The sequence below is a fragment of the Streptomyces sp. NPDC015127 genome, assembly GCF_043080095.1.
Classification (GTDB): Bacteria; Actinomycetota; Actinomycetes; order Streptomycetales; family Streptomycetaceae; genus Streptomyces.
Window position 1 is genome coordinate 1 of record NZ_JBIBVE010000013.1, and the last position, 57,282, is coordinate 57,282.

54 protein-coding genes (1 of these 54 only partly in view) are annotated in these 57,282 nt (G+C 70.9%); 6 read left to right on the forward strand and 48 right to left on the reverse strand.

The genetic code is table 11. From position 1 onward, the window contains the following. The 13 genes from ACF08N_RS24965 to pyrR form a co-directional block, all read right to left on the reverse strand. The coding region (locus ACF08N_RS24965; RefSeq protein ID WP_392327156.1) for an S-adenosylmethionine synthetase N-terminal domain-containing protein at window positions 1-110 on the reverse strand (110 nt) is incomplete at its 3' end. Window positions 111-385: 275 nt separating this feature from the next. Then, window positions 386-1,597 carry a bifunctional phosphopantothenoylcysteine decarboxylase/phosphopantothenate--cysteine ligase CoaBC gene (gene coaBC / locus ACF08N_RS24970; protein WP_392326908.1) on the reverse strand — a complete coding sequence of 404 codons (1,212 nt, stop codon included), beginning with the start codon at window positions 1,595-1,597 and terminating at the stop codon, window positions 386-388. A gap of 93 nt (window positions 1,598-1,690) precedes the next feature. Continuing rightward, window positions 1,691-1,963 carry a DNA-directed RNA polymerase subunit omega gene (gene rpoZ / locus ACF08N_RS24975; RefSeq protein ID WP_003977348.1) on the reverse strand — a complete coding sequence of 91 codons (273 nt, stop codon included), beginning with the start codon at window positions 1,961-1,963 and terminating at the stop codon, window positions 1,691-1,693. 42 nt (window positions 1,964-2,005) lie between these two features. Continuing rightward, window positions 2,006-2,569, reverse strand: a complete 564-nt coding sequence (gene gmk, locus ACF08N_RS24980; RefSeq protein ID WP_392326909.1) for a guanylate kinase — start codon at window positions 2,567-2,569, stop codon at window positions 2,006-2,008. A gap of 38 nt (window positions 2,570-2,607) precedes the next feature. Beyond that, complete coding sequence (locus ACF08N_RS24985) at window positions 2,608-2,931, reverse strand: integration host factor (RefSeq protein ID WP_005319887.1); 324 nt, start codon at window positions 2,929-2,931, stop codon at window positions 2,608-2,610. 343 nt (window positions 2,932-3,274) lie between these two features. Further along, the gene (gene pyrF / locus ACF08N_RS24990) at window positions 3,275-4,132 is read right to left on the reverse strand and encodes an orotidine-5'-phosphate decarboxylase (protein WP_392326910.1); all 858 of its coding nucleotides are present in this window, start codon (window positions 4,130-4,132) and stop codon (window positions 3,275-3,277) included. Beyond that, window positions 4,129-5,238 (reverse strand): quinone-dependent dihydroorotate dehydrogenase, encoded by a 1,110-nt coding sequence (locus ACF08N_RS24995; protein ID WP_392326911.1) that lies wholly within the window; start codon window positions 5,236-5,238, stop codon window positions 4,129-4,131. The genes pyrF and ACF08N_RS24995 overlap by 4 nt, the downstream gene beginning before the upstream one ends. A gap of 57 nt (window positions 5,239-5,295) precedes the next feature. Then, window positions 5,296-8,613, reverse strand: coding sequence for a carbamoyl-phosphate synthase large subunit (carB, locus tag ACF08N_RS25000; RefSeq protein ID WP_392326912.1), 3,318 nt, complete (start codon window positions 8,611-8,613; stop codon window positions 5,296-5,298). After that, on the reverse strand, window positions 8,606-9,742 hold the full coding sequence (carA, locus tag ACF08N_RS25005; RefSeq protein ID WP_392326913.1) for a glutamine-hydrolyzing carbamoyl-phosphate synthase small subunit: 1,137 nt from the start codon (window positions 9,740-9,742) through the stop codon (window positions 8,606-8,608). The genes carB and carA overlap by 8 nt, the downstream gene beginning before the upstream one ends. After that, a complete protein-coding gene (locus ACF08N_RS25010) occupies window positions 9,739-10,314 on the reverse strand; it encodes a hypothetical protein (RefSeq protein ID WP_392326914.1) in 576 nt (191 codons plus the stop codon). Before ACF08N_RS25010 ends, carA begins: the two co-directional genes overlap by 4 nt. Next, a complete protein-coding gene (locus ACF08N_RS25015; RefSeq protein ID WP_392326915.1) occupies window positions 10,311-11,624 on the reverse strand; it encodes a dihydroorotase in 1,314 nt (437 codons plus the stop codon). Before ACF08N_RS25015 ends, ACF08N_RS25010 begins: the two co-directional genes overlap by 4 nt. 5 nt (window positions 11,625-11,629) lie before the next feature. Continuing rightward, a complete protein-coding gene (locus tag ACF08N_RS25020; RefSeq protein WP_392326916.1) occupies window positions 11,630-12,607 on the reverse strand; it encodes an aspartate carbamoyltransferase catalytic subunit in 978 nt (325 codons plus the stop codon). 90 nt (window positions 12,608-12,697) lie between these two features. After that, window positions 12,698-13,276, reverse strand: a complete 579-nt coding sequence (gene pyrR / locus ACF08N_RS25025) for a bifunctional pyr operon transcriptional regulator/uracil phosphoribosyltransferase PyrR (RefSeq protein WP_392326917.1) — start codon at window positions 13,274-13,276, stop codon at window positions 12,698-12,700. Window positions 13,277-13,506: 230 nt separating this feature from the next. On the opposite strand from pyrR, the gene bldD reads away from it, so the two are divergent. Then, window positions 13,507-14,007 (forward strand): transcriptional regulator BldD, encoded by a 501-nt coding sequence (gene bldD, locus ACF08N_RS25030; RefSeq protein ID WP_093608484.1) that lies wholly within the window; start codon window positions 13,507-13,509, stop codon window positions 14,005-14,007. A 612-nt stretch (window positions 14,008-14,619) separates the two neighbouring features. Here the strand turns inward: bldD and nusB are convergent. From nusB to ACF08N_RS25105, 15 genes are all read right to left on the reverse strand, one after another. Beyond that, a complete protein-coding gene (nusB, locus tag ACF08N_RS25035; protein WP_392326918.1) occupies window positions 14,620-15,048 on the reverse strand; it encodes a transcription antitermination factor NusB in 429 nt (142 codons plus the stop codon). Between the two features lie 2 nt (window positions 15,049-15,050). Then, window positions 15,051-15,617, reverse strand: a complete 567-nt coding sequence (gene efp / locus ACF08N_RS25040; protein ID WP_177153303.1) for an elongation factor P — start codon at window positions 15,615-15,617, stop codon at window positions 15,051-15,053. A 59-nt stretch (window positions 15,618-15,676) separates the two neighbouring features. Next, window positions 15,677-16,783 (reverse strand): aminopeptidase P family protein, encoded by a 1,107-nt coding sequence (locus tag ACF08N_RS25045; RefSeq protein WP_392326919.1) that lies wholly within the window; start codon window positions 16,781-16,783, stop codon window positions 15,677-15,679. 234 nt (window positions 16,784-17,017) lie between these two features. After that, window positions 17,018-17,899, reverse strand: a complete 882-nt coding sequence (locus tag ACF08N_RS25050) for a Pro-rich N-terminal domain-containing protein (protein WP_392326920.1) — start codon at window positions 17,897-17,899, stop codon at window positions 17,018-17,020. Between the two features lie 135 nt (window positions 17,900-18,034). Then, window positions 18,035-18,475 carry a type II 3-dehydroquinate dehydratase gene (gene aroQ, locus ACF08N_RS25055; protein ID WP_392326921.1) on the reverse strand — a complete coding sequence of 147 codons (441 nt, stop codon included), beginning with the start codon at window positions 18,473-18,475 and terminating at the stop codon, window positions 18,035-18,037. After that, entirely contained in the window at window positions 18,472-19,575 is a 1,104-nt protein-coding gene (gene aroB, locus ACF08N_RS25060; RefSeq protein ID WP_392326922.1) for a 3-dehydroquinate synthase, read from the reverse strand. Before aroB ends, aroQ begins: the two co-directional genes overlap by 4 nt. Beyond that, a complete protein-coding gene (locus tag ACF08N_RS25065; protein ID WP_392327157.1) occupies window positions 19,568-20,137 on the reverse strand; it encodes a shikimate kinase in 570 nt (189 codons plus the stop codon). The genes aroB and ACF08N_RS25065 overlap by 8 nt, the downstream gene beginning before the upstream one ends. A 29-nt stretch (window positions 20,138-20,166) precedes the next feature. After that, complete coding sequence (gene aroC / locus ACF08N_RS25070; protein ID WP_392326923.1) at window positions 20,167-21,351, reverse strand: chorismate synthase; 1,185 nt, start codon at window positions 21,349-21,351, stop codon at window positions 20,167-20,169. A gap of 175 nt (window positions 21,352-21,526) precedes the next feature. Beyond that, window positions 21,527-21,916 (reverse strand): hypothetical protein, encoded by a 390-nt coding sequence (locus ACF08N_RS25075; RefSeq protein WP_392326924.1) that lies wholly within the window; start codon window positions 21,914-21,916, stop codon window positions 21,527-21,529. Between the two features lie 52 nt (window positions 21,917-21,968). After that, entirely contained in the window at window positions 21,969-22,799 is an 831-nt protein-coding gene (locus ACF08N_RS25080) for a shikimate dehydrogenase (RefSeq protein WP_392326925.1), read from the reverse strand. After that, the gene (gene mltG, locus ACF08N_RS25085) at window positions 22,799-24,475 is read right to left on the reverse strand and encodes an endolytic transglycosylase MltG (protein WP_392326926.1); all 1,677 of its coding nucleotides are present in this window, start codon (window positions 24,473-24,475) and stop codon (window positions 22,799-22,801) included. Before mltG ends, ACF08N_RS25080 begins: the two co-directional genes overlap by 1 nt. A 102-nt stretch (window positions 24,476-24,577) precedes the next feature. After that, a complete protein-coding gene (gene ruvX / locus ACF08N_RS25090; RefSeq protein ID WP_392326927.1) occupies window positions 24,578-25,048 on the reverse strand; it encodes a Holliday junction resolvase RuvX in 471 nt (156 codons plus the stop codon). Next, on the reverse strand, window positions 25,048-27,717 hold the full coding sequence (alaS, locus tag ACF08N_RS25095; RefSeq protein WP_392326928.1) for an alanine--tRNA ligase: 2,670 nt from the start codon (window positions 27,715-27,717) through the stop codon (window positions 25,048-25,050). Before alaS ends, ruvX begins: the two co-directional genes overlap by 1 nt. Next, the gene (locus tag ACF08N_RS25100; protein WP_392326929.1) at window positions 27,717-28,112 is read right to left on the reverse strand and encodes a hypothetical protein; all 396 of its coding nucleotides are present in this window, start codon (window positions 28,110-28,112) and stop codon (window positions 27,717-27,719) included. The genes alaS and ACF08N_RS25100 overlap by 1 nt, the downstream gene beginning before the upstream one ends. 6 nt (window positions 28,113-28,118) lie before the next feature. After that, window positions 28,119-28,550, reverse strand: coding sequence for a DUF948 domain-containing protein (locus ACF08N_RS25105; protein ID WP_392326930.1), 432 nt, complete (start codon window positions 28,548-28,550; stop codon window positions 28,119-28,121). Between the two features lie 158 nt (window positions 28,551-28,708). Between ACF08N_RS25105 and ACF08N_RS25110 the strand changes: the two genes are divergently transcribed. Further along, window positions 28,709-30,898: an ATP-binding protein gene (locus ACF08N_RS25110; RefSeq protein ID WP_392326931.1), complete on the forward strand. Its 2,190-nt coding sequence runs from the start codon at window positions 28,709-28,711 to the stop codon at window positions 30,896-30,898. Between the two features lie 22 nt (window positions 30,899-30,920). On the opposite strand, the gene rpsD is transcribed toward ACF08N_RS25110, so the two are convergent. Further along, window positions 30,921-31,535, reverse strand: a complete 615-nt coding sequence (gene rpsD, locus ACF08N_RS25115) for a 30S ribosomal protein S4 (protein WP_215183106.1) — start codon at window positions 31,533-31,535, stop codon at window positions 30,921-30,923. 188 nt (window positions 31,536-31,723) lie between these two features. Here rpsD and ACF08N_RS25120 point away from each other — a divergent pair, with 188 nt between their 5' ends. After that, window positions 31,724-32,419: a DUF2470 domain-containing protein gene (locus ACF08N_RS25120; RefSeq protein ID WP_392326932.1), complete on the forward strand. Its 696-nt coding sequence runs from the start codon at window positions 31,724-31,726 to the stop codon at window positions 32,417-32,419. Between the two features lie 25 nt (window positions 32,420-32,444). Here the strand turns inward: ACF08N_RS25120 and ACF08N_RS25125 are convergent, their stop codons facing one another. The 4 genes from ACF08N_RS25125 to ACF08N_RS25140 all read right to left on the reverse strand — a co-directional run bounded on the left by ACF08N_RS25125 (window position 32,445) and on the right by ACF08N_RS25140 (window position 36,618). After that, window positions 32,445-33,800: a replication-associated recombination protein A gene (locus tag ACF08N_RS25125; protein WP_392326933.1), complete on the reverse strand. Its 1,356-nt coding sequence runs from the start codon at window positions 33,798-33,800 to the stop codon at window positions 32,445-32,447. Between the two features lie 44 nt (window positions 33,801-33,844). Then, window positions 33,845-34,462: a vitamin K epoxide reductase family protein gene (locus ACF08N_RS25130; RefSeq protein ID WP_392326934.1), complete on the reverse strand. Its 618-nt coding sequence runs from the start codon at window positions 34,460-34,462 to the stop codon at window positions 33,845-33,847. A 171-nt stretch (window positions 34,463-34,633) separates the two neighbouring features. Further along, a complete protein-coding gene (hisS, locus tag ACF08N_RS25135; RefSeq protein ID WP_392326935.1) occupies window positions 34,634-35,896 on the reverse strand; it encodes a histidine--tRNA ligase in 1,263 nt (420 codons plus the stop codon). Window positions 35,897-35,907: 11 nt separating this feature from the next. Continuing rightward, window positions 35,908-36,618, reverse strand: a complete 711-nt coding sequence (locus ACF08N_RS25140; RefSeq protein ID WP_392326936.1) for an MBL fold metallo-hydrolase — start codon at window positions 36,616-36,618, stop codon at window positions 35,908-35,910. 218 nt (window positions 36,619-36,836) lie between these two features. Between ACF08N_RS25140 and ACF08N_RS25145 the strand changes: the two genes are divergently transcribed. Next, complete coding sequence (locus tag ACF08N_RS25145) at window positions 36,837-37,625, forward strand: peptidylprolyl isomerase (protein WP_392326937.1); 789 nt, start codon at window positions 36,837-36,839, stop codon at window positions 37,623-37,625. 197 nt (window positions 37,626-37,822) lie between these two features. Beyond that, window positions 37,823-39,052: a DUF349 domain-containing protein gene (locus tag ACF08N_RS25150; RefSeq protein WP_392326938.1), complete on the forward strand. Its 1,230-nt coding sequence runs from the start codon at window positions 37,823-37,825 to the stop codon at window positions 39,050-39,052. Window positions 39,053-39,121: 69 nt separating this feature from the next. Here the strand turns inward: ACF08N_RS25150 and ACF08N_RS25155 are convergent, their stop codons facing one another. From ACF08N_RS25155 to pgsA, 15 genes are all read right to left on the reverse strand, one after another. Continuing rightward, entirely contained in the window at window positions 39,122-41,605 is a 2,484-nt protein-coding gene (locus ACF08N_RS25155) for a RelA/SpoT family protein (RefSeq protein WP_392326939.1), read from the reverse strand. A 188-nt stretch (window positions 41,606-41,793) separates the two neighbouring features. Beyond that, on the reverse strand, window positions 41,794-42,339 hold the full coding sequence (locus ACF08N_RS25160; protein WP_392326940.1) for an adenine phosphoribosyltransferase: 546 nt from the start codon (window positions 42,337-42,339) through the stop codon (window positions 41,794-41,796). Continuing rightward, complete coding sequence (gene secF / locus ACF08N_RS25165) at window positions 42,336-43,442, reverse strand: protein translocase subunit SecF (RefSeq protein WP_392326941.1); 1,107 nt, start codon at window positions 43,440-43,442, stop codon at window positions 42,336-42,338. Before secF ends, ACF08N_RS25160 begins: the two co-directional genes overlap by 4 nt. Before the next feature lies 1 nt (window position 43,443). Beyond that, window positions 43,444-45,228 carry a protein translocase subunit SecD gene (secD, locus tag ACF08N_RS25170; RefSeq protein ID WP_392326942.1) on the reverse strand — a complete coding sequence of 595 codons (1,785 nt, stop codon included), beginning with the start codon at window positions 45,226-45,228 and terminating at the stop codon, window positions 43,444-43,446. Window positions 45,229-45,375: 147 nt separating this feature from the next. Then, entirely contained in the window at window positions 45,376-45,858 is a 483-nt protein-coding gene (gene yajC / locus ACF08N_RS25175; RefSeq protein WP_392326943.1) for a preprotein translocase subunit YajC, read from the reverse strand. Between the two features lie 164 nt (window positions 45,859-46,022). Next, window positions 46,023-47,087 carry a Holliday junction branch migration DNA helicase RuvB gene (gene ruvB, locus ACF08N_RS25180; RefSeq protein ID WP_392326944.1) on the reverse strand — a complete coding sequence of 355 codons (1,065 nt, stop codon included), beginning with the start codon at window positions 47,085-47,087 and terminating at the stop codon, window positions 46,023-46,025. Between the two features lie 532 nt (window positions 47,088-47,619). After that, window positions 47,620-48,228, reverse strand: coding sequence for a Holliday junction branch migration protein RuvA (gene ruvA, locus ACF08N_RS25185; protein ID WP_392326945.1), 609 nt, complete (start codon window positions 48,226-48,228; stop codon window positions 47,620-47,622). Beyond that, the gene (ruvC, locus tag ACF08N_RS25190) at window positions 48,225-48,761 is read right to left on the reverse strand and encodes a crossover junction endodeoxyribonuclease RuvC (protein ID WP_392326946.1); all 537 of its coding nucleotides are present in this window, start codon (window positions 48,759-48,761) and stop codon (window positions 48,225-48,227) included. The genes ruvA and ruvC overlap by 4 nt, the downstream gene beginning before the upstream one ends. 148 nt (window positions 48,762-48,909) lie before the next feature. After that, a complete protein-coding gene (locus tag ACF08N_RS25195) occupies window positions 48,910-49,662 on the reverse strand; it encodes a YebC/PmpR family DNA-binding transcriptional regulator (protein ID WP_177153219.1) in 753 nt (250 codons plus the stop codon). A 62-nt stretch (window positions 49,663-49,724) separates the two neighbouring features. Then, a complete protein-coding gene (gene pdxT / locus ACF08N_RS25200; protein ID WP_392326947.1) occupies window positions 49,725-50,309 on the reverse strand; it encodes a pyridoxal 5'-phosphate synthase glutaminase subunit PdxT in 585 nt (194 codons plus the stop codon). Next, window positions 50,309-51,217, reverse strand: coding sequence for a pyridoxal 5'-phosphate synthase lyase subunit PdxS (pdxS, locus tag ACF08N_RS25205; protein WP_177153221.1), 909 nt, complete (start codon window positions 51,215-51,217; stop codon window positions 50,309-50,311). The genes pdxT and pdxS overlap by 1 nt, the downstream gene beginning before the upstream one ends. 114 nt (window positions 51,218-51,331) lie before the next feature. Further along, a complete protein-coding gene (locus ACF08N_RS25210) occupies window positions 51,332-51,826 on the reverse strand; it encodes a hypothetical protein (protein WP_392327158.1) in 495 nt (164 codons plus the stop codon). 263 nt (window positions 51,827-52,089) lie between these two features. Further along, window positions 52,090-53,253, reverse strand: a complete 1,164-nt coding sequence (locus tag ACF08N_RS25215; protein ID WP_392326948.1) for a glycosyltransferase family 4 protein — start codon at window positions 53,251-53,253, stop codon at window positions 52,090-52,092. Next, a complete protein-coding gene (locus ACF08N_RS25220) occupies window positions 53,250-54,152 on the reverse strand; it encodes a phosphatidylinositol mannoside acyltransferase (RefSeq protein ID WP_392326949.1) in 903 nt (300 codons plus the stop codon). The genes ACF08N_RS25215 and ACF08N_RS25220 overlap by 4 nt, the downstream gene beginning before the upstream one ends. Window positions 54,153-54,154: 2 nt before the next feature. Further along, window positions 54,155-54,832 carry a phosphatidylinositol phosphate synthase gene (gene pgsA / locus ACF08N_RS25225; protein ID WP_392326950.1) on the reverse strand — a complete coding sequence of 226 codons (678 nt, stop codon included), beginning with the start codon at window positions 54,830-54,832 and terminating at the stop codon, window positions 54,155-54,157. 264 nt (window positions 54,833-55,096) lie between these two features. Here pgsA and ACF08N_RS25230 point away from each other — a divergent pair, with 264 nt between their 5' ends. After that, window positions 55,097-57,282, forward strand: partial view of an elongation factor G-like protein EF-G2 gene (locus ACF08N_RS25230; protein WP_392326951.1) — the 5' portion only. 25 nt of this gene lie beyond the right edge of the window; only the first 2,186 of its 2,211 coding nucleotides appear in the window; its start codon is at window positions 55,097-55,099; its stop codon lies beyond the right edge, outside the window.

The following is a 57,282-nucleotide window of genomic DNA, read 5'->3' on the forward strand; positions in this document are numbered from 1 at the left end:
GTCGGGTCCTCCCGCAGAAGGGCGTCGAGAATCGTGTCGCTGATCTGGTCGGCGATCTTGTCGGGGTGGCCCTCGGTCACGGACTCCGAGGTGAAGAGACGGCGGGACACATCGCTCCCTGGGGTTGCAGCGGCTGCTGGCTGATCATTGACGGACCGGCAGGGGGCTGCGCCCCGCGACGTTCCGCGACCCAGTTTATCGGTCGCTTTCCCTCGCCGGACAACCGTCTCGCTGCTTGGGAGCCCCCTGACCTGTGGTCCATGGCCGAGACGCTATGACCATAGCGCCTGCGGACTGAGCGATTCGCCACATTTCGCAGGTTTTGCGAGGCTCAGCCGTCGCCGGGAATTCGCCCACTGTTCGCGGGACGGTCCGCCGGGCGCCCTCAGTCGAGCCGGGGGACCACGAGGTCCCAGACCGTGTCGGCGAGGGCTTCCTTGGGGCCGTACGGGACCGGGGTCTCGGCGCCGTCGGCGGCCAGGACGACCGCCTCGTTCTCCTCGGCTCCGAAGGTCCTGCGCTCCCCCACCTCGTTGACGACCAGCAGGTCGCAGCCCTTGCGGCGCAGCTTGTCGCGTCCGTTGGCCAGCACGTCGTCGGTCTCGGCGGCGAAGCCGACGATCACCTGTCCGGGGCGGGCGCGGTCCGCCGAGATCTCGGCGAGGATGTCGGGATTGCGCACCAGCGGGACGGTCGGCGCATCGACGCCGTCCTTCTTCTTGATCTTTCCGGTGGCGTACTCGGCGGGCCGGAAGTCGGCGACGGCCGCGGCCATGACCACCGCGTCGGCGTCGGCGGCGGCCTTGAGGACGGCCTCGCGCAGCTGCACCGCCGTGCCGACGTGGACGACGTCGACGCCCGCCGGGTCGGGGATGCCGGTGTTCGCCTCGACGAGCGTGACGCGGGCGCCCCGGGCGGCCGCCGTACGTGCCAGGGCGTAGCCCTGCTTGCCCGAGGAGCGGTTGCCGAGGTAGCGGACCGGGTCGAGGGGTTCGCGGGTGCCGCCGGCGCTGACGACGACGTGGCGGCCGGCGAGGTCGGGGGCGGTCACCCCGCGCGCGAGCACCCGGCGGCACACCTCGAAGATCTCGCCGGGCTCGGGCAGCCGACCCTTGCCGGTGTCGACGCCGGTGAGCCGGCCGACGGCGGGCTCGATGACGACGGCCCCGCGGCGGCGCAGCGTGGCGACGTTCTCCTGCGTTGCGGGGTGCTCCCACATCTCGGTGTGCATGGCCGGGGCGAAGACGACCGGGCAGCGGGCCGTGAGCAGGGTGTTGGTGAGCAGGTCGTCGGCGAGGCCGTGGGCGGCCTTGGCGAGCATGTCCGCGGTGGCGGGGGCGACGACGACGAGGTCGGCGTGCTGCCCGATGCGGACGTGCGGGACCTCGTGGACGTCGTTCCAGACCTCGGTGGAGACGGGGTGGCCGGACAGGGCCGACCAGGTCGCGGCGCCGACGAAGTTCAGGGCGGACGCGGTCGGCACGACCCGGACGTCGTGGCCGGACTCGGTGAGCCTGCGCAGCAGCTCGCACGCCTTGTACGCGGCGATGCCGCCGCTGACCCCCAGGACCACCCTCGGCCCGACCCTTGCGTCCACTGCGCGCCTCCCCGCACTCGGTTGGTTCCCATCAGACACCACAGGCCCGGCGGATGCTCCGCCGGGCCTGTGGTGAAGAACGATGCGTCGCGCCTACTGCGCCGGGCCCTCGATGGCCTCGGAGGTCAGCAGACCCGCGTTGATCTCCCGCAGGGCGATCGAGAGCGGCTTCTCGTGGACGTGGGTGTCCACCAGCGGACCGACGTACTCGAGCAGGCCCTCACCGAGCTGCGAGTAGTACGCGTTGATCTGGCGCGCACGCTTGGCCGCGTAGATCACGAGGCTGTACTTCGAGTCAGTCGCCTCGAGCAGCTCGTCGATCGGCGGGTTGATGATGCCCTCGGGCGCGGAGATGGAAGAGGACACGCTAAGCCTTCCGAAGAACGTGCAGAAAGATCGGACAAAAGATCAAACAACTGCCATCAAGGCTAGCAGCTCGCGCGCCACACCCTCGACGGAGGTGTTGACCAGGGTCGTATCGAACTCGGACTCGGCGGCGAGCTCGACCTTCGCGGCCGCCAGCCGGCGTTCGATGACCTCGGTGGACTCGGTACCCCGGCCGGTGAGCCGGCGGACCAGCTCGTCCCAGCTCGGCGGGGCCAGGAACACCAGCTGCGCCTGAGGCATGGACTCCTTGACCTGTCGCGCACCCTGGAGGTCGATCTCCAGCAGCACCGGCTCCCCGGCCTCCAGGCGGTCGAGGACCGCGCGGCGCGGCGTGCCGTAGCGGTTGCCCGCGAACTCGGCCCACTCCAGCAGCTCGTCGCCCGCGACCAGCTTGTCGAACTCCTCGTCCGTGACGAAGAAGTACTGGACGCCGTGCTTCTCGCCGGGCCGCGGCTTCCGGGTGGTCGCCGACACCGAGAGCCAGACTTCGGGGTGGACCTTGCGCATATGAGCGACGACCGTGCTCTTGCCGACCCCGGAGGGGCCGGAGAGCACGGTCAGCCGCGGACGAACCTCTGCTGCCATGCAGCGATTATCCAGGTTCCCGGGAGTGCCCGGGAACGTCAGGCGGCGCCGCCGCCGAACTCGCGCTCCAGGGAGGCGATCTGGTTGGAGCCGAGACCACGGACCCGGCGGCTCTCGGAGATGCCGAGCCGCTCCATGATCTGCTTGGCGCGGACCTTGCCCACGCCCGGCAGGGACTCCAGAAGGGCGGAGACCTTCATCTTGCCGATGACGTCGTTCTCCTGGCCCTGCTTGATGACCTCGTGGAGCGAGGCGCCGGAGTGCTTGAGTCGATTCTTGACCTCGGCCCGCTCCCGGCGAGCCGCGGCGGCCTTTTCGAGCGCGGCTGCGCGCTGTTCAGGGGTAAGGGGCGGAAGAGCCACGCCTACGTCACCTCGGATGTCGAACTGTCGGATACGGACCGGTGAGGAACCTAGTCGCCCCACACCAGGCGAGCAACGAGCAACGCAGGACGCCTTTGCGGGACGCTGCCTGCACGTTCGCTCTTCGACGGAGACTAGCGGCCATCACCGCTCCAGTCAGCGAGAACAGACGAAAAGTCCTGGTCAGCATCGACCGACCAGGACATTTCCGACATATTGACCGGCTTTTCGGCCGAGAAGTCCTGCACGAACCCCCGCCCGGAGGTTTTGGGCGGTCACGCAGAGCGCGCGACCGGTGCCCCAGAGCGCACGCGCGGCCCCGGGAACGTCCCGCACACCCCGGTCACACCCCGGCCGATGCCACCGCCTCGCGCACCTCGTCCGCGAACCGCTCGGCGGCCGACCGCAGCGAGGCCGCGTCCGGGCCGTGCTTCAGCACGCCACGGCTGACGCTCGGCACGACGTTGCCGACGGCCGCGCCGAAGACACCGGGGAGATCCGCCGGGGTCGCCCCCTGGGCTCCGATGCCGGGGGCCAGCAGCGGGCCGTTGATGTCGAGGTCCACGCCGGCGTCGCCGAGCGTCGCGCCGACGACCGCGCCGACGGAGCCGAGCGGCTCGGCGCCCTCGTTCTCGGCGGCCATGTGGTTCAGCATGACCTGCGCCAGGGACGCGCCGTTCGCCGCCGTGGAGCGCTGCACCTCGGCGCCCTCCGGGTTGGAGGTCAGAGCCAGGACGAAGACGCCGCAGCCGCTCAGCACGGCCTGGTCGAGCGCGGGCCGCAGCGAACCGAATCCGAGGTACGGGGAGACCGTGACGGCGTCGGAGAACAGCGGCGAGCCCTTGCGCAGGAAGGTCTCCGCGTACGCGCCCATGGTCGAGCCGATGTCGCCGCGCTTGGCGTCCATGAGCACCAGCGCGCCGGCGGCCCGTGCCTCCTCGACGGCCTTCTCCAGGACGGCGATGCCGCGCGAGCCGAAGCGCTCGAAGAACGCGGACTGCGGCTTGAGCACGGCGACCCGGTCGGCGAGCGCCTCGACCGTGGTGCGGGTGAACCGCTCCAGACCGGCGACGTCGTCGTTCAGACCCCACGCGGTCAGCAGCGAGGCGTGCGGGTCGATGCCGACGCACAGCGGGCCACGGGTGTCCATGGCGTGGCGCAGTCGGGTGCCGAAGGGCGCTGTCGTCTCGAGGGGGCTCATGCGCTGACCTTTCGCGTCTCGGCGCCGACGGCATCGGCGAGGGTGGCGTACGGGCTGGCCGCGAGGCGGGCGGCGAGGCCCTTGTGGATCGCACGGGCGTAGAACGGGCCCTCGTAGATGAAGGCGCTGTAGCCCTGGACGAGGGTCGCTCCGGCGAGGATGCGCTGCCAGGCGTCCTCGGCGTTCTCGATGCCGCCGACACCGACGAGGGTGATGCGGTCGCCGACGCGGGCGTACAGGCGGCGCAGGACCTCCAGGGAGCGCGCCTTGACCGGGGCGCCGGACAGGCCGCCGGTCTCCTCGACCAGCTCGGGCGACGACTTCAGCCCGAGGCCCTCGCGGGCGATCGTGGTGTTGGTGGCGATGATGCCGTCGAGGCCGAGTTCCACGGCGAGGTCCGCCACGGCGTCGACGTCCTCGTCCGCGAGATCCGGGGCGATCTTGACCAGGAGCGGGACACGGCGGTCGGTGACCGTGCGGTCGGCCGCCTCGCGCACGGCGGTGAGCAGCGGACGGAGCGACTCGGTGGCCTGGAGGTTGCGCAGGCCGGGCGTGTTGGGCGAGGAGACGTTGACGACGAGGTAGTCGGCGTGGGCGGCCAGGCGCTCGGTGGAGGTGACGTAGTCGGCGACGGCTTCCGCCTCCGGGACGACCTTCGTCTTGCCGATGTTGACGCCGACGGTCGTACGGAAGACAGCCCTGCGCGCGGCGAGGCGGGCGGCGACGGCGGCCGAGCCCTCGTTGTTGAAGCCCATGCGGTTGATCAGCGCGCGGTCCGGGACGAGCCGGAAGAGGCGCTTCTTGGGGTTGCCGGGCTGGGGCTGGGCGGTGACCGTGCCGATCTCGACATGGTCGAAGCCGAGCATCGACATGCCGTCGATGGCGACGGCGTTCTTGTCGAAGCCGGCCGCGAGCCCGAACGGGCCGTGCATGCGCAGACCGAGGGCCTCGGTGCGCAGCTCCTTGTGGCGGGGGGCGAGCACGGCGGCGACGAAGGTGCGCAGGACGGGGACGCGGGCGGCGAGCCGGATCCACCGGAAGGCCAGGTGATGGGCCTGCTCGGGGTCCATGCGCCGGAAGACGAGGTTGAAGAAGAACGAGTACATGGAAGTGGTGTCCTCATGAGGAGGGGGACACCGTTTCCGGTGTCCCCCTCATGGCTGCTAGTCGCGGGCCGCGGTCAGGTGTTCCGCGTGTTCCTGGAGCGATCGGACGCCCACGCCCCCGTGGTTGAGGGCGTCGATGCCCTGGACCGCCGCGGCGAGCGCCTGGACCGTCGTGAGGCACGGTACGGAGCGGGCCACCGCCGCCGTGCGGATGTCGTAGCCGTCGAGGCGGCCGCCGGTGCCGTACGGGGTGTTGACGATGAGGTCGACCTCGCCGTCGTGGATGAGCTGGACTATGGTCCGCTCCCCGTTCGGGCCCGGGCCCTCGGACTGCTTGCGCACGACCGTGGCGTTGAGGCCGTTGCGCTTGAGGACCTCGGCCGTGCCGGACGTGGCGAGCAGCTCGAAGCCGTGCGCGACCAGCTCGCGGGCCGGGAAGATCATCGAGCGCTTGTCGCGGTTGGCGACGGAGACGAAGGCGCGTCCCTTGGTCGGCAGCGGCCCGTAGGCGGCGGCCTGCGACTTGGCGTACGCCGTGCCGAAGACCGAGTCGATGCCCATGACCTCGCCGGTGGAGCGCATCTCCGGGCCGAGGATGGTGTCCACGCCGCGGCCGTGCACGTCGCGGAAGCGCGACCAGGGCATGACGGCCTCCTTGACGGAGATCGGCGCGTCCAGCGGCAGGGTGCCGCCGTCGCCGTTCTTCGGCAGCAGGCCCTCCTCGCGCAGCTCGGCGATGGTCGCGCCGAGCGAGATGCGCGCGGCGGCCTTCGCGAGCGGGACCGCGGTCGCCTTCGAGGTGAAGGGGACGGTCCGGGAGGCACGCGGGTTGGCCTCCAGCACGTAGAGGATGTCGCCGGCCATCGCGAACTGGATGTTGATCAGGCCGCGGACCCCGACGCCCTTCGCGATGGCCTCGGTGGAGGCGCGCAGGCGCTTGATGTCGAAGCCGCCGAGGGTGATCGGGGGCAGCGCACAGGCCGAGTCGCCGGAGTGGATGCCGGCCTCCTCGATGTGCTCCATGACGCCGCCGAGGTAGAGCTCGTGGCCGTCGTAGAGCGCGTCGACGTCGATCTCGATCGCGTCGTCGAGGAAGCGGTCGACCAGCACGGGGCGGGTCGGGGAGATCTCGGTGGACTCGGCGATGTACGCCTCCAGGCGCGTCTCGTCGTAGACGATCTCCATGCCGCGGCCGCCGAGCACGTACGACGGGCGGACCAGGACCGGGTAGCCGATCTCGTCCGCGATGGCCTTGGCGCCCGCGAACGTGGTGGCCGTGCCGTGCTTGGGCGCCGGCAGTCCGGCTTCGGCGAGGACGCGGCCGAACGCTCCGCGGTCCTCGGCGGCGTGGATGGCCTCCGGGGAGGTGCCCACGACCGGCACGCCGTTGTCCTTGAGCGCCTGGGCGAGACCCAGCGGGGTCTGGCCGCCGAGCTGGACGACGACACCGGCGATGGGGCCCGCGAGCGACTCGGCGTGGACGATCTCCAGCACGTCCTCGAGCGTGAGCGGCTCGAAGTACAGGCGGTCGGAGGTGTCGTAGTCCGTGGAGACGGTCTCCGGGTTGCAGTTGACCATCACGGTCTCGTACCCGGCGTCGTGCAGCGCGAAGGAGGCGTGGACGCAGGAGTAGTCGAACTCGATGCCCTGGCCGATGCGGTTCGGGCCGGAGCCGAGGATGATCACGGCGGGCCGGGTGCGCGGCGCGACCTCGGACTCCTCGTCGTAGGACGAGTAGAAGTACGGGGTGCGGGCGGCGAACTCGGCGGCGCAGGTGTCGACCGTCTTGTAGACCGGGCGGATGCCGAGCGCGTGGCGGACCTCGCGCACGACGTCCTCGCGCAGGTCCCGGATCTCGGCGATCTGGGCGTCGGAGAAGCCGTGGCGCTTGGCCTCGGCGAGCAGCTCGGGGTGGAGCTTCTCGGCGGCGGCGAGCTCGTCGGCGTACTCCTTGATCAGGAACAGCTGGTCGACGAACCAGGGGTCGATCTTCGTCGCCTCGAAGACCTCCTCGGGCGTGGCACCCGCGCGGATGGCCTGCATGACGGTGTTGATCCGGCCGTCCGTGGGGCGCACGGCCTCGCGCAGCAGCTCGTCCTTGGACATGCCGGCACCCGGGGCCCCGACGAAGGAGAACTGGCTGCCCTTCTTCTCCAGGGAGCGCAGGGCCTTCTGGAGCGCCTCGGTGAAGTTGCGGCCGATGGCCATGGCCTCGCCGACCGACTTCATCGTGGTGGTGAGGGTGGAGTCCGCCTGCGGGAACTTCTCGAACGCGAACCGCGGGGCCTTGACGACGACGTAGTCGAGGGTCGGCTCGAATGAGGCCGGGGTCTTCTCCGTGATGTCGTTCGGGATCTCGTCCAGCGTGTAGCCGACGGCGAGCTTCGCGGCGATCTTGGCAATCGGGAAGCCGGTGGCCTTGGACGCGAGCGCGGAGGACCGGGAGACGCGCGGGTTCATCTCGATGACGATGATCCGGCCGTCGTCGGGGTTGACGGCGAACTGGATGTTGCAGCCGCCGGTGTCGACGCCGACCTCGCGGATGATCGCGATGCCGATGTCGCGCAGGCGCTGGTACTCGCGGTCGGTGAGCGTCATCGCCGGCGCGACGGTGATCGAGTCACCGGTGTGGACGCCCATCGGGTCGAAGTTCTCGATGGAGCAGACGACCACGACGTTGTCGTGCTTGTCGCGCATCAGCTCCAGCTCGTACTCCTTCCAGCCGAGGATGGACTCCTCCAGGAGCACCTCGGTGGTCGGGGAGAGCGTGAGGCCCTGGCCGGCGATGCGGCGCAGCTCCTCCTCGTCGTGCGCGAAGCCGGAGCCGGCGCCGCCCATGGTGAAGGAGGGGCGGACGACGACGGGGTAGCCGCCGAGGGTCTCGACGCCCTTGATGACGTCGTCCATCGAGTGGCAGATGACCGAGCGGGCGGACTCGCCGTGGCCGATCTTCTCCCGGACGGCCTCGACGACCGCCTTGAACAGGTCGCGGTCCTCGCCCTTGTTGATGGCCTCGACGTTGGCGCCGATCAGCTCGACGTCGTACTTCTCCAGCACACCCTGCTCGTGCATGGAGATGGCGGTGTTGAGCGCGGTCTGGCCGCCGAGGGTGGGCAGCAGCGCGTCGGGGCGCTCCTTGGCGATGATCTTCTCGACGAACTCGGGGGTGATCGGCTCGACGTACGTGGCGTCGGCGATCTCCGGGTCGGTCATGATCGTGGCCGGGTTGGAGTTGACCAGGATGACGCGCAGACCCTCGGACTTGAGGACGCGGCAGGCCTGGGTGCCGGAGTAGTCGAACTCGGCGGCCTGGCCGATGACGATCGGGCCGGAGCCGATGACCAGGACGGACTGGATATCGGTGCGCTTAGGCACGCTCGGCCTCCATCAGGGATACGAAGCGGTCGAAGAGGTACGCGGCGTCGTGCGGGCCGGCAGCCGCCTCGGGGTGGTACTGGACGCTGAAGGCCGGCTGGTCGAGCAGCTGGAGGCCCTCCACCACGTTGTCGTTGAGGCAGACGTGGGAGACCTCGGCGCGGCCGTAGGGGGTGTCGGAGACCTTGTCGAGGGGGGCCTCGACGGCGAATCCGTGGTTGTGCGCGGTGACCTCGACCTTGCCGGTCGTGCGGTCCTGCACGGGCTGGTTGATGCCGCGGTGGCCGTACTTCAGCTTGTAGGTGCCGAAGCCGAGCGCGCGGCCGAGCAGCTGGTTGCCGAAGCAGATGCCGAACAGCGGCGTCCTGCGCTCCAGGACCGCCTTGATGACGGTCAGGTCGGCGGTGGCGGGGTCGCCGGGGCCGTTGGAGAGGAAGACGCCGTCGGGGTTCACCGCGTAGACGTAGTCGGCGGTCGCGGTCGCGGGCAGGACGTGCACCTCGATGCCGCGCTCGGCCATGCGGTGCGGGGTCATGCCCTTGATGCCGAGGTCGAGCGCGGCGACGGTGAACTTCTTCTCGCCGATGGCCGGGACGACGTACGCCTCGGTGGTGGCGACCTCGGAGGAGAGGTCGGCGCCCTTCATCTCGGGGGCCTGCTGCACCCGGGCGAGCAGCGTGGCGTCGTCTGCAAGTGCCTCGCCGGAGAAGATGCCGACGCGCATGGCGCCGCGCTCGCGCAGGTGGCGGGTGAGCGCGCGGGTGTCGATGCCGCTGATGCCGACGATGCCCTGGGCGGTCAGCTGCTCGTCGAGGGAGCGGCGGGAGCGCCAGTTGGACGGGATGCGGGCGGGGTCACGGACGACGTAGCCGGCGACCCAGATCTGCTTCGACTCGTCGTCCTCGTCGTTGACGCCGGTGTTGCCGACGTGCGGGGCGGTCATGACCACGACCTGGCGGTGGTAGGACGGGTCGGTCAGGGTCTCCTGGTAGCCCGTCATGCCGGTGTTGAACACCGCCTCGCCGAAGGTCTCCCCCACGGCCCCGTAGGCACGGCCGCGGAAGGTGCGGCCGTCCTCCAGGACGAGTACGGCGGGAGCTTTTGCGGCTCCCCGGGTGGAGATCGTCATCGTGCGGTGCCTTCCGTCGTCTTGATCATGTCAGTGAGTGTGTCGACCCATTCGCTGTGTTCGGCCGCGTGGTCCGAGCGGAAGCCGGAGTCGATCAGCTTGCCGCCGTGTGCCCAGGTGACGATCAGCAGACCGCCCTCGGCGAGGACCTTGCCGGCGATGCCCTTGTCGAGCCGGGCCTCGCGCAGCGCCTCCTTCGGTACGAAGAAGTCCTGCGCCCCGGGCCGTACGACCTCCAGTCCCGCGTCCGTGAGCGTGAGCTCGACCCGGCTGCGGACGCCCAGTCCATGGGCGACGATCCGGTCAAGCCACTGTCCCGCGGTCGTCGAGCCGTGGTATCGGCCACTCGTCGACAACACAGCCAGTTTCGCCTCGCCCTCCGTGTCCGGCGCGGTGGGGAGCTCCGGCAGGTCCGACTGGAGGCTGCCGCGCCATTTCCAGCCCTGGCGCATCAGCCAGTAGACGAAGGCGATGAACAGCAGGAGTCCGGCGACCCAGCCGAGGCGGGCCGCCCAGTCGGTCACCTCCGCGGACTTCTGCTCCGCCGCGATGGTGATGAGTGCAGGTGTCACGCCAGCTTCCCGTCCACGAGCGTCGCACGGCCCCGCAGGAAGGTGTGGGTGACGCGTCCCGGCAGCTCGCGGCCCTCGTAGGGGGTGTTGCGGCTGCGGGAGGCGAAGCCGGCGGGGTCCACGAGACCACGGTATGCCGGATCGACCAGGGTGAGGTTCGCGGGCTCACCTGCCGAGACGGGCCGGCCGTGGCCGGTGGCACGTCCGATGCGGGCGGGCGCGTACGACATCCGGTCGGCGACGCCGGCCCAGTCGAGCAGCCCGGTCTCCACCATCGTCTGCTGGACGACGGACAGTGCGGTCTCCAGGCCGACCATGCCCATGGCGGCCGCGGCCCACTCGCAGTCCTTGTCCTCGTGCGGGTGCGGGGCATGGTCGGTGGCGACGATGTCGATCGTGCCGTCGGCCAGGGCCTCGCGCAGGGCCATCACGTCGCGCTCGGTGCGCAGCGGCGGGTTGACCTTGTAGACGGGGTTGTACGAGCGGACGAGCTCGTCGGTCAGGAGGAGGTGGTGCGGGGTGACCTCGGCGGTGACGTCGATGCCGCGGGACTTGGCCCAGCGCACGATCTCGACGGAGCCGGCGGTGGAGAGGTGGCAGATGTGCACGCGGGAGCCGACGTGCTCGGCGAGCAGCACGTCGCGGGCGATGATCGACTCCTCGGCGACGGCGGGCCAGCCGCCGAGGCCGAGTTCGGCGGAGACGATGCCCTCGTTCATCTGGGCGCCCTCGGTGAGCCGGGGCTCCTGGGCGTGCTGGGCGACGACGCCGCCGAACGCCTTCACGTACTCCAGTGCTCGGCGCATGATCACGGCGTCGTCGACGCACTTGCCGTCGTCGGAGAAGACGGTGACACCGGCGGCGGACTCGTGCATCGCGCCGAGCTCGGCGAGCTTCTTGCCCTCCAGCCCGACGGTGACGGCGCCGATGGGCTGCACGTCGCAGTAACCCGACTCCTTGCCGAGCCGGTAGACCTGCTCGACGACGCCGGCGGTGTCGGCGACCGGGAAGGTGTTGGCCATGGCGAACACGGCGGTGTAACCGCCGCTCGCGGCCGCGCGCGTGCCGGTGAGGACGGTCTCGGAGTCCTCGCGGCCGGGCTCGCGCAGGTGGGTGTGCAGGTCGACCAGGCCGGGCAAGAGGATCTGCCCCTCGGCGTCGACCACCTGGGCGCCCTCGGCGGACAGTCCGCTGTGCTCGATTCCGCCCTGCCGGGCGGTGGCGACCTGGGCGATCGTCTCGCCGTCGATCAGGACGTCCTGCGCCTCGCCGCCGAGTACCTTCGCACCGCGGATAAGGATCTTGCTCATGGGTCTTACTTCTCCTCGGTACGGGGGTTGGGGGCGTCGGATTCGTTGCCGCCGAGCAGCAGGTAGAGGACGGCCATGCGGATGGAGACGCCGTTGGCGACCTGCTCGATCACCGTGCAGCGGTCGGAGTCGGCGACCTCGGCGGTGATCTCCATACCGCGGACCATCGGCCCGGGGTGCATCACGATGGCGTGCTCGGGCATCTTGGCCATGCGGTCCGCGTCGAGCCCGTAGCGGCGCGAGTACTCGCGCTCGGTCGGGAAGAAGGCGGCGTTCATGCGCTCGCGCTGGACGCGCAGCATCATCACGGCGTCGGACTTGGGCAGGGTGCTGTCGAGGTCGTACGAGATCTCGCAGGGCCAGGTCTCGACGCCGACCGGCACGAGGGTGGGCGGCGCGACGAGCGTGACGTGGGCGCCGAGCGTGTGCAGCAGGTCCACGTTGGATCGGGCGACCCGGCTGTGCAGGACGTCTCCGACGATGGTGATCCGCTTGCCGGCCAGGTCCTGGCCGAGACCCGCGTCCCTGCCGACCAGTCGGCGGCGCATGGTGAAGGCGTCGAGCAGGGCCTGGGTGGGGTGCTGGTGGGTGCCGTCGCCGGCGTTGATGACGGGGGCGTCGATCCAGCCGGAGGTGGCGAGGCGGTAGGGGGCGCCGGAGGCGCTGTGCCGTATGACGACGGCGTCGACGCCCATGGCCTCCAGGGTCTGGGCGGTGTCCTTGAGGGACTCGCCCTTGGAGACGCTCGACCCCTTGGCGGCGAAGTTGATGACGTCGGCGGACAGGCGCTTCTCTGCGGCCTCGAAGGAGATCCGGGTCCGGGTCGAGTCCTCGAAGAACAGGTTGCAGACCGTGCGGCCGCGCAGCGCGGGGAGCTTCTTGATCGGCCGGTCGGCGACCCGGGCCATCTCCTCGGCGGTGTCGAGGATGAGGACGGCGTCGTCGCGGGTGAGGTCGGCGGCCGAGATGAGGTGGCGCATCATCTGGGTGATTACTCCAGGTCTGTGGAGGTTCGTAGACATGCGGGCGCGCAGCAGCGCACGCCGTACGAGGGGATGGGTCGTACGGAGGCGCTATCGCTCGCCGGCCGGAGCGGTCTCCCGCAGGCCGAGCAGCACGGTGTCGCGACCGTCCTCCTCGGCGAGCTGGACCTTGACCGTCTCGCGCAGCGACGTGGGGAGGTTCTTGCCGACGTAGTCGGCACGGATGGGCAGCTCGCGGTGGCCGCGGTCGACGAGGACCGCGAGCTGTACGGCACGGGGGCGCCCGAGGTCACCGAGGGCGTCGAGGGCGGCGCGGATGGTGCGGCCGGAGAAGAGCACGTCGTCGACGAGGACGACGAGACGGCCGTCGATGCCGTCACCGGGGATCTCCGTGCGGGCCAGCGCACGGGCCGGCTTCAGACGCAGATCGTCGCGGTACATGGTGATGTCGAGGGAGCCGACCGGGATCTTCTGGCCGGTGATGCCTTCGAGCTTGTCGGCGAGCCGGCGGGCGAGGAAGACGCCGCGCGTCGGGATGCCGAGGAGCACCACGTCGTCGGCGCCCTTGGCGCGTTCGACGATCTCGTGGGCGATGCGGGTCAGTACCCGCGCGATGTCGGGAGCCTCGAGAACGGGGCGTGCCGCATCGGAGTTCTTCTGCGTGTCCATACGAAACGGACCTCCTTCTCCGCCTCACGGGACGGTTCTTAAAGGACGTCGGAATTGCGCCGTCCACGTTACCAGTGCTTGATGGGTGTACTGATCCGGGTACCCCGGCCCGTGGCCGGAACCGGTCCGGATCATTCGGCTTGACTCAGCCAAGTCACGCTGCGTAACCTCACAGTGAGTTACCAGTCGCGCGGCGGAGCCGCACGTTGTCACAGCGTCCGGGGAGCTATATGTCCAGCGAATACGCAAAACAGCTCGGGGCCAAGCTCCGCGCCATCCGCACCCAGCAGGGGCTGTCCCTCCACGGCGTGGAAGAGAAGTCCCAGGGCCGCTGGAAGGCCGTCGTGGTGGGCTCGTACGAGCGTGGCGACCGCGCCGTGACCGTGCAGCGCCTCGCCGAGCTCGCGGACTTCTACGGCGTCCCGGTGCAGGAGCTGCTTCCGGGCACGACGCCGGGCGGGGCCGCCGAGCCGCCGCCGAAGCTCGTCCTTGACCTGGAGCGCCTGGCCCACGTCCCGCAGGAGAAGGCGGGCCCGCTGCAGCGCTACGCGGCGACGATCCAGTCGCAGCGCGGCGACTACAACGGCAAGGTGCTCTCGATCCGCCAGGACGACCTGCGCACGCTGGCCGTGATCTACGACCAGTCGCCCTCGGTCCTGACCGAGCAGCTGATCAGCTGGGGCGTGCTGGACGCGGACGCGCGGCGTGCGGTCGCACACGAAGAGGCCTGACGCCGCTTCTTTGAAAAAACGTCACGCCGAAGGGCGGGCCGGACTCCGACCGGCCCGCCCTTCGCCATGCGGCCGGAGGGACCGGCCTCGGGAGTCCGCGGGGCCGCGGTGCACCCAGGGCCTTGCCGTAGGGCGATGAGCGCGTGTCCAGGAGGGCCTGCGAGGCCCGCGTGGCTCAAGGAGGAGGCCGCCGACGACGGCACGAGGGGCCGGCGGGGCTGGAGCGCGGACAAGAGGGCGTCTGACCCGCCGAGGGCGGCAGACCCGTGGCGGCAGACCCGTGGCGGATGGACCGCCCGCCCCCCGCGAAGCGGACGGTGGGCCGGCGGCGCCGTGAGGCGGACCGGACCGGGCCGAGTGGGCGCCGACACCCCGCGACGAGCCCTGGGCGCGCCCGTCCGGCGTATGGCGATCGGCGGGCGCAGACTCGTGGGACCGGACGCCGTCGTGCGTTCGCACGGAATCCTCACAGGACCGGTCCATGGCCGGATCCTTTCGGTGCGCGGACTGGACCCGGGTCACATGGCGTGGCCGGAAAGCACCGGGCCTGGGGCAGAAGACCATCGTCTTCTGCCCCAGGCCCGGTGAAGCCGTTCGCGCCGCCGCGCGCGGTCAGTCGCGGCGGAGGCTCGGCTTGAGGTCCTTGAAGCGGCCCAGCAGGCCGTTCACGAACGACGGCGACTCGTCGGTGGAGAACTCCTTGGCGAGCTGCACCGCCTCGTCGATCACCACCGCGTCGGGCGTCTCGTCCATCCACACCAGCTCGAACGCAGCGAGCCGCAGGATGTTGCGGTCGACGACCGGCATACGGTCCAGCGTCCAGCCGACCGCGTACGTCGCGATGAGCTCGTCGATGCGGTCCGCGTGCTCCGCGTAGCCCTCGACGAGGTCCATGGTGTACTCGGCGACCGGCGGCTGACGGTCGTCGGTGCGGGCGTGCCGGACCCAGTCCGCGAGGACCGTCTGCACGGACGCCCCGCGCTGGTCGGCCTCGAAGAGGATCTGGAAGGCCCGCTTGCGGGCCTTGTTGCGGGCAGCCACGGTTAGCTGTTCACCCGGCCGAGGTAGTCGCCCGAGCGGGTGTCGACCTTGATCTTCTCACCGGTGGTGATGAACAGCGGGACCTGGATCTCGTAGCCGGTCTCCAGGGTCGCGGGCTTGGAGCCACCGGTGGAGCGGTCGCCCTGCACGCCCGGCTCGGTGTGCTGGATGGTGAGCTCGACAGCGGCCGGGAGCTCGACGTAGAGCACCTCGCCCTCGTGCTGCGCGACGCTGGCCGTGAAGCCCTCGATGAGGAAGTTCGCGGCGTCGCCGACCTGCTTGCGGTCGATCATCAGCTGGTCGTAGGTCTGCATGTCCATGAAGACGAAGTACTCGCCGTCCATGTACGAGAACTGCATGTCGCGACGGTCGACGGTGGCCGTTTCGACCTTCACGCCTGCGTTGAAGGTCTTGTCGACGACCTTGCCGGAAAGCACGTTCTTGAGCTTGGTGCGCACGAAGGCCGGGCCCTTGCCGGGCTTGACGTGCTGGAACTCGACGACGGACCAGAGCTGGCCTCCGTCGAGCTTGAGCACCATGCCGTTCTTGAGGTCGTTCGTGGAAGCCACGGTTGCGGAATCTCCTGGACTGACGCTGGTGGACGACCCAGTGGCTGCGGAGGCGCGCACTAGAGCGCGAGCAGCTCCTTGGTCGTGATGGTGAGTAGCTCGGGGCCGCCGTCCGCCTCCTGGCGCACGACGAGCGTGTCATCGATCCGGACCCCGCCCCGGCCCGGGAGGTGGACCCCCGGTTCGACGGTGACCGGCACGCAAGCGTCCAGTTTACCCATGGCCGCAGGGGCGAGCTGCGGGTCCTCACCGATTTCGAGCCCGACGCCGTGCCCCGTGCGGGGTGCGAGGTCCTCGCCGTGGCCCGCGGCGTCGAGGATCTGGCGGGCCGCGCGATCCACCTCGCGGTAGGCCGCCCCCGGCAGCAGGGCCTCGCGGCCGGCGCGCTGAGCGGCGAACACGACCTCGTACAGCTCGATCTGCCAGTCCGCGGGAGTCGTGCCGATCACGAAGGTGCGGCCGATCTCGCAGCGGTAACCGCGATAGTTCGCGCCCAGGCAGACGGACAGGAAATCACCCTCCTCCACGCGGCGGTCGCTGGGGCGGTGGCCGGGCCGTCCGGAGTTCGGGCCGGTGGCCACGGAGGTGGGGAAGGCGGGGCCGTCGGCACCGTGGTCGACGAGGCGGCGCTCCAGCTCGAGCGCGAGGTGCCGTTCGGTGCGGCCGACGAGGATGGACTCGAGGAGTTCGCCGAGGGCCTGGTCGCTGATCTCGGCGGCGATGCGCAGACAGGCGATCTCGTCCTCGTCCTTGACGATGCGCTGCTGTTCGACGGCGAGGCCCAGGTCGGTGATGCGCAGGCGCGGGGCGACGGACTGCAGGGCCCGGTGCCGGGCGACGGTCAGATGGTGCTCCTCCACGGCGAGCGCCTCCGCCGGGGAATTGCGCGCCAGCTCGGCCGCGGCGACGGCCGGGTCACCGGCGGAGGTGGGCAGCACGGTCAGCCGCAGCTCCTCGTCGGGCCGCCCGTCGGCGGGGTCACCGGTGGGGGTGCGAGAGCACAGCAGGGCGTCCTCGTCGGGGCCGAGCAGCAGCACCGCGCCGGGCGGGGCGGTGCCCGCGAGATAGCGGACGTTGGCGGGTCGGGAGATCAGGACCGCTGCGCTGCCGGCGGCCGTGCACCGGTCGCGCAGCCGACCACGTCGGGCGCCAAACACCTCGGACATTCTCCGAGCGTACGAGCCCGATGGCGGGTCGGCCTGGTGACACGGCCGAGCGGGGCTCTCGCCCGCGACTCCGCCCGCCGGCCTGTAGGAGCCCCACCCCGCCCCCTTCCCGTCACCGGGGCTCCCCCGGCGACCCGGCGAGCTCGGCCCCGCCGGCGTTTGAGGCGCGGGGTTCGGGGCGGAGCCCCGACCGGGGCGTGCCGGTGCCGGGCCGTACGTACGACCGCTTCGGCGCTACCAGCTCGGGGGGCTCGCGATGGCGCGGGCCAGGACGTCGTCCAGGACCCGGGACGTCGTCTCCACGTCGTACTTCGAGTTGTCGATGATGGGCAGGCCCGAGCCGTACCAGCCCGCCATCCGGCCGTGGATTCCGGCGACCTCCTCGTCCGAGAGGCGGCGGTTGCCCGTGCGTTCCGCGTTCCGTTCGAGGACGATCTCCAGGCCCGGCAGCAGCACCACGGGCAGCAGGCCGGGGCCCACATGGCGCTTCCAGCCGCCGAGGCCGACGACCGGGCGGTCGGGGAAGACCGCGTCGTCGAGGATGCAGGAGATGCCGTTGGCCAGGAAGTTGCGCGCGGCGAAGCCGCAGGTGCGGCGGGCGAGGCGGTACTGGGCCTCGGAGTGGTCGTTCCAGCCGTCCTGGGGGTCGGCGAAGCCGGCGCGCACCCATTCACGGACGTCGTCGAGGCTGATGTGCGCGGTGGGCACCCGCCGGTTCTCGGCCCAGTGGCGGGCCACCGTCGTCTTGCCCGCGCCGGCCGGACCGATCAGCAGCACGGCGAGCATGGCCGTCCCCGTGCCGCTGTCCGCCGGAGGCGGGTCGGGTATCGGGACGGGCTGTCCGGGCGGCAGCTGGATGTGCCCCGTCGTCTCACGGGACGGCGGCGCGGACGGGTGGCGCGGCGCGGGCCATGCGGTCTGCGGAGGCTGCGCGGCCTGCGGAGGCTGCGCGGGGCCCGACATCGGAGGGGGCGGCGGCGGAGGAGGCGGTCCGGCGGGAGGTCCTGCGGGAGGCCCGGGAACCGGCCCCGGGTGGTGGGCGCTGGCTGTCCAGGCGGCCGATCCCTGCCCCGGGCGGTGGGGAGGCGGCAGCGGAGCCCCCACTGCGTGCTGCATCCGGTGCCACTCCGTCTCGTACGACTGACGTTGATCTACCGAACGGTACCCTCCCGGAGCCGTTCGCATGTGCGACCGCCCCCGGCCGCTGTTGCCACAACGGCCGGGGGCGGCGAGAAGTGCCCGGTCCCGGCGTCAGCCGTCCAGCTCGTCGGCCAGCGCGCGCAGCGCGAGCCGGTAGGAGCCGATGCCGAAGCCCGCGATGGTCCCGCTGGCGACCGCGGCGACCACGGACGTGTGCCGGAACGCCTCGCGGGTGTACGGGTTGGAGATGTGCACCTCGATCAGCGGCGCGGTCCGCTGCGCCGCCGCGTCGCGCATCCCGTACGAATAGTGGGTGAACGCACCGGGGTTGAGAACGACCGGAATCGATCCGTCGGCCGCCTCGTGGAGCCAGCGGATCATCTCGCCCTCGTCGTTGGTCTCCCGCACCTCGACGTCGAGGCCCAGCTCCTTGCCCAGCGCCTGGCAGGTCTCCACGAGCCCCGTGTACGACGTCGCGCCGTACACGTCCGGCTCGCGGGAGCCGAGGCGGCCGAGGTTGGGGCCGTTGAGCACCAGCGTGCGGCGGCTCATGCGGAGCCCGCCGCGATCTCGGAGTATGCGGCCATCAGCACCGCGGGGTCGGGACCCTCCAGAACGGTCGGCTTGGCGAGGCCGTCGAGGACGATGAAGCGCAGCAGGTTGCCGCGGGACTTCTTGTCGACCTTCATGGTCTCCAGCAGCTTGGGCCACTGGTCGCCCCGGTAGGTCAGCGGGAGTCCGACGGACTGGAGGACGGCGCGGTGCCGGTCGGCCGTGGCGTCGTCCAGCCGTCCGGCGAGGCGGCCCAGTTCGGCGGCGAAGACCATGCCGACCGAGACGGCCGCGCCGTGCCGCCACTTGTAGCGCTCGTTCTTCTCGATGGCGTGGGCCAGCGTGTGACCGTAGTTGAGGATCTCGCGCAGGCCGGACTCCTTGAGGTCGCTGGAGACCACGTCTGCCTTGACGCGGATGGAGCGCTCGATGAGCTCGGCGGTGTGCGGGCCCGCGGGCGTACGCGCGCCCTCGGGGTCGGACTCGATGAGGTCGAGGATCACCGGGTCGGCGATGAAACCGGCCTTGATGATCTCGGCCATGCCGCTGACGTAGTCGTTGACCGGCAGCGAGTCGAGCGCGGCCAGGTCGCAGAGCACGCCGGCCGGCGGGTGGAAGGCGCCGACGAGGTTCTTGCCCTCGGCGGTGTTGATGCCGGTCTTGCCGCCAACGGCCGCGTCCACCATGGCGAGCACGGTCGTGGGCACGGCGATCCAGCGCACGCCGCGCAGCCAGCTGGCCGCGACGAATCCGGCCAGGTCGGTCGTGGCGCCGCCGCCGACGCCGACGATCACGTCGGTGCGGGTGAAGCCGGTCTGTCCGAGCGCCTTCCAGCAGTAGGCGGCGACCTCGGCGGTCTTGGCCTCCTCAGCGTTGGGCACCTGGATGGCGACGGCCTCGAAGCCCTGGTCGGCGAGGTCCGCGCGCAGCGCCTCACCGGTCTCGGCGAGCGCCTCGGGGTGGATGACGGCCACGCGCTGGGTCGTGGCCCCGATCAGGCCGCCCAGCTCGCCGAGGAGCTGTCGGCCGACCAGCACCTCGTACGGGTCGGTGCCGGCCGTGCCGCCGACCTGGATACGTGTCACTGCCTGGTCAGTCATTCTTCTCCTGCCGGGGGTCCGGGGATAGTCCCCCGGAAGATGCAGTCTCCTGCCGAGGGTCCGGGGTCTTCTCACCCGGGATTACCGTCTTCAGCTCCAGTGCGTCGAGGACCGCCCGGGCGACCTCGTCAGGTGTGCGGTCGTCCGTCGCGACGACGACACGGGCCACTTCGGTGTACAAGTGGCGGCGGGCGTCCATCAGTTCACGCCACCGGCGCCGCGGGTTGACGGCGAGCAGAGGGCGGGCGGTGTTGAGTCCGACGCGCCGCACCGCTTCCTCGACGTCCATGGACAGGTAGGCGACGGGCAGTCCGGCCAGCAGCTCGCGGGTGCCCTCGTCGAGGATCGAGCCGCCGCCGAGGGCGAGGACGCCGGTGTGCTCGGCGAGCGCGGTGCGCACGGCCGCGCGCTCCAGCTCGCGGAAGTACGGCTCGCCCTCGTCGACGAAGATGTCGGCGATCTCCCGGCCCTGCGCGGCCACGATGTCGGCGTCGGTGTCCCGGAACCCGACACCGAGGAGCCCGGCCAGGATCTCACCGACCGTGGACTTGCCCGAGCCCATCGGCCCGACGAGGACGATCAGCGGGGCGCTCACCGGATGCGGAGGTTGTCGAGGTACGACTGCACGTTGCGGCGGGTCTCGGTGACGCTGTCGCCGCCGAACTTCTCGGCGACGGCGTCCGCGAGCACCAGCGCGACCATGGCCTCGGCGACGATGCCCGCGGCGGGCACGGCGCACACGTCGGACCGCTGGTGGTGCGCGGCGGCCGGCTCGCCGGTGGTGACGTCCACCGTCTTCAGGGCGCGCGGCACGGTGGCGATCGGCTTCATCGCGGCCCGGACGCGCAGCAGCTCGCCGGTCGACATGCCGCCCTCCGTACCGCCGGACCGGCCGGTGCTGCGGCGGATGCCGTCCTCGGTCGGCACGATCTCGTCGTGCGCCTTGGAGCCGGGCACCCGGGCGAGCTCGAAGCCGTCGCCGACCTCGACGCCCTTGATGGCCTGGATGCCCATGAGCGCGGCGGCGAGCCGCGCGTCGAGGCGTCGGTCCCAGTGGACGTGCGAGCCGAGGCCGACGGGCACGCCGTACGCGAGGACCTCGACGACGCCGCCGAGGGTGTCGCCGTCCTTGTGGGCCTGGTCGATCTCCGCGACCATCGCCTTGCTGGCGTCGGCGTCCAGGCAGCGGACGGGGTCGGCGTCCAGGCGCTCCTCGTCGGCGGGGACGGGGACGACGCCGTACGGTGCCTTGGCCGCGGCCAGCTCGACGACGTGGGAGACGATCTCGATGCCCGTCGTCTCCTTGAGGTACGAACGGGCCACCGCGCCGAGCGCGACGCGGGCCGCGGTCTCACGGGCGCTCGCGCGCTCCAGGATCGGCCGGGCCTCCTCCAGCGCGTACTTCTGCATACCGGCGAGGTCGGCGTGGCCGGGCCGGGGCCGGGTCAGCGGCGCGTTGCGCGCCAGCTGGGCGAGCTCGTCGGCGTCGACCGGGTCGGCCGACATCACCTGCTCCCACTTCGGCCACTCGGTGTTGCCGACCATGACCGCCACCGGGGAGCCCATGGTGAGACCGTGCCGGACGCCTCCGAGGAAGGTCACCTCGTCGCGCTCGAACTTCATCCGGGCACCGCGCCCATAGCCGAGGCGCCGCCTGGCAAGGTGGTCCGCCACCATCTCGGTGGTGATCGGCACACCGGCGGGAAGACCCTCCAGCGTCGCCACCAGTGCGGGTCCGTGCGACTCGCCCGCGGTCAGCCAACGCAACCTGCTCAACGGTGCTCCTCATGCTCGCGCGTGGAACTGCGACGGCGCGGCCTGGGGAAACCTCCCAGCAGGGGCTGGGGAGGCGCGACCCTGGCCCGCCTCCCTCGATCCTCCCACGTCCGCGCCCGGCTCCCGGCCACCGGTCCACCTGGCGGACGCCCGTGGACAGCCGGTCCGGGGGTCGTCAGTGGCCGTCGCGGCGCTGCTGGGGCGCGTACGAGCCGAGGTAGTCCGCACCGCTGGGCTGCTGCGGGGCCTGCTGAGGCTGCTGGGCAGGGGCGTACTGCCCGAGGTAGTCGGCGCCGCTCGGCTGCTGCGGGGCCTGCTGAGCGGGGGCGTACGGGCCGAGGTGGTCGGCACCGCTGCCCTGGTTGCCGGAGGCCGCGGGCACGGGCTGCGGGTTGCGTGCGGCACGGCGCTGCGCGATCTTCTTGCGGATCGAGGACACCCAGCCGAGGACGATCAGCAGGATGATCAGGCACAGAATCGGGATCTGCAGCCAGTCGGGCAGGAACGAGACGATGCCGTCGAAGATGTTTCTGGCGATCGAGGCCTGCGGCTGACCGGTTTCCATGGCCGGACTCCCCCTGTGCTGTTTGATGTGCTCCTGATCGAACGCGCAGATCCTAGCGGGCTCCGAGCGCGCGCTCACCAGCAGTACGCATGGCCCCCAGGGGCGCCGGCGAGCGGCCGGTCATCTGCTCGACCTGGAGCACCGCCTGGTGCACCAGAAGGTCCAGGCCGCCGACCACCGCGCCGCCCCTGCCGGACCATGCGGCCGCGAGAGCCGTGGGCCACGGCTCGTACAGCACGTCGAACAGCGTGCCGGGCCGGTCCGGCACCGCGGCCGCGAGGGCGTCGGTGGTCCCGGCGGGGGTCGTGGCGATGACCAGGGGCGCGCTCAGCGCCTCGGCGGCGGCGGACCAGTCGGCGACACGGACGTCGACGCCGAGCCGCTCGCCCCAGCCGCGCATCTCGTCGGCACGGGCCGCGCTGCGCACGTACGCCGTGACCGGTCCGGCGCAGACCTGTGCGAGGGCGGCGAGCGCGGAGGAGGCGGTGGCACCGGCGCCGAGGACGGCGGCGGAGTCGGTCTTCTTCACGCCGCGTTCCCGGAGCGCCGCGACCATCCCGGGGATGTCGGTGTTGTCGCCGAGACGCCGGCCGTCGTCGGTGAACACGACCGTGTTGACGGCCTCCACCGAGGCGGCGGTGTCGCTGATGCCGTCGAGCAGCGGGATGATCGCCCGCTTCAGCGGCATGGTCAGCGACAGGCCGGCCCAGGTCTCGTCCAGCCCCTCGACGAACGCCGGCAGCGCCGCCTCGTCGATCTCGAAGCGGTCGTAGGACCAGTCGTCGAGGCCGAGTTCGGCGTAGGCGGCGCGGTGGAGCACCGGGGACAGGGAGTGCGCGATGGGCGAGCCGAGGACCGCCGCGCGGTTGCGGGACGGGGACATCAGTCGCCCCTCGAGTCGTTGAACTTGTCCACCAGCTTCTGGTGCTCGGCGAAGGTCTTGGCGAACTCGGTCTTCTTCATGCCGTCGATCGCCACGAAGTAGAGCCAGCCATCGTCCGTGGGGTTGAGTGCCGCGGCCAGGGCTTCGTTGCCCGGGTTGCTGATGGGGCCCGGTGTCAGGCCCTTCTGGGTGTACGTGTTGTACGGGTCCTGGTTGCTGTTGATCTCGTCCTCAGAGATGTCGATCTTGCTCTGACCCTTGAGGTAGTTGAACGCGGAGTCGAACTGGAGCAGTTGGTTGGTCTCGGTGTTGGCAGGCTTGAGACGGTTGTAGATGACCTCGGACATCTTGCGGAAGTCGTCGTGCGTCTTGCCCTCGACCTGGACGAGGCTGGCGAGCGTGAGCAGCTCCCAGGGGCCCTCAAGTCCGAGGCCCTTGGCCTTCGCCTCCAGGCCGGCCTTCTCGTACTCCTGGTTGGCACGGGCGACCATCTTCTTGAGGACCGCCTCGGGCTTGGCGCCCTTGGCGACCGGATAGCTGGCCGGGAAGAGGAAGCCTTCGAGCGGGTCCTTGACGTCCGGGTGGTTCCTGGCCCAGTCCGGGAGGCCCAGACTGTCGGCCTCTTTCTCGGCGATGTCCTGCGTGGTGCCCGGCTTCAGTTCGAGGCGTTTGTCTATGTCCGCGTAGACCTGGACGTTGCGCCTGCCCTCGGCAATGATCAGGTTGTTGCGGCTGGCGGGGCTCAGCATGAGCTCCACGGCGCTCGCCGCCGACATCTCCTTCTTCAGGACGTACACGCCGTCCTGGATCGTGTTGCCCTTGGGGTTCTCCTCCTGGGCGGAGACGAAGCCGTCCACGCTCTTGACGACGCCGGCCTCCTTGAGGATCCGGCCGATCTCGGATCCGGTGGCCCCCTTCGGGATCTCCACCTGGACCGAGCCGCTGCCACTGCCCGCGAAGTCCTCCGGCGCGCCGAACTGGCCCTGCCAGAACTGGTATCCGAAGTAGCCGACACCGCCGAGGCCGCCGACGAGGACCGCGGCGACCACCAGGCAGGCCAGGCCGTTGCGGCTCTTCTTCTTGCCCTTGCCCCGCCGGTCGCGGCCTCCGCCACCGCGCGGCTCCTCGTCGTACCCGTCGTCGCCGCCGTCGCCGTTCCCGTCGTCACCGGTGAAGAACGGGTGGGTCTCCTCCTGCGCCGCCTCCGCGTCCCAGTCGGTGGCCGGCTCCGGCTCCTGCTGCCTGCGGCCGGGGGGCTGCGGCGGGGGGTACGCCTCCGAGGTGCTGTAGTAGTCGGTCTCCTGGGGGCTGCCGTAACCGCCCGGCTGGCCGCCATAGCCGCCCGCCTGATCCGCTGCGTACGGCATGGCCGTCTGCTGACCCGTGTCCCAGCCGCCGTTGTACTGCTGCTGGTAGGACTCCTGGTTCCCGTACTGCTGCTGGTACTGCGGCTGCTGGTACTGGTCCTGCGGGTACTGCTCCTGCTGATACGGGTCCTGCTGGTGCACATCCTGCTGCGTGCCGTACTGCTGCGCCTGCGGGTACTGGTGCTGCGGCTGGCCGCCGTACGGAGCGTGGCCGTCCGCGGCCTCCTGGCCTCCCCATCCCTGGTCCCCGTACAAGGGGTCCTCGGGATGCCACGGTTCGGAGCCGGGGCTCCGGCCATACTCAGTCATCGATCCCCTAGGGCCGCGAGACGGCGCGAAACGATCCGCCTCTTTTCTGTGCGGCGGCTGTTCGAACACCGTCGCATCGCGCGGAACGTTACCGTATCGCGATCAGACAACCACTTCGATGCCCTCGCCTGGAGCAGTCCCGGACGCCCGTTCGGACTCCAGAGCGTTCTGGAGGATCACCACAGCGGCAGCTTGATCGATGACGGACCTGCCCTTTTTGGACTTCACACCCGAAGCGCGCAGCCCCTGGGTGGCCGTCACTGTGGTCATCCTCTCGTCGACAAGTCGTACCGGGACCGGCTTGATGCCCTGGGCGAGAGTCTGTGCGAAGCTGCGGACCTTCTTCGCCGCCGGGCCCTCACCGCCGCTGAGCGAGCGGGGCAGGCCGACGACGACCTCGATCGGCTCGTACTCCTCGACGAGTTGGCGCAGCCGCCGGTGGGCGGCAGGGATGTCGCGTCCCGGCACGGTCTCCACCGGCGTGGCAAGGACCCCGTCGGGGTCGCACGAGGCGACCCCGATCCGGGCGTCCCCGACGTCGACCGCGAGCCGACGTCCTCTGCGCATGGTCATCAGGCGGTCTCGGCGACGAGACGCTCGACGGCGGCGACGGCGTCGCCGATGGCGTCCGGGTTCTGGCCGCCGCCCTGGGCGACGTCCGGCTTGCCGCCTCCGCCGCCGCCCAGCGTCTTTGCGGCGGTGCGCACCAGGTCGCCGGCCTTGAGGCCGCGCTCGCGGGCGGCCTCGTTGGTGGCGATGACCGTGAGCGGACGGCCGTTGGCCGTGGTGAACACGGCGACGACGGCCGGGCGGTCGCCCGGGATGCGGCCGCGGACGTCGAGGACCAGCTTGCGCAGGTCGTCGGCGGAGGTGCCGTCCGGCACGGTGCCGGTGACCAGGGCGATGCCGCGGACGTCCTTGGCGCCCTCGGCGAGACCGGCGGCGGCGCCGAGCACCTTCTCCGCGCGGAACTTCTCGATCTCCTTCTCGGCGTCCTTCAGCTTGCCGAGCATGGCGGCGATCTTCTCCGGCAGCTCCTCGGAACGGCCCTTGACCAGCTCCTGGAGCTGGGCGACGACCGTGTGCTCCTTGGCGAGGAAGTTGTACGCGTCGACGCCGACGAGGGCCTCGACACGGCGCACGCCGGAGCCGATGGAGGACTCGCCGAGCAGCTTCACCAGACCCAGCTGGGCGGTGTTGTGCACGTGCGTGCCGCCGCACAACTCCTTGGAGAAGTCGCCGATGGTCACGACGCGCACGCGCTCGCCGTACTTCTCGCCGAACTCGGCGATGGCGCCCTGCTTCTTGGCCTCGTCGATGCTCATGACCTCGGCGTGGACGTCGAGCTCGCGGGCGAGCACCTCGTTGATCTTCTGCTCGACGTCGGTGAGGACCGTGCCGGGGACGGCGTTCGGCGAGCCGAAGTCGAAGCGGAAGCGGCCCGGCGAATTCTCCGAACCGGCCTGGGCGGCCGTGGGGCCGAGAGCGTCGCGCAGCGCCTGGTGGGTCAGGTGCGTGGCGCTGTGGGCGCGGGCGATGGCTCGGCGGCGGCGTACGTCGATGACGGCGTAGGCGGAGGCGCCGACGGTGACCTCGCCGACCTGGACGACACCCTTGTGGACGCTGACACCCGGAACGGGCTGCTGCACGTCGCGGACCTGGATGACGGCCCCGGAGTGCAGCTTGATCCGGCCCTGGTCGGCGAGCTGGCCACCGCCCTCGGCGTAGAACGGGGTGCGGTCGAGGACGACCTCGACCTCGTCGCCCTCGGAGGCGGCCGGGGAGGAGACGCCGTCGACGAGCAGGCCGACGACGGTCGACTCGCCCTCGGTGGAGGTGTAACCGGTGAACTCGGTGGTGCCCGAGGTGTCGGCGATCTCGCGGTAGGCGGTGAGGTTGGCGTGACCGGTCTTCTTCGCCTTGGCGTCGGCCTTGGCCTTGTCCCGCTGCTCCTTCATCAGGCGGCGGAAGCCGTCCTCGTCCACGGACAGGCCCTGCTCGGCGGCCATCTCGAGGGTGAGGTCGATCGGGAAGCCCCAGGTGTCGTGGAGCAGGAAGGCCTTGTCGCCGGGCAGGACGGTGCCGCCCTTGGCCTTGGTCTCCGTGACGGCGGTGTCGAGGATGTTGGTGCCGCTCTTGAGGGCCTTGAGGAAGGCGGCCTCCTCGGCGACGGCGACCGTCTCGATGCGCTTGCGGTCGGTGACCAGCTCCGGGTACTGCTGCCCCATCGTGTCGATCACGACATCGACCAGGTCCTTGACGACCGGGCCGGTGGCGCCCATCAGCCGCATGTTGCGGATGGCGCGGCGCATGATGCGGCGCAGCACATAGCCGCGGCCCTCGTTGCCGGGGGTGACACCGTCGCCGATGAGCATCGTGGAGGTGCGGATGTGGTCGGCGACCACGCGCAGGGAGACGTCGGAGCCGTGGTCGGCGCCGTAGCGGACGCCGGTCAGCTCGGTGGCCCTGTCCATGACGACGCGCAGGGTGTCGGTCTCGTACATGTTCTGCACGCCCTGCAGGATCATCGCGAGGCGTTCGAGGCCGAGACCGGTGTCGATGTTCTTCGACGGCAGGTCGCCGAGGATCGGGAAGTCCTCCTTGCCCTCGCCGGCGCCGCGCTCGTACTGCATGAAGACCAGGTTCCAGATCTCCACGTAGCGCTCGTCGTTAGCGGCCGGGCCGCCCTCCTCGCCGAACTCCGGACCGCGGTCGTAGTTGATCTCGGAGCAAGGGCCGCAGGGACCGGGGACGCCCATCGACCAGAAGTTGGGGCCCATGCCCAGGCGCTGGATGCGCTCGGCGGGCACGCCGATCACATCGCGCCAGATCTGCTCGGCCTCGTCGTCGTCCTTGTAGACGGTGATCCAGAGCTTCTCCGGCTCCAGGCCGTAACCGCCCTTGTCCTGGGGGCTGGTGAGCAGCTCCCAGGCGAGCTTGATGGCGCCTTCCTTGAAGTAGTCGCCGAAGGAGAAGTTGCCGCACATCTGGAAGAACGTGCCGTGGCGGGTCGTCTTGCCGACCTCTTCGATGTCCGGCGTACGCACGCACTTCTGCACGCTGGTGACACGGGGGGCGGGCGGCTTGACCTCACCGAGGAAGTACGGCTTGAAGGGGACCATGCCCGCGGGCACCAGCAGCAGAGTCGGGTCGTCCGCGATGAGCGACGCCGAAGGGACGACGGTGTGCCCGCGCTCCTCGAAGAAGCTCAGCCAGCGGCGGCGGATTTCAGCCGACTCCATCAGTGGTCCTCATTCCGGTTGTACGAAGCCCCGGGGCCCGGGCCTTCGGTGGTGTCCTTGGTCTTGCGGTTCGAGTCGTGGGTCCTGCTGTGCAGGTAGGTGATCTGTGCGGGCCGGTCACGCTCGATCGCGGCCGGGCTCGCGGTGGCGGGGAGTTCACCGCCGGGGGCCGCATTCAGGCCCAGGACCTCGCCCAGTTCGGCCTCGCGCTGCAGCATCTGCGCGCGGATGTCGACGGCGATGCCCTTGAGGCGGTGCCCCGCGTCGATCGCCTTGTTCGCCGCCTGGGCGGCGAGGCTCTCAGGGGTGAGCTGCTTGAGCTTGCGGTTGACCTTGGTGGTCGCCCAGACGCCGGCGGCGGCGCCCGCGGTGAACCAGAACGTACGGCGGAACATCGCGTCTCAGCCCTTCCGCTTCTTGCGTCGCGCGGACGGCACGGACCGGCCGACGATCACGGTGCGCCTGGGGTCCGGGGCCGGGGCGTCCTCACCCCTGCGGCTCAGCGCCTGCCGTACGCCGTACCCGAAGGCGGCGACCTTGACGAGCGGGCCGCCGAACGTCGACGCGACGGTCGTGGACAGCGCCGAGGCGTTGGAGGTGACCTCCTGGACGTCGCTCGCGATGGCGTCCACCCGGTCGAGCTGGGTCTGCGCGGAGCGCACGGTCGCGGAGGCGTCGGCCAGCAGGGGCACCGCCTGTTCGGTCACGTCCGCCACGAGTTTGGTGGTCGCTCTGAGCGTCTGCGCCAGCCTCACCAGCACCACGGCGAGGAAGGAGACCAAGATCGCCCAGAAGACGGCCACCAGAATCCCGGCAACCTCTCCACCGGTCACTGCGCACCGCTCTCTGCTGTCGTCTGGCACCTGAAAAGTCGTATCCCGACCCTATCGCGCCCCGGGTGGCGCCCCATACCGCATTAGCGGTCGGCAAGCGGTGGCCATGAGCGACCGATTGTACGGAGTGCTTACGGGGTCGGTACGCTGCGTGCCCTATGCGACGATCCTCTCGCGCCGGTTCCTCCCCCGGCGACCGGATGCCCCACCAGGGCGGTCTTCCCGCAGAGCTGAACCGGTTCATTGGCCGTGCGGACGAGCTGGCCGCGGTCGGCGAGGCGTTGGAACGCGCCCGGCTGGTGACTGTGGTCGGCGCCGGGGGCATCGGCAAGTCGCGGCTGGCCCTGCGCGCCGCGGCGACTGTGCAGAATCGGTACGGCGACGGCGTGTGGCTCACCGAGCTGTCGCTGCTGCACGACCCCGACCTGGTCGCCCACGCCTTCGTGGAGTCGCTCTCCCTGACGGACCACACCAGCAGGCCGCCGCGCGATGTCCTGCTCGCCCACCTGTCGCGCCGGCGGGCCCTGCTCGTCGTCGACGGCTTCGAACACCTGGTGGACGAGTGCGCAGCGCTCCTGCACGATGTGCTGCGCCGCGCCCCGGGCGTCCAGGTGCTCGCCGTGGGCCGCAGGCCGTTACGTGTGGACGGCGAACAGGTCCTCCCACTGGGCGCGATGCCCGAGGACGACGCCGCGGCGCTGTTCACCGACCGGGCCGCGGGCACGCTCCCGCAGTGGCGGCCCGACGAGGCGGACCGGCTGCTGGTGCGCGAGCTGTGCCGGCGTCTCGACGGGATCCCGCTGGCGCTCGAACTGGCCGCGGGCCGCCTGCCGGTGCTGTCCCTCGGGCAGTTGCTGCACCGTCTCGACGACCGTTTCGCGTTGCTGACCGGGGGTGCCCGCGGCGCCCTGCCGCGCCACCGGACCCTGCGTACGGCCGTGGGCTGGAGCCATGAGCTGTGCCGGCCCGAGGAGCGGCTGCTGTGGGCCAGACTCTCGGTGTTCGCCGGGCAGTTCGACCTGGAGGCGGCGGAGTACGTCTGCAGCGGTCCGGATCTGCCCGCCGAATCCGTGCTCGACGTGCTGGGCGAGCTGATCGCGCAGTCGGTGGTGTCCCGCGAGGAGACGCCGGCGGGCGTGCGGTACCGGATGCTGGACACGGTCCGCGCGTACGGCGCCGAATGGCTGGCCGCCCTCGGCGACGACGAACGGCTGCGCCGACGGCACCGCGACTGGTACGTGGGCCTGGCCACCTGGTGCGAGCTGGAGTGGTTCAGCCCGCGCCAGGCGGAGGTCGCGGCCTGCACCGACAGCGCGCTGCCCAATCTGCGGGCCGCACTCGAACTGTGCCTGGAGCGGCCGGAGGAGGCGCATCTGGGCCAGTACCTCGCGGGGACGCTCTGGTTCTCCTGGGTCGGGTGCGGGCGGCTCGCCGAGGGCCGGCACTGGCTGGACCGGGCGCTCGCGCACGACACGGAGCACGCGGACTCCCGGCTCAAGGCGCTGTGGGTGCTCGGCTACGTGGCGATCCTCCAGGGCGACAACGGCGCCGCCGCGGCCGCCCTGTACGAGTGCGAGGAGGGCGCCGAGCTGACGGGGAACCGGGTGGCCGCCGCGTACGCCGTGCACCGCAAGGGCTGCCTGGCGCTGATCGGCGACGACATGCCCCGCGCGGAGAAGCTGCTGCGCGCGGCGCTCGCCGCGTACGACGCCGAGGGCGAGCTGAACAGCAACGTGCTGATGGGCCGGGTCGAGCTGGCCATGTCCCTGGTGTTCCAGAACCGGCTGGAGGCGGCTGTCGCCGTGTGCGAGGAGGTGCGGGAGGTCTGCGAGGAGCGCGGCGAGCGCTGGACGCGGTCCTACGCACTGTACGTGCTGGCCTACGCGGCCTGGACGGCCGACGACCACGCGCGGGCCCGCGCGCTGCTGTCGGAGTGCATCGCCATCGACCACCGGTTCAACGACCTGGTCGGTCTGGTGCTGGCGCTGGAGCTGCTCGCGCTGGTCACTGCGAGCGAGGGCGACGCGGCGGAGGCGGCGGTGCTCCAGGGGGCCACGGCCCCGATGTGGGACTCGGTGGGGCTGCCCCTGTTCGGATCCGGCCATTTCGGTGCGCCGCGGGCGCTGTGCGACCAGCAGACGCGACGGCTGCTCGGCACCGAGCAGTACGAGAGGTGCGTCCGGGAGGGCAGGGCGCTGTCGCCGGACGCCGCCGTCCGGCGTGCCCTGACGGCGGCGACGGACGTGCGCCCGTTCCCGGTGCGGCAGCGCGACGCGCGCTCCACGGCCCCGGAAACGCGGGAGCCCGCCGGCTCCCCCACCGGAAACGGCGGGGAAGCGGCGGGCTGAAACGCTGGGAGACCGGCCCTGATCAGCGGGCGTAGTACTCGACGACCAGCTGCTCGTCGCAGATGACCGGAACTTCCTTGCGCTGCGGGTCGCGGTCCAGGCGGAACGCCAGGGCCTTCAGGTTGACCTGCAGGTAGCGCGGGGTCTCGCCGTCGGCGGCGAAGCCACCCTCACGAGCGACCTGGAACAGGGGCTTCTCGCGGGAGCGCTCGCGGACCATCACGACGTCGTCGGGACGGACACGGAACGACGGCTTGTCGACCTTGCCACCGTTGACCTCGATGTGGCCGTGGACGACCATCTGACGGGCCTGGTAGATGGTGCGGGCGATGCCCGAACGCAGGACCAGGGCGTCGAGGCGGCGCTCGAGCTCGATGACGAGCGCGTCACCCGTCTTGCCCTCGGCCTTCTTGGCGCGGTCGTAGGCGCGCGCCATCTGGCGCTCGCTGATGTCGTACTGCGCACGCAGACGCTGCTTCTCGAGCAGACGGACCTTGTAGTCCGAGTTCTGCTTGCGGCCACGGCCGTGCTCGCCCGGCGGGTAGGGGCGGGCCTCGAAGTACTTGACGGCCTTCGGCGTCAGGGCGATACCGAGCGCACGGGACTTCTTGACCTTGGGACGCGACTGGTTAGGCACGTTCTCCAGACCTCCGTTGTAGGTTAGGTTAGGCTCACCTTACTTAAGGAGATCGCATGTCTCGCCCTGGGAACACCAAGCGCATCACGGACGGCACGACGAACGCCGACGCTTCTTCGAGCGTCGAGGTGACGGAGGTCCGATCAGCTCATGGTCAGCCGCGTCCCAGCGGGCTTGAAATCACTCGGATGCCGTCAGCAGCCGAGCGCACACGAACTCTCGTACAGAGTACATGCTCAGCGGTACTGCTGGTTCCCGGAGTGGAGGCAGCACGGCCCGACCAGCTGAGCCCGGAGGCCCGTGCGGTCGGCCCGGACGGCGAGGTGTTCCTCCTCTTCCCCGCCGACTCCCCGGTCGTCAGGGCCGCGACCCACGCGCAGGACGACGAGCTCGCCGCCGTGCTGGAGATCACCGACGTCGCGCCGGTCGCCGTGCCCAACCGTATCCGCGGCCGCGCCTGGGTCTCCGGCTGGCTGACCTGCGCGCCCGGTCTCGCGACCGAGCCCGGCTGCATGATGCTGCGCCTGGAGGTGGGTGAGGCGAGCATCGACGACCTGTGGGGCGCGTCCGGCGTCGAGGCGGAGGAATTCGCACGGGCCCCCGTCGACCCGCTCGTGGCCCACGAGACCGAGCTGCTCCAGCATCTGCACTCCGCGCATCCCGACCAGGTGCAGGCGCTCGCGGGGCTGCTCGGCGACCGCGGCAAGGGCGCCGTGGCGAGCGGCCGGCGGGCGGTGCCGCTGGCGCTGGACCGCTTCGGGCTGCGCGTGCGGTTCACCGGGGAGCAGCCGTTCGACACGCGCTTCGACTTCCCGGAGCCCGTGCGGGACATCACCGGACTGCGGCGGGCGATGCACACGCTCTTCGAGGCGGCCGCGCACTGAGGCGCGCACCGGGCCGCGTGACGGATTACTTGGCGTCCCCGCGCAGCCGGTCGCGCACCTTCTCCACCACGTCCGCGTACCGCGCCTCGGCGCCGTAACGCGTGGGCTCGTAGTACCGGCGGCCGTGGACGGCGTCCGGCGCGTACTGCTGGGCGGCGATGCCTCCCGCGACGTCGTGCGGATAGACATAGCCCTGGGCGTGGCCGAGCTTCTTGGCGCCCTTGTAGTGGCCGTCGCGCAGATGGGGCGGGACGGGACCGGCGAGACCGTTGCGGATGTCCTGCTGGGCGGCCTGGATCGCGAGCGTCGCCGCGTTCGACTTCGGGGCGAGCGCCAGGGCGATCGTCGCGTGGCTGAGGGTGAGCGCGGCCTCCGGGAAACCGATCATGGCGACGGCCTGGGCGGCCGCCACGGCGGTCGGCAGCGCGGTGGGGTCGGCCAGACCGATGTCCTCGCTGGCCGAGATCATGAGCCGTCGGGCGATGAACCGCGGGTCCTCCCCCGCCTCGATCATGCGGGCCAGATAGTGCAGCGCGGCGTCCACGTCGGAACCGCGGATCGACTTGATGAGGGCGCTGGCGACGTCGTAGTGCTGGTCGCCGTCGCGGTCGTACTTCACCGCGGCGCGGTCGACGGTCTCCTCGACGGTCCCGAGGGTGATCTCCGCCTCGCCCTTGTCGATGGCCGCGCCGGCCGCCGCCTCCAGGGCCGTCAGCGCGCGCCGGGCATCGCCTCCCGCGATGCGCAGGAGGTGCGCCCTGCCGTCGTCGGAGAGAGTGACCGCGCCACCGAGCCCGCGCTCCTCCATGAGCGCGCGCTCCAGGAGAGCGCCGATGTCGTCGTCCGTCAGCGGCTCAAGGGTGAGCAGCAGGGAGCGGGAGAGCAGGGGCGAGATCACGGAGAAGTACGGGTTCTCCGTGGTGGCCGCGATCAGGGTGACCCAGCGGTTCTCCACGGCGGGGAGGAGGGAGTCCTGCTGGGCCTTGGAGAAACGGTGGATCTCGTCCAGGAAGAGGACGGTCTCCTTGCCGAAGCCGCCCGCGGCCCGGCGGGCGCCGTCGATGACCGCGCGGACCTCCTTGACGCCCGCGGTGATGGCGGACAGCTCGACGAAGCGCTTGTTGGTCGCCTTGGAGACGACGTACGCGAGGGTCGTCTTGCCGGTCCCGGGCGGTCCCCAAAGGATCACCGAGGAGGCACCGGCGGGGCCAGGGCCGCCCTCGCCGACGAGGCGGCGCAGGGGTGATCCGGGCTTCAGCAGGTGCTGCTGGCCGACCACCTCGTCCAGGGTGCGCGGGCGCATCCGGACCGCCAGGGGGCTGCTGGTCGGGTCCTTCTCCTGGCGCTCTTCGGCCGCGGCGGTAAACAGGTCGGGCTCCACGTCCTGAAGCCTATGTCAGAGCACTGACACCGCCGACGGGCCGGTCAGCCGGTCCAGAAGTCCCACCAGCGGGTCAGGATCAGCATCCCGATGATCCCGATGTGCAGCACCGGCAGCACCCACGTGAACTCGCCCAGGAAGCCGCGCACCGCGGCGGGCGCGGGCAGCAGACCATGCCGCACATTGTGCGAGGTCACGTACCAGAACATGACGATCGTGGCGACCCACGCCAGGCAGCACCACAGGCACAGCGCGCTGATCTCGTACAGCGACTGCTGCATCAGCCACATGCAGAACCCGACACCGAAGAGCGTCCCCGCGTTCAGCCCCAGCCAGTACCACCGCCGAAAACGCGCCCCCGCCAGCAGCGCCAGCCCGATCCCGATCACCACGCTGTACGTGACCAGACCCAGCATCGGGTTCGGGAACCCGAACACCGCCGCCTGCTCGCTCTCCATGATGTTCCCGCACGACACCACCGGGTTCAGACTGCACCCCGGCGTGAAGCCCGGGTCCTCCAGCAGCTTGAACTTGTCGATCGTGATCACCCACGCCGCCAGCAGCCCCGCCGCGCCCGTGACCACCAGCAGCCACGCCAGCGCACGGCTCGCACCTGTCGTGCCGTGGTCCGCGGACACGTCGTCAACCGCTGCAGTCGTCATTTCGCCGTTCCATCGTTCGCCGGTCTGCTGGGCACCGTCATTCTGCCGCACCCCTCCCGGTTCTCTCCGTTCGATCCGGATAAGGACCACCCGTCGGCGACGGCGCCGGACCGGCACAACGACGAAGGGGCCCGGGGCAGTTGGTGCCCCGGGCCCCTGTGCGTCGCGCTGTCAGGCGAGCTTGGTGCGCAGCTCGGTGACCACGTGGTCCAGCGCGACCGGCTGCTGCTCGCCGGACTCCATGTCCTTGAGCTGGACCACGCCCTCGGCCAGGTCACGCTCGCCCGCGACGAGGGCGTACCGGGCACCCGAGCGGTTGGCGTTCTTCATCGCGCCCTTGAGGCCCTTGCCGCCGTAGCTGAAGTCCGCGGCGACACCGGCCCTGCGCAGCTTGGTCACCACGCCGAACAGCACGCGGCGGGCCTCCTCGCCGAGCGGGACCGCGTAGACGCTGGTGGAGACGGGCAGGTCGAGCTCGACGCCCTCGGCCTCCAGCGCCAGGACCGTGCGGTCGACGCCGAGAGCCCAGCCGACGGACGGCAGCGCGGGGCCGCCGATCATCTCGGACAGGCCGTCGTAGCGGCCGCCGCCGCCCACCGCCGACTGCGAGCCGAGGCCGTCGTGGACGAACTCGAACGTGGTGCGCGTGTAGTAGTCGAGGCCGCGCACCAGCTTCTCGTCGTCCTCGAAGGTGACACCGGCCGCCGTCAGCAGCGCCCGCACCTCCTCGTGGTACGCCTTGCACGCGTCGCACAGGTAGTCGCGCAGCAGCGGCGCGCCCACCAGCTGCTTCTGCACGTCGGCGCGCTTGTCGTCGAGGACACGCAGCGGGTTGATCTCCACCCGGCGCCGGGTGTCCTCGTCGAGGTCGAGGTCGCGCAGGAAGCCCTGGAGCGCCTCGCGGTAGACGGGACGGCACTCCTTGTCGCCCAGAGAGTTGAGCAGGATGCGGAAGTTCCGCAGGCCGAGCGAGCGGTAGGCCTGGTCGGCCAGGATGATCAGCTCGGCGTCCAGGGCCGGGTCCTCGGTGCCGATCGCCTCGGCGCCGACCTGCGAGAAGTGCCTGTAGCGCCCCTTCTGCGGCTTCTCGTAGCGGTAGTACGAGCCCGAGTACCAGAGCTTCACGGGCAGGTTGCCGGCCTTGTGGAGGTTCGCCTCCAGGGCGGCGCGCAGCACGGAGGCGGTGCCCTCGGGGCGCAGGGCGAGCCGGTCGCCACCCTTGGTCTCGAAGGCGTACATCTCCTTGGTGACGATGTCGGTGGACTCGCCGACACCGCGCGCGAACAGCTCCACGTTCTCGAAGCCGGGCGTCTCGATGTAGCCGTAGCCGGAGTTCTTCAGCGGGGCGGAGATCGCGTCGCGCACCGCGAGGTACGTCGCGGAGTCCGGCGGGATCAGGTCGTACGTGCCCTTGGGGGCCTGGAAAACACTCACGGAAGGTCTCGTCACATTCCTCGTCGGGGAGCGGGCTGGGCGCTCCCGAGGCCGGCCGCCACCTCGCGCAGATACGGGTTGGTGGCGCGCTCACGGCCGATGGTCGTCTGGGGGCCGTGGCCGGACAGCACCACGGTCGAGTCGTCGAGCGGCAGGCACACCCGGGCCAGCGACTCGAGCATCTCGTCCATGTCGCCGCCGGGCAGGTCCGTGCGTCCGATGGAGCCGGCGAACAGCAGGTCGCCCGAGAAGAAGACGGACGGAACGTCCGCGGACTCGGGCATCCGGAAGGTCACCGACCCCTTGGTATGGCCCGGCGCGTGCGAGACGGAGAAGTCGAGACCGGCGAGGCTGAGCGCGGCACCGTCGGTCAGCTCCTTGACGTCGTCGGGCTCCCCGACGGTCAGCTCGCCCATGAGAGGCATGCCGATGGAGCGGCCGAGAGCCTTCTCGGGGTCGCTCATCATGTAGCGGTCTGCCGGGTGGATCCAGGCCGGCACGTCGTGGGCGCCACAGACGGGGACGACGGAGGCGACATGGTCGATGTGGCCGTGCGTGAGCACGACGGCGACGGGCTTGAGCCGATGCTTCTTGAGCGTCTCCTCGACTCCCTGGGCGGCCTGGTGGCCCGGGTCGATGATCACGCACTCCTCGCCCGCGGCCGGGGCGACCAGGTAACAGTTGGTCCCCCAGGCCCCGGCGGGGAACCCGGCAATAAGCACGATCGTCCTCAGTTCGGTCGTCGAGAGGCATGCGGCGGATCGGCAGTGCGGCGGTGCCGCGTCGATCACAGCAGTTCAGAGCCTACCGGCGCTGCTCACCGCACAGCCAACCCGTATACGGTACGGGGCAAAGCCCGGCGGTCAGCATCACGCCGCGTGCACGGCCCCTCGACGGACACGACTCGTTCGACGTTCACGACCTACAAGGAGAAGACCCGGTGGTCAGCAGCGATCAGCGGCGGCGGCAGCTCGCCAGAGAGAAGTTCGAGCGCCAGCAGCAGCGTCGGGAGCAGGCGCGGAAGAAGGCGAAGCAGCGCAACACGATCATCGCGGCCGCCCTGGCCGTCGTGCTCGCCGCCGGCGGTGCCGTCTACGCGGGCGCGGCCCTGAGCGACGGCGACAAGAGCGACAGCGCCTCGTCCGACACCTCGCCCAGCGCCACCCCGTCGCCGTCCGAGAGCTCCTCGCCCGAGCCCGCCATGTCGATCGACAAGAAGGCGAAGTACACCTTCGCGCTCAAGACGAACGAGGGCGACATCACGATCGCGATGGACGCGGCGAAGACCCCGCGCACGGTCAACTCGTTCAAGTCGCTCGCGGAGAAGGGCTACTTCGACGGCACCAAGTGTCACCGCCTCACTACGCAGGGCATCTTCGTGCTGCAGTGCGGCGACCCGAAGGGCGACGGCACCGGCGGTCCCGGCTACACGATCCCGGACGAGAACCTCACGGCGCTCGGCAAGGCGGGGGCCGACGGCACGGTGACGTACCCCGCGGGCACGGTCGCGATGGCGAACACCGGCCAGCCGAACTCGGGCGGCAGCCAGTTCTTCCTCGTGTACAAGGACAGCAAACTGCCGCCCACCTACACGCCCTTCGGGACGATGGACGACAAGACCCTGAAGGCCGTGGAGGCCGTGGGCAAGGCCGGTGTCGAGGGCGGCGCGAGCGACGGTGCCCCGAAGAAGGCCGTCACCATCGAGAAGGCCACCGTCCCCAAGGTGTGAACCGGGTGTCCGCGAGGTGTGAGCCGGGGAATTTCGGCCGCGCTGAGTGCGGACAGCCAGGCAGCCGGTCGCCTAGATTGGCGTTGTGCAGCGCGGGCCGGCTTCGCGTTGCTCAGGACGGGCGAGGCCCGTCCCAGGAAACTGTGGACGATGCCCGGGGACGAACTCCCTCGCGGGCATCAGGTTGAGGAGGCGCTGTGAGCAGCGACCCGTGGGGCCGCGTCGACGAGACGGGCACCGTGTACGTGCGTACTGCCGAGGGCGAGAAGGTCGTCGGATCGTGGCAGGCGGGCTCTCCCGAGGAGGCGCTGGCCTACTTCGAGCGCAAGTACGAGGGCCTGGTGGTCGAGATCGGCCTCCTCGAGCGGCGGGTGAAGACCACCGACCTGTCGACGAAGGACGCCATGGCGGCGATCGACCATCTGCGCCAGCAGGTGGACGAGCACCACGCCGTCGGCGACCTCGACGCGCTGCGCGTGCGTCTGGACGCGCTCGTGGCGACGGTCGACAAGCGCCGCGAGGAGCGCAAGGCGCAGCGCGCGAAGCAGAGCGACGAGGCGCGTCAGGCCAAGGAGGCGCTGGTCACCGAGGCCGAGGAGCTGGCACGGAGCGACCAGTGGCGGGCCGCGGGTGAGCGGCTGCGGGCCCTGGTGGACACCTGGAAGGGCCTGCCGCGGCTCGACCGGAAGTCCGACGACGAGCTGTGGCACCGGTTCTCGCACGCCCGCTCGGCGTTCTCCAAGCGGCGCAAGGCGCACTTCGCGTCGCTGGACGCACAGCGCGAGGAGGCCCGTCAGACCAAGGAGCGGCTGGTGGCCGAGGCCGAGGCCCTGTCGGGTTCGACGGACTGGGGCCCCACCGCGGCCCGCTACCGCGATCTGATGGCGCAGTGGAAGGCTGCCGGCCGCGCGCAGCGCGAGGCCGAGGACGACCTGTGGAACCGCTTCCGCGGCGCCCAGGACGTCTTCTTCGCCGCGCGCAGCGGGGTGTTCGCCGAGCGCGACGCCGAGCAGGCGGAGAACCTCAAGCTCAAGGAGGAGCTCGCGGCGGAGGCCGAGAAGCTGGTGCCGGTGACGGACCTCAAGGCGGCCCGCGCCGCCTTCCGGGCCATCAACGAGCGCTGGGAGGCCATCGGCCATGTGCCGCGCGACGCCCGGCCGAAGGTCGAGGGCCGGATGCACGCGGTGGAGCGGGCACTCCAGGAGACCGAGGAGAACGAGTGGCGCCGTACGAACCCGGAGGCGCGTGCGCGTGCCGCGGGTCTGACGGGCCAGCTGCAGGCGGCCGTGGACAAGCTGCGTGAGCAGATCGACGCGGCGCGTGCGGCGGGCAACAACGCCAAGGCCGACAAGCTCGCCAAGGAGCTCGAGGGCCGTCAGGCGCTGCTGGACCAGGCGCTGAAGGGCCTGGAGGAGTTCGGCGGCTGACCACGCCGAGACGAAAGGGGCCCCGGTACGCGTCGCGTACCGGGGCCCCTTTCGTGTGCGGGCTGCCGGCTACGGGCGCCGCGCGGAGGTGACGCGGTAGACGTCGTAGACCCCCTCGACGCCCCGGACCGCCTTCAGCACGTGGCCGAGGTGCTTGGGGTCGCCCATCTCGAAGGTGAAGCGCGAGGTGGCCACCCGGTCGCGGGAGGTCTGCACGGCCGCCGACAGGATGTTGACGTGCTGGTCGGACAGGACGCGGGTCACGTCCGACAGCAGCCGGGAGCGGTCCAGCGCCTCGACCTGGATGGCGACGAGGAAGACCGACGACTGGGTGGGCGCCCACTCGACGTCGAGGATCCGTTCGGGCTGCTGGGAGAGCGAGTCGACGTTGACGCAGTCCGCGCGGTGCACGGAGACGCCGCTGCCGCGGGTGACGAAGCCGATGATCGGGTCGCCGGGGACGGGCGTACAGCAACGGGCCAGCTTGACCCACACGTCCTCGACGCCCTTGACGACCACGCCCGGGTCCGTGCTGTTGCGGCGCTTGCCGCGGCTGCGGGAGGGCGGGGCGGACTCGGCGATGTCCTCGTTGGCGGCCTCTTCGCCGCCGAGGGCCTGCACCAGCTTCTGCACCACGCCCTGGGCGGCGACATGACCCTCGCCGATCGCCGCGTACAGCGACGAGATGTCGGGGTAGCGCATCTCGTGCGCGAGGGTCACCAGGGAGTCACCGGTGAGGATGCGCTGGATCGGCAGGTTCTGCTTGCGCATGGCGCGCGCGATGGCGTCCTTGCCCTGCTCGATGGCCTCGTCGCGGCGCTCCTTGGAGAACCAGGCGCGGATCTTGTTGCGCGCCCGGGGCGATTTGACGAAGCCGAGCCAGTCGCGGGAGGGGCCCGCGCCCTCGGCCTTGGAGGTGAAGACCTCCACCAGGTCGCCGTTGTCGAGGGTCGACTCCAGCGGTACGAGCCGTCCGTTGACCCGCGCGCCTATGGTGCGGTGGCCGACCTCGGTGTGCACGGCGTAGGCGAAGTCGACGGGGGTGGCGCCCGCCGGGAGCGCTATGACGTCGCCCTTGGGGGTGAAGACGAAGACCTCGTTGCGGGACAGGTCGAAGCGCAGGGACTCCAGGAACTCGCTGGGGTCCTCGGTCTCCTTCTGCCAGTCCAGCAGCTGCCGCAGCCAGGCCATGTCGTTGACGGTGTCCTGGCCCGCGGTGCCCTTGCCGGCCCTGGGGACGTCCGTGCGGATCTTGGAGGCGCCGGCGACGGTCTCCTGCTTGTACTTCCAGTGGGCCGCGATGCCGTACTCCGCGCGGCGGTGCATGTCGAACGTGCGGATCTGCAGCTCGACGGGCTTGCCGTTGGGGCCGATGACCGTCGTGTGCAGCGACTGGTACATGTTGAACTTGGGCATCGCGATGTAGTCCTTGAACCGGCCGGGGACCGGATTCCATCGCGCGTGCACCGTGCCGAGGGCCGCGTAGCAGTCGCGGACCGTGTCGACGAGGACGCGAATGCCCACCAGGTCGTAGATCTCCGCGAAGTCACGGCCGCGGACGATCATCTTCTGGTAGACGCTGTAGTAGTGCTTCGGGCGGCCGGTGACGGTGGCCTTGATGCGGGCGGCGCGCAGGTCGGCCTGGACCTCGTCGGTCACTATGGCGAGGTACTCGTCGCGCTTGGGCGCGCGCTCGGCGACCAGGCGCACGATCTCGTCGTACATCTTGGGGTAGAGGATCGCGAACGCGAGGTCCTCCAGCTCCCACTTGATGGTGTTCATGCCCAGCCGGTGCGCCAGCGGGGCGTAGATCTCCAGCGTCTCGCGGGCCTTCTTCTCCTGCTTCTCCCGCTTGAGGTAGCGCATGGTGCGCATGTTGTGCAGGCGGTCGGCGAGCTTGATGACCAGGACACGCGGGTCCTTGGCCATGGCGACGACCATCTTGCGCACGGTCTCCGCCTGCGCCGCCTCGCCGAACTTGACCTTGTCCAGCTTGGTGACGCCGTCGACGAGCAGGGCCACCGAGTCGCCGAAGTCCCGGCGCAGCTGCTCCAGCCCGTACTCGGTGTCCTCGACGGTGTCGTGCAGGAGGCCGGCCATCAGCGTCGCCGGGTCCATGCCGAGCTCGGCGAGGATGGTGGTGACGGCGAGCGGATGCGTGATGTACGGGTCGCCGCTCTTGCGCTTCTGACCACGGTGCCAGCGCTCGGCGACCTGGTAGGCGCGCTCGATCTGGCGCAGCGTGGACGTCTCGATCTTGGGGTCGTTGCTGCGCACGATCCGCAGCAGCGGCTCCAGCACCGGGTTGTACGGCGACGAGCGCTGCACTCCGAGGCGGGCCAGGCGGGCGCGTACCCGGTTCGAGGAGCCGCCCGAACGCGTCGTGGCGGGGGGCACGGGCTTGGGCGCGGAAACGGGCACGGGGCCCACGCGCTCGGGCGCGGGAGGCCGCTGATTCCGGTCCGGCGTCGGCTCGGGCGTGACAGGGGCTGCCGCGGCCTGGTCGGCCTTCTGGCCGGGCTGCGCGGCGGCGGACTGGGCCTCGTCTGGCAAGGGCACTCCTCGTGCGGTTCCGGGTCCCCCGGTCGAGCCCGGAAAGCCCATGGTATCGACCTGGCCGACCCGGTGCGTACGAGGCGGTGGAGAGGCATGCGCCACAAGGGCAGCGGCGGGAACGACGACGGGTGCCCCCGAGTGTTTCGGGGGCACCCGTCGGTGCCGTGGACGGCCGGCCGCGGCCGTCAGAGCGTGATCAGCGCCTCCAGCGGTGCCCCGCGCAGGGCGCCGTCGAGCCGGGACCGGCCGCCGAGGAAGCCGAGCTCCATCAGGACCGCGATGCCCGCGACCTCCGCGCCCGCCCGCCGGATGAGCTCCAGCGAGGCCTCGGCGGTGCCGCCTGTGGCAAGGACGTCGTCGATGACCATGACGCGGTCCCCCGCGCTCAGGTCCTCGGCGTGCACCTCGATCTCGGCGGTGCCGTACTCCAGCTCGTACGCCTGTCCCAGCGTCGCCCCGGGCAGCTTGCCCGCCTTGCGCACCGGGATGAACCCGATGCCCGCGCGGACGGCGACCGGTGCGGCGAGGATGAAGCCGCGGGCCTCGAGGCCAACGATCTTCGTCGCGCCGTGGCGGACGCACAGCTCGGTGAGCGCGTCCGTCAGCGCCGTGAAGGCGACCGGGTCGGCGAGCAGGGGCGTGATGTCCTTGAACATCACTCCCGGCTTCGGGTAATCGGCGACGTCACGGATGCGGCTGAGCAGCAGCTCCCGGGTCCCGGCGGCGGTCACCGGCGCCTGCCCGAGGGACGGCCGCGCCCGCGCCCGCGCTGGCCGACGACGGCCGGCGTCGTGTCCTCCTGCACGTCGTCGGCGCTGTCGTCAGGCTGCTCGGGCTGCTCGGACTCGGCCGGCTCGCCCTTGGCCGCCGCGGCGGCACGCTTGGCGAGGACGCGCTTCTTCAGGGCCTTCATCTGCGGCTCGCGCTCCTTGAGGTCGGCGACCAGCGGAGTGGCGATGAAGATCGAGGAGTACGCACCGGCGGCGAGGCCGACGAACAGCGAGAGCGAGATGTCGTTCAGCATGCCGGCGCCCAGGACACCGCCACCGATGAACAGCAGGCCCGCGACCGGCAGCAGGGCGACGACCGTGGTGTTGATCGACCGCACCAGGGTGCTGTTGATGCTGCGGTTGGCGACCTCGCTGTAGGTCCAGCGGGTCTGCTTGGTGATGTCCTTCGACCCCTCCTTGAGGGAGTCGAAGACGACGACCGTGTCGTACAGCGAGTAACCGAGGATCGTGAGCAGACCGATCACGGTGCCCGGCGTGACCTCGAAGCCGACGAGCGCGTACACACCGACGGTGATCGTGATGTCGTGGATCAGCGCGATCAGGGCCGCGACCGCCATACGCCACTCGAAGGCGATGGCCAGGTAGATCACGACGAGGATCATGAAGACCCCGAGGCCCGTCCACGCCTTGTTGGCGATCTGCTCGCCCCAGCTGGGTCCGACGAGCTCGGCGTTGATCTTCTCGGCGTCGACGTCGAGCGTCTCGGAGAGCTCGGCGGCGACCTTGTCGGCCTGCTTGGTGTCCAGCTCACTGACCTGGATACGCATGCCGCCGGTGCCGAGCTCCTGGACGATCGCGGGGTGGCCGGAGGCCTCTTCCGCGGCGTCCTGCGCCTGCGCGACCGACACGCTCGTCTTCGGAGTGGTGAAGACGGCACCGCCCTTGAACTCGATGCCCATGTTGAGGCCCTGGACCACGAGGCCGAGGATGGCCGTGATGGTGATCAGGATCGAGACGCCGTACCAGATCTTGCGCTTGCCGACGAAGTCGTAGCCGACCTCGCCCTGGTACAGCTTGGCACCGAGGTTTCCGAGTCGTGACATCTCACGCCTCCTTCGGGTCGGTGGGGGCGGAGATGCGACGGGAGCGGCGCAGCGGGGGCTTGGCGCCGAGCCGCTTCGGGTCCAGTCCGGACCACGGGTGGCCGCTCGCGAAGAACTTCCTGCGGGCGAGGAGCGTCATGATCGGCTTGGTGAACAGGAAGACGACCACCACGTCGAGCAGGGTCGTCAGACCCAGCGTGAACGCGAAGCCCTGGACCTTGCCGACCGTGACGATGAAGAGCACGGCGGCGGCGAGGAACGACACGAAGTCGGAGACCAGGATCGTGCGCCGGGCACGCGGCCAGGCCCGCTCCACGGCCGGACGCAGGGTGCGGCCCTCGCGGATCTCGTCCCTTATGCGTTCGAAGTAGACGATGAACGAGTCGGCGGTGATACCGATCGCGACGATGGCACCGCAGACGGCCGGCAGGTTCAGCGCGAAGCCGATACCCGGGCCGAGCAGGGCCATCAGCGTGTACGTCAGGATCGCGGACACCATGAGGCTGAGGATCGCGATCAGGGCCAGGCCGCGGTAGTAGACGACCAGGTAGATCACGACGAGCGCGAGGCCGATCGCACCGGCGATCAGACCCGCCTGCAGCTGTTCGCCACCGAGGGCGGCGGTCACCGTGGTGACGCTCTGCTCCTCGAAGGAGAGCGGCAGGGCACCGTAGGACAGGATGTTGCCCAGGTTCTGGGCGGAGTCCTGGGTGAAGTTGCCGGTGATCTCGGCGCTGGCGCTCAGCGTCTGGTTCACCTGCGGGGCCGAGACCACTTCGCCGTCGAGGACGATGGCGAACTGGTTCATCGGGGGCTGCTGCTGCGAGAGGCGGCTGGTGATCTTCGAGAACTTCTTGGCGCCGCTCTCGGTGAACTCCATCGTGACGATCCACATGCCGCGCTGCTGGTCGAGCTGGCCCTTGGCGTCGTCGACGTCCTTGCCGTCCACCTCGGCCGGGCCGAGGATGTACTTCTCCCACTGGCCCACGCTGTTCTTGCCGCAGGCGAGGGTGGTCTCGGTCGGCTTGACGTTGTCACCGAGCTTGCCGCGGGCCTTGTCGTCCGTGCAGTCCAGAGCGATGAACTGCTTCTCCAGCGCGGCGGAGGCCGGGTCGCTGGACGGGGTCGGCTCGGGCTTGTCCGAGGGCTTGGGGCTCTCGGACGTCTTCGGCTTGTCCGACGCGGACGGCGTGGGGCTCGCCGCGGGGGCCTTGAGGCCCTCGGTCACGGCACGGCCCTGGGTGGTCGCACTGGGCGACGCGGTGGCGGAGGGAGAGCCGGAGGGGGCGTCGGCCTTCGGCTTGTCCGTCGCCTTGTCGTCCTTGGGCTTGCCGCTGGGCGACGCGCTCGGGGACGGCTCGGGGGCGGCGGGGCCGCCGGCGGCGACGGTCAGCACGGGCCGGAAGAAGAGCTGGGCGGTGGTGCCGACCTGCTCGCGGGCCTGCTCGGAATTCGTCCCCTTGGGGATGTTGACGATGATGTTCCGGTCGCCCTGGGTCTGAACCTCGGCCTCGGAGACACCCAGACCGTTGACACGGCGCTCGATGATGCCGACCGCCGTGTTCATGTTGGTCTCGTTGACGGCGCTCTCTTTGCCGGGCTCGCTCTTCGCCTCGAGCGTGATGGTCGTACCGCCCGCCAGGTCGATGCCCAGACGCGGCGTGAGCTGCCCCGCCCAGAACATGCCGCCCGTGAGCGCGACCATGGCGATCAGGATCAGAACCAGGGAACGCCCCGGCTTCCCCTGAGCCCCCGCGGGCCTTCGGCCCCTGTTCGGTGCTGCCACCTTCTCGTTTCTCCCTGTCCAACCGCCCGCGCCGGGTGTGCGCCGAGGCGGCCACGAAGTGTTGTGGGGACCTGCCCCCGAAGGTAAGTCGGCACAACCGGGGGACCGCCCGGCGCCGGTGGGCGCCGTCGCGGTCCCCGATCGTGACTACTTCGCGTCGGCCTCGCCGTCGGTCTTGCCGTCCTTGGCGTCGGCGTCCTTCGCCTCGGTGTCGTCCGCGTCGGCCGCCTCGGCCTTCTTGCCGAGGTCGATCTTGTCGGAGTCCGTGGCCTCGGCGGCCGCGGCGTCGTCGCTCAGAGAGGCGGCGTCGTCAGGGACGACGGTGGCGCCGTCGACCGTGACATCGTCGTCACCGTGGACGATGCGGTTGTACTCCTCGTCGGAGAGGACCGCGCCGATGGCGTTCTTCGCGAAAATCAGGTGGACGCCGGGAGCGGCCTCCAGGAGGACCGTGTCGTCGTTGACCTCCTTGACGGTCGCGTACAGGCCACCGATGGTCCGCACTCCGGTGCCGGGCTGCATCTGGTCGCGCATCTGGGCGGCAGCCTGCTGCTTCTTCTTGGCGGAGCGGGTCATCAGGAACATGGCCCCGATGAGCACGATGAAGGGGAGGAGGGTCAAGATATCCACGGCGGGGAATTCCTTCGCACGACCGCGCTGATGAACGGCCTGATCTACGGGGGTGGGCGCGCCGACCCGAAAGGTCGGCATCGGCGGAGTCTAAGCGAGTCCGCATCACTGGAACAACGCCCAGCATCGCACCGTGGTTCCGCACCGGACGAGTCTCCTCGCCGTCACGCCCCGAACAACCCCTGTTGTCCACTTGCGCCTGCCTGCGGCGGCACGAGCCCGAGGTGCGCCCAGGCCGCGGGCGTGGCGACCCGGCCCCGGGGCGTCCGGGCCAGCAGGCCCTCCCGTACGAGGAAGGGCTCGGCCACCTCCTCGACCGTCTCGCGCTCCTCCCCCACGGCCACCGCGAGCGTGGACAGGCCGACGGGGCCGCCGCCGAAGAGCTTCAGGAGCGCCTGCAGCACGGCCCGGTCCAGCCGGTCCAGGCCGCGGCTGTCCACCTCGTACACGGCGAGGGCGGACTCTGCCACCTCCCGGGTGATCAGGCCGTCCGCCTTGACCTGGGCGTAGTCCCGGACGCGGCGCAGCAGACGGTTGGCGATACGGGGCGTGCCGCGCGAGCGGCCGGCGATCTCGGCGGCGCCGTCCGCCTCGATCTCGACATCCAGGAGCTGTGCGGACCGGTGGATCACGCGCTCCAGCTCGACGGGCTCGTAGAACTCCATGTGCGCGGTGAAGCCGAAGCGGTCGCGCAGCGGGGGAGGCAGCAGGCCGGCCCTCGTCGTGGCGCCGACCAGGGTGAACGGCGGAAGCTCCAGAGGGATGGCGGTGGCTCCCGGGCCCTTGCCGACGATCACGTCGACGCGGAAGTCCTCCATCGCCATGTAGAGCATCTCCTCGGCGGGCCGGGACATGCGGTGGATCTCGTCGAGGAAGAGGACCTCTCCCTCCTGGAGCGAGGAGAGGATGGCGGCGAGGTCGCCGGCGTGCTGGATGGCGGGGCCGGAGGTGATGCGGATCGGGGCGTTCATCTCCGCCGCGATGATCATCGACAGGGTGGTCTTGCCGAGGCCGGGTGCGCCGGAGAGCAGTACGTGGTCGGCGGTGGCGCCGCGGGCGAGGGCGGCCTTGAGCACGAGGTCGAGCTGTTCGCGCACGCGCTCCTGGCCGACGAACTCGGCCAGCGACTTGGGTCGCAGCGCCGCCTCGACGGCCTGGTCCTCGCCGTCGGCGGCACCGCCGACCAGCCGCGCTTCCGCCTCGGCGGTGGTCTCGTCGTCCCAGTTCACGTGGTGTGTCCTTTTCGGTTCGTACGGTTGCGTGCGGGCGAGGCGGGGCGTGTCCCCGGGGCGCTGCCCCGGCCCCCCTACGGCCTGCGGGCGGGCGGAGCCCCTCGTGGCTCGATCTCCGCCTACGGCCCGGAGGCCGTGGGTGGGGCCCCCGTCGACGGCCGGGCGACCCAGCCGGGCCGGCAGCCAGGACAGCCGGTCCTGGTGACACGGTGGAAGCCCGGGAGATCCAGCACGGCCGCCGGACAGCCCGTCCGGGCGCCACGAGCGAAACCCGGGAAAGCCAGCGCGGCCGGCGGACACCGGTCCGGGTGAAGCCCGGGCGACCCGGCTGGGCCGCTGGACGGCCCGTCCGGTGCCCACGCGTCTCCCCCGACGGCCCGGCCGTCATGCATGGGACCCCGGGGACAGTCGGGAAACGCAGCAGGGCCGGCGGACAGCCGGTCGGCGGCGACTGAGCACACCGCGCGAAGCACCGTACGCGGTCCGGGGGCCGTGGCCCCGGTCGGGAGACGATGCCGGGGGGGACACGTCAGCGCGTCCGGTTCAGGGTCTGGAGCGCCGCTCGCAGCAGGGGGCCGACCGCCGGGGAGGGACCCATCGTCTCCGCCTGCGGAGACACCGCCGTCACCGCCTCGTCCGCCTCGCGGGTCGCGTAGCCGAGGCCGATCAGCGCGGCGTGCAGCTGGTCGCGCCAGGACTGGCTGACGGGCGCGCCCACGGCCGGCGCGGAGCCGATCGGCGACCCGAGGCGGTCCTTCAGCTCCAGCAGCAGCTTCTGTGCGCCCTTCTTGCCGATCCCCGGCACCGCCGTCAGCGCCTTCTCGTCACCGGACGCGACGGCGATCCGCAGGGCGTCCGGTGTGTGCACGGCGAGCATCGCCTGGGCCAGGCGCGGGCCCACGCCGCTCGCGGTCTGCAGGAGCTCGAAGACCTGGCGCTCGTCGTCGTCGGCGAAGCCGTACAGCGTCAGCGAGTCCTCCCGGACCACCAACGACGTGGCCAGCTTGGCCTCCTGACCCAGCCTCAGCTCCGAGAGCGTGTTCGGTGTGCACTGCACGGCCATGCCGACGCCGCCGACCTCGATCACGGCCGTGGTCGGGGCGAGGGCGGCCACCGTGCCGCTCACAAAGGCGATCATGAGGTCCGGCCTTTCGTCGAAGCGTGGTGCGCGGCGACCGCCCGCTGCAGGCGGCTCTGCGCGGGGGCGCGCCAGATGTGGCAGATGGCAAGGGCGAGAGCGTCCGCGGCGTCGGCCGGCTTCGGCGGTGCGTCGAGCCGCAGCAGCCGGGTCACCATGGCACCCACCTGCGCCTTGTCGGCCCGTCCGCTGCCGGTGACGGCCGCCTTGACCTCGCTGGGCGTGTGCAGGGCGACGGGGATCCCGCGGCGGCTCGCGCAGAGCATGGCCACGGCGCTGGCCTGGGCCGTGCCCATCACCGTCCGCACATTGTGCTGGCTGAACACCCGCTCCACCGCGACGAATTCGGGGCGGTGTTCGTCGAGCCACTGCTCGATGCCCTGCTCGATCGCAACCAGCCGGTGACCCAGATCGGCGTCCACCGGGCTCCGTACGACGCCGACGCCGCGCATCGTCAGCGGCCGGCCGGCCACGCCCTCCACGACGCCGACACCGCACCGGGTCAGCCCGGGGTCCACCCCGAGAACGCGCACGCGTCCCACCCCTCTTCCGCTCTCCCCCGGCTACCGCTGGGGGCGGTACCCCCAGTTCATGCAGGCTATCGGCCGGCACCGACAACGGCCCAACAACGCGAGGGGCCGACGGGGATGTGTCCCCGTCGGCCCGTCGTACGCGCGTGGCTCAGGCGTCGACCTTCTCCATGACCTCGTCCGAGACGTCGAAGTTGGCGAAGACGTTCTGCACGTCGTCGCTGTCCTCCAGCGCGTCGATCAGCTTGAAGATCTTGCGCGCGCCCTCCTCGTCGAGCTCGACCTGCATGGTCGGGACGAAGTTGGCGTCGGCCGAGTCGTAGTCGATGCCGGCCTCCTGGAGGGCGGTGCGGACCGCGACCAAGTCGGTGGCCTCGCTCAGCACCTCGAAGGACTCACCGAGGTCGTTGACCTCCTCGGCGCCCGCGTCCAGGACGGCACCCAGGACGTCGTCCTCGGACAGCTCGCCCTTGGGGACGATGACGACGCCCTTGCGGTTGAACAGGTACGAGACGGAACCCGGGTCGGCCATCGAACCGCCGTTGCGCGTCATGGCGACGCGCACGTCGGAGGCGGCGCGGTTGCGGTTGTCGGTGAGGCACTCGATGAGCACCGCGACACCGTTCGGGCCGTAGCCCTCGTACATGATCGTCTCGTAGTCGGCGCCACCGGCCTCCAGGCCGGCGCCGCGCTTGACCGCCGAGTCGATGTTCTTGTTCGGAACAGAGCTCTTCTTCGCCTTCTGGATGGCGTCGAACAGCGTCGGGTTGCCGTCGGGGTCACCGCCGCCGGTGCGTGCCGCGACCTCGATGTTCTTGATCAGCTTCGCGAAGAGCTTGCCGCGCTTGGCATCGATCACGGCCTTCTTGTGCTTCGTCGTAGCCCATTTAGAGTGGCCGGACATCTGCCTGTCTCCTTCGCGTAACCAATTTCTGAACGAACCCCAGAGATCCTACCGGGATCCCATCAGCCCACCGTGCGCACCATGTCGACGAACAGGCCGTGCACCCGGTGGTCACCGGTCAGCTCGGGATGGAAGGAGGTCGCGAGCACATTTCCCTGCCGTACGGCGACGATGTGGCCGTCGTGCTCGGCGAGAACATCGACCTGAGCGCCGATGGACTCGACCCACGGGGCGCGGATGAAGACGCCCTCGACGGGACCGACTCCGGACACCTCGACGGTCGCCTCGAACGACTCGTTCTGCCGGCCGAAGGCGTTGCGGCGGACGATCATGTCGATGCCGCCGAGCGTCTCCTGGCCGGAGCGCGGATCGATGATCTTGTCGGCGAGCATGATCAGTCCGGCGCAGGTGCCGTACACCGGCATGCCGGCCGCGATGCGCTCACGCAGCGGCTCCAGCATGCCGAACAGCGTGGCGAGCTTGGACATGGTCGTGGACTCGCCGCCGGGGATCACCAGGCCGTCGATCTCGGCCAGTTCCTCGGGCCGCCGCACCGGCCTGGCCACGGCGTCCGCCGCGGCCAGGGCGATCAGGTGCTCCCGTACGTCGCCCTGGAGGGCCAGGACACCGATCACGGGCGTCGTCATTACCAGCCCCGGTTCGCGTAGCGCTCGGCCTCGGGCAGGGTGTCGCAGTTGATGCCGACCATGGCCTCGCCCAGATTGCGGGAGGCGTCCGCGATGATCTTCGGGTCGTCGTAGAAGGTGGTGGCCTTCACGATGGCGGCCGCGCGCTTGGCCGGGTCGCCCGACTTGAAGATGCCGGAGCCGACGAAGACGCCCTCGGCACCGAGCTGGCGCATCAGCGCGGCGTCGGCCGGGGTGGCCACGCCACCGGCGGAGAACAGCACGACCGGCAGCTTGCCGAGCTCGGAGACCTCCTTGACGAGCTCGTACGGGGCGCGCAGCTCCTTGGCGGCGGCGTACAGCTCGTTGTTGTCGAAGCCGCGCAGCTTGGCGATCTCGTTCTTGATCTGGCGCAGGTGGCGGACGGCCTCGACGACGTTGCCGGTGCCGGCCTCGCCCTTGGAGCGGATCATGGCCGCGCCCTCGGCGATACGGCGCAGCGCCTCGCCCAGGTTGGTGGCGCCACAGACGAACGGGGTGGTGAAGGCCCACTTGTCGCTGTGGTTGACCTCGTCGGCCGGGGTCAGGACCTCGGACTCGTCGATGTAGTCGACACCGAGGGACTGGAGCACCTGGGCCTCGACGAAGTGGCCGATGCGCGACTTGGCCATCACCGGGATGGAGACCGCGTCGATGATCTCCTCGATCATGTTCGGGTCGGACATCCGGGCCACGCCACCGTCCTTGCGGATGTCGGCGGGCACGCGCTCCAGGGCCATGACGGCGACGGCGCCGGCGTCCTCGGCGATCTTCGCCTGCTCGGCGTTGACCACGTCCATGATCACGCCGCCCTTGAGCTGCTCGGCCATGCCGCGCTTGACGCGGGCGGTACCGGTCTCGGGGGTCTGCGGGGTGGTGGTGCTGGACACGGATGGACCTCACTCGATGACGACGTTGTGATGCGTCACCGATGGAACATCCGGGGACCAGTCCACATCAAGGGCCAATAGTCACCCCGTGGATCGTTTTGTGCGGGCCGGTCGTCAGGCGGGCCGGTCCGCCAGCGCGGCCGGGGGTTCGTCGTCCATCTCGAACGCCATGGGGAACGGGGCGTGGCCCGCGAGCCGGAACCAGCGCACCGTGCGGTGCCGACGCAAGGCGCGCGCGGCGCGGACCGCGTCGTTGTGGAACCGGCGCGCCATGGGGACGCGGCGCACCGCCTGCGCGAGCTCGCCCGCGGCGTCCTCGCCTCCCGGGACCGCGCGCAGCGCCTCCATCTGCGCGGCCTCCCCGAACACGGCCCGCAGCGCGGCACTGAGCTCGCTCTCGGCGACCTCGCGGTGCTCCTCCTCGGCCTGCCGGGCCTCGTGCGCCGCCTCGTAGAGCACGATCGACGCGGCGGGGTCGAGCACCCCGGAGGTGGCGAGCTCCTGCGCGACCGAGGCACGCCGCAGGAGCTGCGCGTCGAGCGCGGCACGGGCGGCGTCGATCCGCGCGTGGAGCCGGTCGAGTCGCCCGGCGGTCCAGCTGAGGTACATGCCGATGGCCACGAGGGCGACGACGATCCAGATCAGGGTGCTCACGGGCGGCAAGGCTACCGGGCCCTCGTGCAGGCGGCGGACCGGTCTGCGCGCTCGTGCGCGGCCGGGTCCACGTGCTCAACGCCCCATGGGGCGGGCGGGCTTCTCGTGCATGGCCGGGTCCGCGTGCTCAACGCCCCATGGGGAGGCGGCTTCTCCGGCTGGCCCCGGCCCCCGGCACCACCCACGGACAGGGGGCCTGAACCCGGGGCCGCAGCGTCTCAGTCGCGGGTCAGGAGGCCCAGGCGCGCCCGCAGGCCCGGCCGGTCGTCCGTGGCCACCGACGCCGCGCCGTCCGTCACCGTCTCGTAGACCGCCAGGATGTCCGCGCCCACCGTCGACCAGTCGAACCGCCGCACATGCGCGCTGCCCCGCTCGCGCAGCTCCCGCCGCCGGTCCGGATCGCCGAGCAGGCGGATCGCCGCCGCCGCCAGCGCGTCCGCGTCCTCGTTGGCGAACAGCTCGCCCGCCGCGCCCTTGTCCAGTACCTGCGCGAACGCGTCCAGGTCGGACGCCAGTACCGGCGCGCCCGCCGACATCGCCTCGACCAGGATGATGCCGAAGCTCTCGCCGCCCGTGTTGGGCGCCACGTACACGTCGACGCTGCGCAGCAGCCTCGCCTTGTCCTCGTCGCTGACCATCCCGAGGAACTCGACCCGCGAACGCATCTCGGCCGGCAGGGTCGCGACCGCCTCCTCCTCGTCGCCGCGGCCGGCGACCAGCAGCCGCGCCTCCGGACAGGCGTCGAAGATCGCCGGAAGCGCCTTCATCAGCACCGGCAGGCCCTTGCGGGGCTCGTCGATCCGGCCGATGAAGCCGATCGTGCCGTTCTGCCACTCCGCCTTCGGCTCGGCCGTCTCGAAGAAGCCGACGTCGACGCCGTTCGGGATGACGACCGCGTCGCCGCCGAGGTGCTCGACGAGCGTGCGGCGGGCGTACTCGCTGACGGCGATCCGCGCGCTGATCTTCTCCAGCGCGGGCTGGAGGATCGGGTAGGCCGCGATCATGGCCCTCGACCGCGGGTTGGACGTGTGGAAGGTGGCGACGATCGGACCCTGCGCGGCCCAGCAGGAGAGCAGCCCCAGAGACGGCGACGTCGGCTCGTGGATGTGGATGACGTCGAAGGTGCCGTCGTGGAGCCAGCGCCGCACGCGGGCCGCGGACAGGAAGCCGAAGTTGAGCCGGGCGACCGACCCGTTGTACGGGACGGGCACGGCGCGGCCCGCGGAGACTACGTACGGCGGCAGGGGCGTGTCGTCGTCCGCGGGGGCGAGGACGGAGACGTCGTGCCCGAGCCGGATCAGGTGCTCGGCCAGGTCCCTGATGTGGAACTGCACCCCGCCGGGCACGTCCCAGGAGTACGGGCAGACGATGCCGATCCTCACGACCTGTCCTCCCGGGGTTCGAGGTCCGAGAGCCACAGTCGCTGCAGCATGTGCCAGTCCTCCGGGTGCTCGGCGATGCCCTCGGCGTAGACGTCGGCGAGGGCCTGCGTCATGGAGGACGTCTTCTCGGCGCGCGTGCCTGACGCCGGGACCTCGACCGGCGGGTGGACACGGCCCTTCATGACGGGCGTCTCGTCGTACCAGAGCGTCACCGGGAGCAGCAGGGCACCGGTCTGCTGGGCCAGCAGCGCGGGACCGGCGGGCATGCGGGCGGTCTCGCCGAAGAAGGTCACCTCGACGCCGGAGGCGGAGAGGTCGCGGTCCGCGACCAGGCAGACGAGGCCGCCGTCCCGCAGCCGCCGGGCCAGCGTGCCGAAGGTGGACCCGCCCGTGTGCGGCAGGACCTCCATGCCGAGGCTTTCCCGGTAGGCGACGAACCGGTCGTAGAGGGACTCCGGCTTGAGGCGTTCGGCGACCGTGGTGAAGGGGATGCCGAGCGCCCGGGTGACCCAGATCCCGGCAAGGTCCCAGTTGGCGAGGTGCGGCAGGGCGAGTACGACTCCCCGGCCGGACGCAAGGCCATCGGTCAGGTAATGCATGTCCTTGCCGTCGAAGCTGTGCTGCGCGCGCTCCTGGCTCCAGCTCGGCAGTCGGAACGACTCCATCCAGTAGCGCATGTACGACCGCATGCCCGCCTTGGAGAGCTCGGCCAGGCGCTCGGGGCCCGCGTCGGGCACCACCCGTGCGAGATTGGACTCGAGCCGCAGCACGCCCTTGCCGCGCCGCTTCCAGGCGGCGTCGGCGATGGTGCGGCCGAGTCCGGCGGCCACCGGCTCGGGCAGTTTCTTCACCGCGCCCCAGCCCAGTCCGTACAGGGCGTCGGTCAACCGGTCGCGCATCACTATGCCCCGGCCCCTTCCTGCTCGGCCCCGCCGGGCCGGGCCGCCGCGTCCTCCGCCTCGGCGGACTCCCGGCGTACGGTGACGACCCGCTGCCCCAGCGTCACCAGGCTGCCCACGGCGACGATCCACAGGGCGATCGGCAGCAGGATGTCGATGCCGGGTACCCCGAAACCGTGGAGACCGGCGAGGCCGGCGGCGACCAGGGAGATGACGAGCCGCTCCGCGCGCTCGACGAGTCCGTTGACGGCGACGGGCAGGCCGATCGATTCCCCCCGGGCCTTGGTGTACGACACGACCTGGCCGCTCGCGAGGCAGAAGATGGCGACCGCGCAGAGCATGTTGTTGTCGCCCGCGCCGGCGTACCAGAGGGCGAAACCACCGAAGATCGCGCCGTCGGCGACCCGGTCGAGGGTCGAGTCGAGGAACGCGCCCCAGCGGCTTGAGATCCCCGCCTGCCGGGCCATGTTGCCGTCGACGAGGTCGGAGAAGACGAACAGCGTGATGACGATGGTGCCCCAGAAGAATTCGCCCCTGGGGAAGAAGACCAGCGCTCCCGCCATGACTCCGGCCGTGCCGATGAGCGTGACGGCGTCGGGGCTCACCCCGCGGCGGAGCAGAAACGCGGCGAACGGTGTGAGAACACGCGTGAAGAATGCACGCGCGTACTTGTTCAGCATGGCCTTCCCGAGGGTCGGTGGGCCGCATGGCCCCAACGGCCACCGGCTGGCCCATCGTAGCCACGCCCGTGACGGCCCACGGCCGGGACCCGGACAGGTGCTGCGGCGTCCGACGTATGGACGCACCATGACAGCAGTGGAAAGCTCGAAAGACCACCGCGGGCATCGCCGGAGCTGCCCCGGACGACGATTCGGGACACCGTCCCGGCTTCCCGCGCCCGCGGAAACCCCTCCTCGCCGCGCAATCGATCGGGAGGCAAGATCATGGGCGACAAGTCGCACGCACACCCCGGAGCCGCCGGCAGAGCAGTAACGGCCGACCACCCCGCATCCGTACGGAATGTGGTGCTGGTCGGCCACAGCGGGTCGGGCAAGACGACGCTGGTCGAGGCACTGGCGCTGACCGCGGGGGCGGTCAACCGGGCCGGCCGGGTCGAGGACGGCGCCACGGTCTCCGACTACGACGAGATCGAGCACCGCCAGCAGCGTTCCGTACAGCTGTCCCTCGTCCCCCTCGAATGGGACGGTTACAAGATCAATCTTCTCGACACTCCCGGATACGCCGACTTCGTCGGGGAGCTGAGGGCCGGTCTGCGGGCAGCGGACGCGGCCCTCTTCGTCGTCTCGGCCGCGCAGGAGGCGGATGCCGTGGCGGGCGCGACCCGCGCGGTGTGGGAGGAGTGCGCGGCGGTCGGCATGCCGCGCGCCATCGTCGTGACGCATCTGGACACCGCGCGCACCGGCTTCGAGGAGCTCACCGCCGTCTGCGGACGGATCTTCGGCGGCGACGACCCCGATGCCGTCCTGCCGCTCTACCTGCCGCAGTACGGCCCCCAGCAGGCGGACGGTCACGCACCGGTCACCGGCCTCGTCGGCCTGCTGACACAGAAGATCTTCGACTACTCGGCGGGCGAACGGAAGGAGTCCCCGCCCGACCCCTCCCAGACCCCGCTGATCGAGGAGGCCCGCAACCGGCTCATCGAGGGCATCATCGCGGAGAGCGAGGACGAGACCCTGATGGACCGCTATCTCAGCGGTGAGGAGATCGACCTCAAGACCCTCGTCGACGACCTGGAGAAGGCCGTCGCGCGCGGCACCTTCCATCCGGTCCTCGCCGCCGCTCCCGCGGCCGACGGCGCCCGGCAGGGCCTCGGCACTGTCGAGCTGCTGGACCTGATCACCCGCGGCTTCCCGACCCCGCTGGAGTCGACTCCGCCCGACGTCTCGACCCCCGACGGCTCCCCGCGCCCCGCGATCAGCTGTGATCCGGGGGGACCGCTGGTCGCCGAGGTGGTCAAGACGGCCTCGGACCCGTACGTCGGCCGGGTCTCCCTGGTCCGCGTCTTCTCCGGGACCCTGCGGCCCGACGAGACCGTGCACGTGTCCGGTCACGGCCTCGCCGACCGGGGGCACGAGGACCATGACGTCGACGAACGCATCGGCGCCCTGTCCGCGCCCTTCGGCAAACAGCAGCGCCCGCTCCCCCACGCCATCGCCGGGGACCTGGCCTGCGTCGCGAAGCTGTCCCGCGCCGAGACCGGCGACACCCTCTCCGCCAAGGACGACCCGCTGCTGATGGCGCCCTGGACGATGCCCGATCCGCTGCTGCCGCTCGCCATCCAGGCGCACAGCAAGGCGGACGAGGACAAGCTGTCGCAGGGCCTGACCCGCCTCGCCGCCGAGGATCCGACGATGCGGCTGGAACAGAACCAGGACACCCACCAGGTGGTGCTGTGGTGCATGGGCGAGGCGCATGCGGACGTCGCCCTCGAACGGCTCCGCAACCGCTACGGCGTCCAGGTCGACGTCGTGCCCCACAAGGTCCAGCTGCGCGAGACGTTCGCCGCCGGCTCCGCCGGACGCGGCCGCCACGTGAAGCAGTCCGGCGGCCACGGGCAGTACGCGATCTGCGAGATCGACGTCGATCCCCTGCCGCCCGGCTCCGGCGTCGAGTTCGTCGACAAGGTCGTCGGCGGAGCGGTGCCGCGCCAGTTCATCCCGTCCGTGGAGAAGGGCGTACGCGCCCAGGCCGCGCGCGGTGTCGCGGCGGGCTATCCGCTCGTCGACGTACGGGTCACCCTGCGGGACGGCAAGGCCCACTCGGTGGACTCCTCCGACGCCGCCTTCCAGACCGCGGGCGCCCTCGCACTGCGCGAGGCCGCGGCCGGGGCACGGATCAACCTGCTGGAGCCGGTGGCCGAACTGCAGGTGCTCGTACCGGACGAGTACGTGGGTCCGGTGATGAGCGACCTGTCCGGCCGGCGCGGCCGGGTCATCGGCACCGAACAGGCAGGCGGCGGGCGCACGCTGGTGCGGGCGGAGGTACCGGAGATCGAGATCGGGCGCTACGCGGTCGACCTGCGGTCCATCTCGCACGGCACGGGCCGCTTCGCGCGGACCTACGCACGGCACGAGCCGATGCCGCAGCAGGTCGCCGACCGCATGCGCGA

Excerpts from the sequence above, each read along its gene's own strand:
- ACF08N_RS24995 (WP_392326911.1), bottom strand. The coding sequence starts at position 5,238 with ATGTACTCGTTCTTCTTCAACCTCGTCTTCCGGCGCATGGACCCCGAG.
- aroQ (WP_392326921.1), bottom strand. The coding sequence starts at position 18,475 with ATGAGCCGCCGCACGCTGGTGCTCAACGGCCCCAACCTCGGCCGCCTC.
- ACF08N_RS25065 (WP_392327157.1), bottom strand. The coding sequence starts at position 20,137 with ATGGGCTCGGGCAAGTCCACGGTCGGTGAGATCCTGGCCGGGCTCCTC.
- ACF08N_RS25120 (WP_392326932.1), top strand. The coding sequence starts at position 31,724 with ATGCCGTCAGCAGCCGAGCGCACACGAACTCTCGTACAGAGTACATGC.
- ACF08N_RS25075 (WP_392326924.1), bottom strand. The coding sequence starts at position 21,916 with ATGGAAACCGGTCAGCCGCAGGCCTCGATCGCCAGAAACATCTTCGAC.
- ACF08N_RS25020 (WP_392326916.1), bottom strand. The coding sequence starts at position 12,607 with ATGATGCGCCACCTCATCTCGGCCGCCGACCTCACCCGCGACGACGCC.
- ruvA (WP_392326945.1), bottom strand. The coding sequence starts at position 48,228 with ATGATCGCCTTTGTGAGCGGCACGGTGGCCGCCCTCGCCCCGACCACG.
- ACF08N_RS25210 (WP_392327158.1), bottom strand. The coding sequence starts at position 51,826 with ATGTACCTCAGCTGGACCGCCGGGCGACTCGACCGGCTCCACGCGCGG.
- ACF08N_RS25100 (WP_392326929.1), bottom strand. The coding sequence starts at position 28,112 with ATGTTCCGCCGTACGTTCTGGTTCACCGCGGGCGCCGCCGCCGGCGTC.
- ACF08N_RS25045 (WP_392326919.1), bottom strand. The coding sequence starts at position 16,783 with ATGTCCGAGGTGTTTGGCGCCCGACGTGGTCGGCTGCGCGACCGGTGC.
- aroB (WP_392326922.1), bottom strand. The coding sequence starts at position 19,575 with ATGACTGACCAGGCAGTGACACGTATCCAGGTCGGCGGCACGGCCGGC.
- ACF08N_RS25130 (WP_392326934.1), bottom strand. The coding sequence starts at position 34,462 with ATGACGACTGCAGCGGTTGACGACGTGTCCGCGGACCACGGCACGACA.
- ACF08N_RS25110 (WP_392326931.1), top strand. The coding sequence starts at position 28,709 with ATGCGACGATCCTCTCGCGCCGGTTCCTCCCCCGGCGACCGGATGCCC.
- gmk (WP_392326909.1), bottom strand. The coding sequence starts at position 2,569 with ATGGCAGCAGAGGTTCGTCCGCGGCTGACCGTGCTCTCCGGCCCCTCC.
- secF (WP_392326941.1), bottom strand. The coding sequence starts at position 43,442 with ATGTCACGACTCGGAAACCTCGGTGCCAAGCTGTACCAGGGCGAGGTC.
- ACF08N_RS25195 (WP_177153219.1), bottom strand. The coding sequence starts at position 49,662 with ATGTCCGGCCACTCTAAATGGGCTACGACGAAGCACAAGAAGGCCGTG.
- mltG (WP_392326926.1), bottom strand. The coding sequence starts at position 24,475 with ATGACTGAGTATGGCCGGAGCCCCGGCTCCGAACCGTGGCATCCCGAG.
- ACF08N_RS25015 (WP_392326915.1), bottom strand. The coding sequence starts at position 11,624 with ATGAGCAAGATCCTTATCCGCGGTGCGAAGGTACTCGGCGGCGAGGCG.
- alaS (WP_392326928.1), bottom strand. The coding sequence starts at position 27,717 with ATGGAGTCGGCTGAAATCCGCCGCCGCTGGCTGAGCTTCTTCGAGGAG.
- ACF08N_RS25080 (WP_392326925.1), bottom strand. The coding sequence starts at position 22,799 with ATGTCCCCGTCCCGCAACCGCGCGGCGGTCCTCGGCTCGCCCATCGCG.
- ACF08N_RS25220 (WP_392326949.1), bottom strand. The coding sequence starts at position 54,152 with ATGCGCGACCGGTTGACCGACGCCCTGTACGGACTGGGCTGGGGCGCG.
- pyrR (WP_392326917.1), bottom strand. The coding sequence starts at position 13,276 with ATGGACACGCAGAAGAACTCCGATGCGGCACGCCCCGTTCTCGAGGCT.
- ruvX (WP_392326927.1), bottom strand. The coding sequence starts at position 25,048 with ATGACCATGCGCAGAGGACGTCGGCTCGCGGTCGACGTCGGGGACGCC.
- pdxT (WP_392326947.1), bottom strand. The coding sequence starts at position 50,309 with ATGACGACGCCCGTGATCGGTGTCCTGGCCCTCCAGGGCGACGTACGG.
- pyrF (WP_392326910.1), bottom strand. The coding sequence starts at position 4,132 with ATGAGCCCCCTCGAGACGACAGCGCCCTTCGGCACCCGACTGCGCCAC.
- bldD (WP_093608484.1), top strand. The coding sequence starts at position 13,507 with ATGTCCAGCGAATACGCAAAACAGCTCGGGGCCAAGCTCCGCGCCATC.
- ACF08N_RS25050 (WP_392326920.1), bottom strand. The coding sequence starts at position 17,899 with ATGCAGCACGCAGTGGGGGCTCCGCTGCCGCCTCCCCACCGCCCGGGG.
- pgsA (WP_392326950.1), bottom strand. The coding sequence starts at position 54,832 with ATGCTGAACAAGTACGCGCGTGCATTCTTCACGCGTGTTCTCACACCG.
- carA (WP_392326913.1), bottom strand. The coding sequence starts at position 9,742 with ATGACGATCTCCACCCGGGGAGCCGCAAAAGCTCCCGCCGTACTCGTC.